Origin of the sequence: Hyphomicrobium sp. (assembly GCF_020852195.1) — a bacterium.
In the GTDB taxonomy this organism is placed as follows: Bacteria; Pseudomonadota; Alphaproteobacteria; order Rhizobiales; family Hyphomicrobiaceae; genus Hyphomicrobium_C.
The window spans coordinates 1-52,912 of the sequence record NZ_JADZBI010000151.1 but is presented as its reverse complement, the minus strand read 5'-3'; the positions used below and the strand labels follow the sequence as shown (position 1 = coordinate 52,912).

The 52,912-nt window shown below is 66.4% G+C and carries 52 protein-coding genes and 1 tRNA gene; 30 read left to right on the top strand and 23 right to left on the bottom strand.

Annotation, left to right across the window (positions count from 1 at the left end; all coding sequences use genetic code 11):
- A partial coding sequence (gene acnA / locus IT540_RS12970; RefSeq protein ID WP_291178412.1) for an aconitate hydratase AcnA occupies positions 1-2,141 on the top strand: 2,141 nt, incomplete at its 5' end.
- Between the two features lie 142 nt (positions 2,142-2,283).
- Complete coding sequence (locus tag IT540_RS12965; RefSeq protein ID WP_291178409.1) at positions 2,284-3,072, top strand: DUF1223 domain-containing protein; 789 nt, start codon at positions 2,284-2,286, stop codon at positions 3,070-3,072.
- A 126-nt stretch (positions 3,073-3,198) separates the two neighbouring features.
- Here the strand turns inward: IT540_RS12965 and IT540_RS12960 are convergent, their stop codons facing one another.
- The 4 genes from IT540_RS12960 to IT540_RS12945 form a co-directional block, all read right to left on the bottom strand.
- Positions 3,199-3,690 (bottom strand): SRPBCC family protein, encoded by a 492-nt coding sequence (locus IT540_RS12960; RefSeq protein WP_291178406.1) that lies wholly within the window; start codon positions 3,688-3,690, stop codon positions 3,199-3,201.
- Positions 3,691-3,728: 38 nt separating this feature from the next.
- Entirely contained in the window at positions 3,729-4,088 is a 360-nt protein-coding gene (locus IT540_RS12955) for a metalloregulator ArsR/SmtB family transcription factor (RefSeq protein ID WP_291178403.1), read from the bottom strand.
- Positions 4,089-4,355: 267 nt separating this feature from the next.
- The gene (locus IT540_RS12950) at positions 4,356-5,081 is read right to left on the bottom strand and encodes an extensin family protein (RefSeq protein ID WP_291178400.1); all 726 of its coding nucleotides are present in this window, start codon (positions 5,079-5,081) and stop codon (positions 4,356-4,358) included.
- Positions 5,082-5,217: 136 nt separating this feature from the next.
- Positions 5,218-5,445: a DUF1674 domain-containing protein gene (locus IT540_RS12945; RefSeq protein WP_291178397.1), complete on the bottom strand. Its 228-nt coding sequence runs from the start codon at positions 5,443-5,445 to the stop codon at positions 5,218-5,220.
- Between the two features lie 146 nt (positions 5,446-5,591).
- Between IT540_RS12945 and htpX the strand changes: the two genes are divergently transcribed.
- The 5 genes from htpX to IT540_RS12920 all read left to right on the top strand — a co-directional run bounded on the left by htpX (position 5,592) and on the right by IT540_RS12920 (position 12,134).
- Complete coding sequence (gene htpX / locus IT540_RS12940) at positions 5,592-6,545, top strand: zinc metalloprotease HtpX (protein WP_291178421.1); 954 nt, start codon at positions 5,592-5,594, stop codon at positions 6,543-6,545.
- A gap of 187 nt (positions 6,546-6,732) precedes the next feature.
- On the top strand, positions 6,733-8,115 hold the full coding sequence (locus IT540_RS12935) for a transcription antitermination factor NusB (RefSeq protein ID WP_291178393.1): 1,383 nt from the start codon (positions 6,733-6,735) through the stop codon (positions 8,113-8,115).
- Between the two features lie 69 nt (positions 8,116-8,184).
- The gene (locus tag IT540_RS12930; RefSeq protein ID WP_291178390.1) at positions 8,185-9,888 is read left to right on the top strand and encodes a heparinase II/III family protein; all 1,704 of its coding nucleotides are present in this window, start codon (positions 8,185-8,187) and stop codon (positions 9,886-9,888) included.
- A gap of 147 nt (positions 9,889-10,035) precedes the next feature.
- Entirely contained in the window at positions 10,036-11,619 is a 1,584-nt protein-coding gene (purH, locus tag IT540_RS12925; RefSeq protein ID WP_291178387.1) for a bifunctional phosphoribosylaminoimidazolecarboxamide formyltransferase/IMP cyclohydrolase, read from the top strand.
- Positions 11,619-12,134: a GNAT family N-acetyltransferase gene (locus IT540_RS12920; RefSeq protein ID WP_291178384.1), complete on the top strand. Its 516-nt coding sequence runs from the start codon at positions 11,619-11,621 to the stop codon at positions 12,132-12,134. The genes purH and IT540_RS12920 overlap by 1 nt, the downstream gene beginning before the upstream one ends.
- A gap of 211 nt (positions 12,135-12,345) precedes the next feature.
- Here IT540_RS12920 and IT540_RS12915 read toward each other — a convergent pair whose 3' ends face one another.
- From IT540_RS12915 to IT540_RS12905, 3 genes are all read right to left on the bottom strand, one after another.
- Positions 12,346-13,749, bottom strand: coding sequence for an MFS transporter (locus IT540_RS12915; protein ID WP_291178381.1), 1,404 nt, complete (start codon positions 13,747-13,749; stop codon positions 12,346-12,348).
- 268 nt (positions 13,750-14,017) lie between these two features.
- The gene (gene thpR, locus IT540_RS12910) at positions 14,018-14,581 is read right to left on the bottom strand and encodes an RNA 2',3'-cyclic phosphodiesterase (protein WP_291178378.1); all 564 of its coding nucleotides are present in this window, start codon (positions 14,579-14,581) and stop codon (positions 14,018-14,020) included.
- A gap of 17 nt (positions 14,582-14,598) precedes the next feature.
- The gene (locus tag IT540_RS12905; RefSeq protein WP_291178375.1) at positions 14,599-15,246 is read right to left on the bottom strand and encodes an arylesterase; all 648 of its coding nucleotides are present in this window, start codon (positions 15,244-15,246) and stop codon (positions 14,599-14,601) included.
- A 108-nt stretch (positions 15,247-15,354) separates the two neighbouring features.
- On the opposite strand from IT540_RS12905, the gene IT540_RS12900 reads away from it, so the two are divergent.
- From IT540_RS12900 to IT540_RS12890, 3 genes are all read left to right on the top strand, one after another.
- Positions 15,355-16,065, top strand: coding sequence for an ABC transporter ATP-binding protein (locus tag IT540_RS12900; RefSeq protein WP_291178372.1), 711 nt, complete (start codon positions 15,355-15,357; stop codon positions 16,063-16,065).
- Positions 16,062-18,641: an FtsX-like permease family protein gene (locus IT540_RS12895; RefSeq protein WP_291178369.1), complete on the top strand. Its 2,580-nt coding sequence runs from the start codon at positions 16,062-16,064 to the stop codon at positions 18,639-18,641. The genes IT540_RS12900 and IT540_RS12895 overlap by 4 nt, the downstream gene beginning before the upstream one ends.
- Before the next feature lie 220 nt (positions 18,642-18,861).
- On the top strand, positions 18,862-19,635 hold the full coding sequence (locus IT540_RS12890; protein WP_291178366.1) for a Bax inhibitor-1/YccA family protein: 774 nt from the start codon (positions 18,862-18,864) through the stop codon (positions 19,633-19,635).
- 262 nt (positions 19,636-19,897) lie between these two features.
- Here IT540_RS12890 and IT540_RS12885 read toward each other — a convergent pair whose 3' ends face one another.
- Entirely contained in the window at positions 19,898-20,299 is a 402-nt protein-coding gene (locus IT540_RS12885) for a DUF2794 domain-containing protein (RefSeq protein ID WP_291178363.1), read from the bottom strand.
- 533 nt (positions 20,300-20,832) lie between these two features.
- On the opposite strand from IT540_RS12885, the gene IT540_RS12880 reads away from it, so the two are divergent.
- Positions 20,833-22,905 (top strand): M3 family metallopeptidase, encoded by a 2,073-nt coding sequence (locus IT540_RS12880; protein ID WP_291178360.1) that lies wholly within the window; start codon positions 20,833-20,835, stop codon positions 22,903-22,905.
- A gap of 401 nt (positions 22,906-23,306) precedes the next feature.
- On the opposite strand, the gene acs is transcribed toward IT540_RS12880, so the two are convergent.
- From acs to hemC, 5 genes are all read right to left on the bottom strand, one after another.
- Positions 23,307-25,256 (bottom strand): acetate--CoA ligase, encoded by a 1,950-nt coding sequence (gene acs / locus IT540_RS12875; RefSeq protein ID WP_291178357.1) that lies wholly within the window; start codon positions 25,254-25,256, stop codon positions 23,307-23,309.
- Between the two features lie 144 nt (positions 25,257-25,400).
- Positions 25,401-27,101 (bottom strand): heme biosynthesis HemY N-terminal domain-containing protein, encoded by a 1,701-nt coding sequence (locus IT540_RS12870; RefSeq protein WP_291178354.1) that lies wholly within the window; start codon positions 27,099-27,101, stop codon positions 25,401-25,403.
- Between the two features lie 14 nt (positions 27,102-27,115).
- Positions 27,116-28,909, bottom strand: coding sequence for a hypothetical protein (locus tag IT540_RS12865; RefSeq protein WP_291178352.1), 1,794 nt, complete (start codon positions 28,907-28,909; stop codon positions 27,116-27,118).
- Positions 28,910-28,959: 50 nt separating this feature from the next.
- Positions 28,960-29,694, bottom strand: coding sequence for a uroporphyrinogen-III synthase (locus tag IT540_RS12860; RefSeq protein WP_291178349.1), 735 nt, complete (start codon positions 29,692-29,694; stop codon positions 28,960-28,962).
- Positions 29,694-30,623, bottom strand: a complete 930-nt coding sequence (gene hemC, locus IT540_RS12855; RefSeq protein ID WP_291178346.1) for a hydroxymethylbilane synthase — start codon at positions 30,621-30,623, stop codon at positions 29,694-29,696. Before hemC ends, IT540_RS12860 begins: the two co-directional genes overlap by 1 nt.
- Before the next feature lie 315 nt (positions 30,624-30,938).
- On the opposite strand from hemC, the gene tsaD reads away from it, so the two are divergent.
- From tsaD to IT540_RS12835, 4 genes are all read left to right on the top strand, one after another.
- On the top strand, positions 30,939-32,009 hold the full coding sequence (gene tsaD, locus IT540_RS12850; protein WP_291178418.1) for a tRNA (adenosine(37)-N6)-threonylcarbamoyltransferase complex transferase subunit TsaD: 1,071 nt from the start codon (positions 30,939-30,941) through the stop codon (positions 32,007-32,009).
- Positions 32,010-32,063: 54 nt separating this feature from the next.
- Positions 32,064-33,059, top strand: coding sequence for an NAD(P)H-dependent glycerol-3-phosphate dehydrogenase (locus IT540_RS12845; RefSeq protein WP_291178343.1), 996 nt, complete (start codon positions 32,064-32,066; stop codon positions 33,057-33,059).
- A 73-nt stretch (positions 33,060-33,132) separates the two neighbouring features.
- On the top strand, positions 33,133-33,573 hold the full coding sequence (locus IT540_RS12840) for an EVE domain-containing protein (RefSeq protein WP_291178340.1): 441 nt from the start codon (positions 33,133-33,135) through the stop codon (positions 33,571-33,573).
- Complete coding sequence (locus tag IT540_RS12835) at positions 33,570-34,238, top strand: methyltransferase (RefSeq protein ID WP_291178337.1); 669 nt, start codon at positions 33,570-33,572, stop codon at positions 34,236-34,238. Before IT540_RS12840 ends, IT540_RS12835 begins: the two co-directional genes overlap by 4 nt.
- Before the next feature lie 3 nt (positions 34,239-34,241).
- Here IT540_RS12835 and IT540_RS12830 read toward each other — a convergent pair whose 3' ends face one another.
- Positions 34,242-34,502 (bottom strand): hypothetical protein, encoded by a 261-nt coding sequence (locus tag IT540_RS12830; protein WP_291178334.1) that lies wholly within the window; start codon positions 34,500-34,502, stop codon positions 34,242-34,244.
- Positions 34,503-34,714: 212 nt separating this feature from the next.
- Between IT540_RS12830 and IT540_RS12825 the strand changes: the two genes are divergently transcribed.
- Positions 34,715-34,790, top strand: a tRNA-Thr gene (locus IT540_RS12825).
- 144 nt (positions 34,791-34,934) lie between these two features.
- Complete coding sequence (locus tag IT540_RS12820; RefSeq protein WP_291178331.1) at positions 34,935-35,207, top strand: hypothetical protein; 273 nt, start codon at positions 34,935-34,937, stop codon at positions 35,205-35,207.
- A gap of 60 nt (positions 35,208-35,267) precedes the next feature.
- On the opposite strand, the gene IT540_RS12815 is transcribed toward IT540_RS12820, so the two are convergent.
- On the bottom strand, positions 35,268-35,447 hold the full coding sequence (locus IT540_RS12815; RefSeq protein ID WP_291178326.1) for a hypothetical protein: 180 nt from the start codon (positions 35,445-35,447) through the stop codon (positions 35,268-35,270).
- 194 nt (positions 35,448-35,641) lie between these two features.
- Here IT540_RS12815 and IT540_RS12810 point away from each other — a divergent pair, with 194 nt between their 5' ends.
- The 3 genes from IT540_RS12810 (at position 35,642) to IT540_RS12800 (ending at position 36,966) form a co-directional block, all read left to right on the top strand.
- Complete coding sequence (locus tag IT540_RS12810; protein WP_291178322.1) at positions 35,642-36,091, top strand: hypothetical protein; 450 nt, start codon at positions 35,642-35,644, stop codon at positions 36,089-36,091.
- 169 nt (positions 36,092-36,260) lie between these two features.
- Entirely contained in the window at positions 36,261-36,602 is a 342-nt protein-coding gene (locus IT540_RS12805) for a hypothetical protein (RefSeq protein WP_291178318.1), read from the top strand.
- A gap of 136 nt (positions 36,603-36,738) precedes the next feature.
- On the top strand, positions 36,739-36,966 hold the full coding sequence (locus tag IT540_RS12800; protein ID WP_291178316.1) for a hypothetical protein: 228 nt from the start codon (positions 36,739-36,741) through the stop codon (positions 36,964-36,966).
- A 244-nt stretch (positions 36,967-37,210) separates the two neighbouring features.
- On the opposite strand, the gene IT540_RS12795 is transcribed toward IT540_RS12800, so the two are convergent.
- Together IT540_RS12795 and IT540_RS12790 are read right to left on the bottom strand one after the other, a co-directional pair.
- A complete protein-coding gene (locus IT540_RS12795; protein WP_291178313.1) occupies positions 37,211-38,107 on the bottom strand; it encodes an SDR family NAD(P)-dependent oxidoreductase in 897 nt (298 codons plus the stop codon).
- Positions 38,108-38,169: 62 nt separating this feature from the next.
- Entirely contained in the window at positions 38,170-38,448 is a 279-nt protein-coding gene (locus IT540_RS12790; protein WP_291178309.1) for a hypothetical protein, read from the bottom strand.
- Between the two features lie 168 nt (positions 38,449-38,616).
- Between IT540_RS12790 and IT540_RS12785 the strand changes: the two genes are divergently transcribed.
- Positions 38,617-39,081: a phasin family protein gene (locus tag IT540_RS12785; protein WP_291178415.1), complete on the top strand. Its 465-nt coding sequence runs from the start codon at positions 38,617-38,619 to the stop codon at positions 39,079-39,081.
- 67 nt (positions 39,082-39,148) lie between these two features.
- Here IT540_RS12785 and IT540_RS12780 read toward each other — a convergent pair whose 3' ends face one another.
- The gene (locus tag IT540_RS12780) at positions 39,149-40,351 is read right to left on the bottom strand and encodes a hypothetical protein (RefSeq protein ID WP_291178304.1); all 1,203 of its coding nucleotides are present in this window, start codon (positions 40,349-40,351) and stop codon (positions 39,149-39,151) included.
- Between the two features lie 201 nt (positions 40,352-40,552).
- Positions 40,553-41,377, bottom strand: a complete 825-nt coding sequence (locus tag IT540_RS12775; RefSeq protein WP_291178301.1) for an FkbM family methyltransferase — start codon at positions 41,375-41,377, stop codon at positions 40,553-40,555.
- A 179-nt stretch (positions 41,378-41,556) separates the two neighbouring features.
- Between IT540_RS12775 and IT540_RS12770 the strand changes: the two genes are divergently transcribed.
- The gene (locus IT540_RS12770) at positions 41,557-42,366 is read left to right on the top strand and encodes an FkbM family methyltransferase (protein ID WP_291178299.1); all 810 of its coding nucleotides are present in this window, start codon (positions 41,557-41,559) and stop codon (positions 42,364-42,366) included.
- 50 nt (positions 42,367-42,416) lie between these two features.
- On the opposite strand, the gene IT540_RS12765 is transcribed toward IT540_RS12770, so the two are convergent.
- The gene (locus tag IT540_RS12765; RefSeq protein ID WP_291178297.1) at positions 42,417-43,043 is read right to left on the bottom strand and encodes a hypothetical protein; all 627 of its coding nucleotides are present in this window, start codon (positions 43,041-43,043) and stop codon (positions 42,417-42,419) included.
- A 493-nt stretch (positions 43,044-43,536) separates the two neighbouring features.
- On the opposite strand from IT540_RS12765, the gene IT540_RS12760 reads away from it, so the two are divergent.
- From IT540_RS12760 to IT540_RS12750, 3 genes are all read left to right on the top strand, one after another.
- On the top strand, positions 43,537-44,274 hold the full coding sequence (locus IT540_RS12760) for a hypothetical protein (protein WP_291178294.1): 738 nt from the start codon (positions 43,537-43,539) through the stop codon (positions 44,272-44,274).
- A 36-nt stretch (positions 44,275-44,310) separates the two neighbouring features.
- Positions 44,311-45,657, top strand: a complete 1,347-nt coding sequence (locus IT540_RS12755) for an O-antigen ligase family protein (protein WP_291178291.1) — start codon at positions 44,311-44,313, stop codon at positions 45,655-45,657.
- 199 nt (positions 45,658-45,856) lie between these two features.
- On the top strand, positions 45,857-46,891 hold the full coding sequence (locus tag IT540_RS12750; protein ID WP_291178288.1) for a cysteine synthase A: 1,035 nt from the start codon (positions 45,857-45,859) through the stop codon (positions 46,889-46,891).
- 29 nt (positions 46,892-46,920) lie between these two features.
- Here the strand turns inward: IT540_RS12750 and IT540_RS12745 are convergent, their stop codons facing one another.
- Positions 46,921-47,517, bottom strand: a complete 597-nt coding sequence (locus tag IT540_RS12745) for a LysE family transporter (protein WP_291178285.1) — start codon at positions 47,515-47,517, stop codon at positions 46,921-46,923.
- Positions 47,518-47,647: 130 nt separating this feature from the next.
- Complete coding sequence (locus IT540_RS12740) at positions 47,648-47,959, bottom strand: cytochrome c (RefSeq protein WP_291178282.1); 312 nt, start codon at positions 47,957-47,959, stop codon at positions 47,648-47,650.
- 138 nt (positions 47,960-48,097) lie between these two features.
- Between IT540_RS12740 and IT540_RS12735 the strand changes: the two genes are divergently transcribed.
- The 5 genes from IT540_RS12735 to IT540_RS12715 all read left to right on the top strand — a co-directional run bounded on the left by IT540_RS12735 (position 48,098) and on the right by IT540_RS12715 (position 52,649).
- Positions 48,098-48,451, top strand: coding sequence for a cytochrome c (locus IT540_RS12735; protein ID WP_291178279.1), 354 nt, complete (start codon positions 48,098-48,100; stop codon positions 48,449-48,451).
- A gap of 608 nt (positions 48,452-49,059) precedes the next feature.
- Positions 49,060-49,983 (top strand): formylglycine-generating enzyme family protein, encoded by a 924-nt coding sequence (locus IT540_RS12730; protein WP_291178276.1) that lies wholly within the window; start codon positions 49,060-49,062, stop codon positions 49,981-49,983.
- Entirely contained in the window at positions 49,980-50,492 is a 513-nt protein-coding gene (locus tag IT540_RS12725) for a hypothetical protein (protein WP_291178274.1), read from the top strand. The genes IT540_RS12730 and IT540_RS12725 overlap by 4 nt, the downstream gene beginning before the upstream one ends.
- Complete coding sequence (locus IT540_RS12720) at positions 50,489-50,965, top strand: DUF202 domain-containing protein (protein ID WP_291178271.1); 477 nt, start codon at positions 50,489-50,491, stop codon at positions 50,963-50,965. Before IT540_RS12725 ends, IT540_RS12720 begins: the two co-directional genes overlap by 4 nt.
- A 109-nt stretch (positions 50,966-51,074) precedes the next feature.
- Positions 51,075-52,649, top strand: coding sequence for an arylsulfatase (locus IT540_RS12715; RefSeq protein WP_291178268.1), 1,575 nt, complete (start codon positions 51,075-51,077; stop codon positions 52,647-52,649).
- A 65-nt stretch (positions 52,650-52,714) separates the two neighbouring features.
- On the opposite strand, the gene IT540_RS12710 is transcribed toward IT540_RS12715, so the two are convergent.
- A partial coding sequence (locus tag IT540_RS12710; RefSeq protein WP_291178265.1) for a hypothetical protein occupies positions 52,715-52,912 on the bottom strand: 198 nt, incomplete at its 5' end.

Sequence of the window (52,912 nt, the reverse complement as noted above, 5' to 3'; positions counted from 1 at the left end):
TCGAGTATCTGGCGCAGACGGTGTGGACCGCCGCCACCGCCAACGGTGAAACGATGGCCTATCCGGACACGCTCGTCGGCACCGACAGCCACACGACGATGGTCAACGGCCTCGCCGTGCTCGGCTGGGGCGTGGGCGGCATCGAGGCCGAAGCGGCCATGCTCGGCCAGCCGCAGTCGATGCTCATTCCCGAGGTGATCGGCTTCAAGCTGACGGGAAGGCTCAAGGAGGGCGTCACCGCGACCGACCTCGTGCTGACCGTCACGCAGATGCTGCGCAAGAAGGGCGTGGTGAACAAGTTCGTCGAGTTCTATGGGCCCGGCCTCGACCATCTCACGCTTGCCGACCGCGCCACCATCGCCAACATGGCCCCCGAGTACGGCGCCACCTGCGGTTTCTTCCCGGTCGACGACGAGACGCTCAACTATCTGACCATGTCGGGGCGCGAGCCCGGCCGCATCGCGCTCGTGGAGGCCTACGCCAAGGCTCAGGGCCTGTTCCGCACTAAGGACGCGGGCGATCCGGTCTTCACCGACACTCTCGAGCTCGATCTCTCGACCGTCGTCTCGTCGGTGGCCGGCCCGAAGCGGCCCGAGGGACGCATCGCGCTGCCCGACGTCAGGGCCGGCTTCCTCACCGCGCTCGAGGCCGAGTACAAGAAGCCCGGCGAGGCCGAGAAGCGCGTCGCCGTCGAGGGCCGCGACTTCGATCTCGGCCACGGCGACGTGGTCATCGCCGCCATCACGAGCTGCACCAACACGTCGAACCCGTCGGTGCTGATTGCCGCCGGCCTGCTGGCGCGCAACGCCCTCAAGAAGGGTCTGACGTCGAAGCCGTGGGTCAAGACCTCGCTCGCGCCGGGCAGCCAGGTCGTCGCGGCCTATCTCGACAAGTCGGGGCTGCAGAAGGACCTCGACGGCATCGGCTTCAACCTCGTCGGCTTCGGCTGCACGACATGCATCGGGAACTCGGGTCCCTTGCCGGCCGAGATCTCGAAGGCGATCAACGACAACGGCCTCGTCGCGGCAGCCGTCCTTTCCGGCAACCGCAACTTCGAGGGCCGCGTCAGCCCGGACGTGCAGGCCAATTACCTGGCCTCCCCGCCGCTGGTGGTCGCCTATGCGCTGGCCGGCACCGTGGTGCGCGACCTCGCGTCCGAGCCGATCGGCACCGGCAGCGACGGCAAGCCGGTCTATCTGAAGGACATCTGGCCCTCGAACCACGAGGTGCAGACGTTCATCGCCGAGAACATCTCTCGCGATCTCTTCAAGTCCAAGTACGCGGACGTCTTCCACGGCGACGACCATTGGCGCACGATCAAGGCCGGCAAGGGTCTCACCTATAGCTGGGACAACAAATCGACCTACGTGCAGAACCCGCCGTACTTCAAAGGCATCACCAAGACCGCGCGCCCCATCACCGACATCGAGGACGCGCGCATCCTGGCGCTGTTCGGCGACAAGATCACCACCGACCACATCTCGCCTGCGGGCTCCATCAAGGCCGCGTCGCCGGCCGGCAAGTACCTCCTCGATGAGGGCGTGGAGCCGCCCGACTTCAACCAGTACGGCACCCGGCGCGGCAACCACGAGGTGATGATGCGCGGCACCTTCGCCAACATCCGCATCAAGAACCACATGGTGAAGGACGCGGCCGGCAACGTGGTCGAGGGCGGCTACACGATCCATCAGCCCTCGGGCGAGCGGCTCGCCATCTACGACGCCGCGCAGCGCTACGCCGAGGAGGGCGTGCCGCTGGTCGTCTTCGCGGGCGTCGAGTACGGCAACGGCTCGTCGCGCGACTGGGCAGCGAAAGGCACCAACCTGCTCGGCGTGAAAGCAGTCATCGCCCAGTCGTTCGAGCGCATTCACCGCTCCAACCTGGTCGGTATGGGCGTCGTGCCGTTCGTGTTCGAAGCCGGCACGAGCTGGCAGTCGCTTGGCCTCGACGGCAGCGAGACGGTGACCTTGAAGGGCCTCGCCGACATCCGGCCGCGCCAGATCGTCGAGGCGCTGATCAGGAAGAGCGACGGGACAGGCTTTACCGTGCCGCTCGTGTGCCGCATCGATACGCTGGACGAGATCGAGTACTTCAAGAACGGCGGCATCCTTCAGTATGTGCTGCGCAACCTGGCGGCCTGAGCCTCGGGATTAAGAAAATATAATCTCGGCCGGGCGCGGATCCCGAGGCGCCCGCTCTGGACCGGCGGCGCGCCAGATCCTATCAATCTCGTGCAAGCATGCGCGCCGGACCCGAACGGGGCCGGCCATGCGAGAGTGGGCCATGTTGAGCAAGGACATGTCGAAGGCGCTGCGTCCCGTGCGCCGCTTCGCGAGCGGGCTCGCAAGCCTGTTGATCGCGCCGGCCGCCGCTTTCGCCGAGACGCCGGAGCCCGCCGTGCGCGCCGTGACCGCGCCGCGCGCCGTCATCGAGATGTACACCAGCCAGGGCTGCTCCGACTGCCCTGCCGCGGACGCGCTCCTGAAGCAGTACCTCGACCAGAACAACATCGTGGGCCTGACGCTGCCGGTCGACTACTGGGACTACCTCGGCTGGAAGGACACGCTCGCCGGCGCCCGCAACGCCGAGCGCCAGCGCGACTATGCCGAGCGCTTCGGCATCGGCACGGTTTACACGCCCCAGGCCGTCGTCAACGGCGCAGTCGAGGTGCTGGGATCGAGCGCATCCGAGATCGACCGCGCCATTCGCGCCACCGAGACCGCGCTCTCGAGCAGCCGCGTGCCCGTGCATTTCTGGCACTACGGCAACACCATCATCATCGAGGCCGGTGCGGCGGCAAACGACAGCGAGCCCAAGGAGGCGACCATCTGGCTGGCCGTGGTGCAAAAGGCCGTCCAGGTGGCGGTTAAAGGCGGCGAGAACAAGGGCAAGACGCTGACCTACTACAACGTCGTTCGCGAGCTGACTCCGGTCGGCGTCTGGAACGGCCGCCCCGCCACCATCCGCCTCGCCCGCGCGGCGATCATGCGCCCCGAGACGGAGGAGCTTGTGGTTCTGATCCAGGAATCGAGCACCGGCCCCATCATCGGCGCCGCCCGCCTGGGCGACTAGGCGACGCTGCCTGCGCGGCTAACTCGTGTCCGGTTTCCAGCCAAAGTGAACATCCCGCAAAGCTTGTGCGCGATTGACCCGTAGCAGACATCCGCCGGAGCCCATGCGCCTGCGCAACGGCAGTTGTTAGCTTGCCCCCGCTTCAACATGTGCTGCGAGCTTATCGAGTGTCTGATAGCCGTACTCGACAGCGCCGAAGCCGATCTTAGCGTAGCGTTGTGTCTTGGTCGGATGCAGCTGTCGCAGCGTGACTACGGTCTTGCCGTCGCTCTGCTCATCGAATGTGATCGTGGTGCGAAAGCGAGCGGGATCGTCATCCATGTCCGAGCCGTGATCGAACTCGATCAAGCGAGGAGGTTCGATACGGCGGAAATGCATCCGACTCGGGAAACGTTGGCCGTTTGGGGCGAGCATATCGAAGCGCCAGGTTCCGCCGACGCGAATGTCGATCTCCTTCGTTTCGATCTTGAACCCTGCCGGGCCAAACCAGCGCGGCAAGTGGTTTGGATCGGTCCAGGCCGCGAAGACATACTCACGTTTTGCCTTGATCACGCGCGAGAGAACAATTTCGCGTTCGATATCCCATTGGGAGAGAGCTTTGTCGGGTGTCGATGTCATGGCGCACTCCTTGAATTTATGTCGATATCATCGTTGGGCTATCGACCGTCGCGCTTTTTTCTCCGCGCCTTCTTCTCGAGTGATGTCGCGTAGGCCTCGAGGCGATCAAGGCGTGCCTCCCAAATTGCCCGCTGCTCGGTGAGCCAGTTCTCGACGCCCTTCAACCCGGACGGCTTCAGTCGACATGTGCGGACCCGGCCCTGCTTCTCCGACTCGACGAGCCCGCCCGTCTCAAGGACGCGGATGTGCTTCATCAGGCTCGGCAGCGCCATGTCGAACGGCCGAGCAAGCTCTCCCACGGACGCCTCTCCTTGCGCGAGGCGCGCCATGATGGCCCGACGCGTCGGGTCGGCGAGTGCCCCGAAGGCGCGATCGAGCTGGTACAAATGGTTATCCATTTGACTAACTATATAGGTGGCCAAACCGGTGTCAACGATAGTTATCCAACCGGATATCTATTGATCCAACATACGCTGCGGCAGGCGACGGTTTGAAATGCCGGGCCGCGAAGATCCGCTACAGCACAACCAAAGCGCTGCGATTTGCGTCCGCTCCTGGCTCACTCATGCTTGGAGCAGAAATCGCCTGGCGCGTTCCGTCCTCTGTCATCCCGGCTCTGCGCGATTCCGCTTCGCGTCCTCATCTGGCCGCAAGAACACCCCGCCCTACCGGCACGTCCACATGAGGCCGCGGTCGAAGTGGAAGTGGTTGGCGTGCGCCTTGTTGAACTCGGGGCCGAGCGCCACGCGGAAGTAGCGGCACGAGCGCCGGTGCACCTCGCGCAGGAACGCGCTCTCCTTGCCGCTGCCCTTCCAGTCCCGGAGCAGGCTGATCGTGCGCCCGTCGGCGAACGTGAAGCCCGAGATGTCGATGGCGTTGGCGGCGGCGTGCTGGCTGCGCAGCCCCTTCCAGAACGGATTGCCGACGATGTTGCGGCAGTCGTAGGTGCCCATGTCGCCGAGCCGCACCACCTCCTGGCCGAACATCTCGCGGGCAAGCGGCTGCACCTCGTGTTCCACCCAGAGCGTCAGCGCCGCCGCCATCTCGCAGGTGAGGGGATCGACGCCGATCTTTGCCCCGCCCGTCTGCGTGAAGCGCACCGCGTTCACCCATCCGCAGTTGTTCTGCGAGACCCGGTCCGGGATCGGCGTCGCGTCGATGTGGGGCTGCTTCAGCACCGCCTGGCAGAGCTCGGTGTCGAACCGCAGCGCCGAAAGCTTGGGATCGACGAAGAACGACGGCCGCTCGTCGAGCGTGACCGGGCTGAAGGGGCTCAAGCGCTGCGGGATGAGGCCGAACCAGAAGCCTCCGGCGATGGCAACGAAAAGGATGAGTCCGAGAAGCAGCTTCGAGAAAATACGGCGTGGTCTCTTTCGTGCCGGTTGTCGCATCGCTCCCCCGCAACCTGAGTTGCCGTGTCCCCGCCGCCTAGCCTAGAGCGCTTCCGGAAAAGTGGGAACCGATTTTGGGCGGCAGGTGCGCGTACGATCGGCAGCCTGCGGAGGAGCGTGCACCGGCAATCAGCAACTAGAAATCGCTGATCAGACCGCCCTTCTCCCAATCGCCGTAACGGGTCGGCTCGGGCCCCTCGGGGCCGCCGATTTCCGGCTGCGTGTTGCCGCCGTTGGCTCGCTCGGTGGCAGCGCGCCGCGCTGCGGCTTCGGCCAGCGCCCGCTCGGCAGCCGGCGAAAGCGGCTTCCGCGGCGTGGCGTCGGGCGCCGCTACTGAGGGGTTCTCTTCGTCGGGAAGTGTCATTGCGGGCGCGCGAGTTTCCATTTGCATCGGGATGCTGGTCGTCGGCCAGCACCCTTCCTATATAGCATGGCCGAGGGCGTGCGCGATGCGGCCGGATGTGGCCGTGCGCGCACGCGGGTCGACACTCTGGAGTGAACGGAATGCCGATGAATTACGCCAAGACGGCGGCTCTGCTCGCGGCCCTGACCGCGATTTTCGTCGCCATGGGCGCCGCCGTGGGCGGGCAGACGGGCATGGTCATCGCCTTTTTCTTAGCGCTGGCCATGAACCTCTTCAGCCTCTGGAACTCGGACAAGATGGTTTTGAAGATGTTCGGGGCGCAGGAGGTGGACGAGCGCAGCGCCCCCGAATACTACGGCCTCGTGCGCGACTTGGCGCGCCGCGCCGAGCTGCCTATGCCGCGCGTCTACATCATGAACAATCCGCAGCCGAACGCGTTCGCGACCGGCCGCAGCCCGTCGCGCGCAGCCGTTGCTGCGACCACCGGCCTGCTCGACGCGTTGCCGCGCGAGGAACTGGCCGGCGTCATCGCGCACGAGCTGGCGCACATCAAGAACCGCGACACGCTGACCATGACGGTTGCCGCCACCATCGGCGGCGCCATCTCCATGCTGGCTCAGTATCTGCAGTTCGGCATGCTGTTCGGCGGCCACAACAACGAGCGCAGCGGCATCGGCATGATCGGCGCCATCCTGGCAATGCTGGTTGCACCGTTCGCGGCCATGCTCGTGCAGATGGCCATCAGCCGCTCGCGCGAGTATCAGGCGGACCGCATGGGTGCCCTCATCTGCGGCAACCCGCGCTGGTTGTCCGCCTCGCTCTTGCGCATCGAGCGCGCAGTGAAACGCATCCCGAACGAGGAAGCGGAGGAGATCCCGGCCGCTGCGCACATGTTCATCATCAACCCGCTGACGGGCCAGGGCATGGACAACCTGTTCTCGACCCACCCCAACACCGCGAACCGCGTCGCGGCGCTGGAGGCGCTCGCCGAGGAGATGGCGAAGAGCGGCATCGACGTTAGCGGCGCAATCTCGACCGGCGGCGGGGCCGGCCCTTCCGGCCCCTGGTCGCAGACCTCGTCCCGCGGCCCCTGGGGCTAAGCGCCTCCCCAGACCCCCTCCTATCGACCTCTCCCCCACTCGGGAGAGGTTGGAAGCGATTGGTCATGGCGGAGCCATGCTCCGCATGGACATCGCGTCCGGGTGAGGGGGCGCAGAACACGGCCATCGCGGCCTTCCGCTTGACGCATCGCTCCGCTCCCGCCAAGGGAAGCCGGTGAAGCACCCAATGCCACCTCCTGAACGCAAGCACGTGACGCGTCCGAAACCCGCAGGCTTTGCCGCGCGAGAGGCCGTAGCCGCCTGCCTTGTCTCCATCCTCGATCGCGGCCGTCCGCTCGACGACGCCTTCGAGGCCGCCGTCGCCAAGGCCGGCCCGCTCGAGGCGCGCGACCGCGCGTTCGCACGCCTTGTCGTCATGACCGTGCTCCGCCGCAAGGGCGAGTTGGAGGCCGTCGTCTCCTCCTTCCTGGAGAAGCCGCTGCCTGCGGACGCCGGTCGCCTGTGGCCCATTCTGCTCTCCGCGTCTGCCCAGCTCCTGATGCTGGAGACGCCGCCGCATGCCGCCATCAGCCTTGCCGTGGACCAGTGCCGCGCCGACCCGAAGGCGCGCCGGTTCGACCGCCTGACCAATGCCGTGCTGCGACGCGTGTCGGCGACGCGCAGGGAGGTGCTGGCACGCCTCGACCCCGTGACGGTGAACCTGCCGTCCTGGTTGCTCCGTCGCTGGACCGACGCCTACGGCGACGCGCAGGCGCACGAGATCGCCGCCGCCTCCCTGGGCGAGGCCGCCCTCGATCTTTCCGTGAAGCAGGATGCGGAAACATGGGCCGAGCGCCTGGGCGGCGTCCTCCTCCCCACGGGCAGCATACGCATTGCACGGGCCAACGCCGGCCGCGTAGAGGAGCTGCCCGGCTTTGCGGAAGGTGCCTGGTGGGTGCAGGACGCGGCGGCGGCCCTGCCGGCGCGCCTGCTTGGCCTGGTAGCCGGACTCAGCGTCGCCGACCTCTGCGCCGCGCCGGGCGGCAAGACGGCCGAGCTCGCCGCGGCGGGCGCCAAGGTCACGGCCGTGGATCAGTCTCCGGCGCGGCTCGCACGCCTCCGTGAGAACCTCGCGCGCCTCAAGCTCGACGCCGAGGTGGTCGAAGCCGATGTGCTGGCCTGGGAGCCCGGCCGTACGTTCGATGCGGTGCTGCTCGACGCACCCTGCAGCGCCACCGGCACCATCCGCCGTCACCCCGACATCCTGCACTTGCGGCGCAAGGACGATACGTCCGAGCGCACGGCGCTGCAGCGGCGCCTGCTCGACCGTGCGGCGCGCCTTGTTGCACCCGGCGGGCGCCTCGTCTATTGCACGTGCTCGCTCGAGCCGGAGGAGGGCGAGGCGCAGATCGCGCGTTTCTTGGATGAGCAACCCGGGTTCGTCCGTGCGACCGTTGCCCCGGGAGAGGCCGGCATCGACGCTGCGTGGATCACGCCCGAGGGCGACCTGCGTACGCTGCCGAGCCACCTCGCGCGCCCCGAGCCGGAGCTGTCTGGCATGGATGGCTTCTACGTCGCCCGCCTGCAACGGCGGGAGGGAGCGGAGGCCACGGCGGTTTCCGCCCCATAAGTCGGAGTGCCCGATTGAGGACGCAGTCCGGCATGCTACCATCCGATGACGGATGCGCCTGAGGAGAGTATGGCGTCGCGGCTCAAGATTTCGGAACGGATCAGGATTACGCATCTGGCCGCGGACCGCCTGCGGCGCGACGCGATCTCGTCCGTGCTCTATTCGCCGCCGTTCCGCTGGCAGTTCGGCGCCTCGGCGGCCGAGCAGCTTCTCATCGTGCCGCAGGACCTCCGCACCGCCGATCCGAGCTTCTGGGACGAGGTCGAGGTCGGGCAGTTCGGGCTCGCGGGCGCGGTGGCGCTGGCCGACGACGTATCGCCGTTCGACATCATCCCGCCGAGCGAGGCCTGGACGCGCGCGCTGCACGGCTTTGCCTGGCTCCGCCATTTGGCCGCCGTGGGCCGTCCCGAGGCGCGCGAGATGGCGCAGCTTCTCGCCGCCGAATGGGCGATGCGCCATCGCGGCGGCAGCGGCATCGCCTGGGAGCCGCACGTCACCGGGCGCCGGCTCATCTCGTGGATCTCGCACTCGGGCTTCCTGCTCGAAGAGGCGGACGCCGAGACCTACGAGATCCTGACCGAGAGTCTCGGCATCCAGCTCGTGCGGCTCGCCGCCGGCTGGCGCTCGAGCCCGAGCGGCTATCCGCGCCTGCTGTCGTTGCTGGCCCTGCTGCTCGCCCAGCTCTGCATCTCCGGTCATGAGGGGCAGGTTTCGGAGACGGAGAAGCTGTTCGTGCAGGAGCTGGACCGTCAGATCCTGCACGACGGCGGGCATGTCGGACGCAACCCGGGCATCCTGGTCGAGCTGATCCTCGATCTCCTGCCGCTCAGCCAGTGCTTCGCAGCCCGCAGCCGCACCGCGCCTCCCGAGTTCGCGGCCATGCTGAAAGCGATGCTCGGCATGCTGAAATACATGCGCCTCGGCGACGGCATGCTGGCGCGTTTCAACGGCATGGGCGTCGCCTCGCCGGCCGGTCTCGCCACCGTGCTCGTCTACGACGACAATCCCGGCGCCATCCCCGCCAGCGCGCCGGCCTCGAAATACATTCGCCTCGAACGCGGCGCATCGATCCTGATCATGGACGCCGGCCCGCCGCCGCCGCTCGAATCCGCGGCCGCGGCACACGCGGGCTGCCTCTCCTTCGAGCTCAGCGTCGGCACGTCGCTGATGCTGGTCAACGGTGGCGCCCCCTCGTCCGCGAATGCCGACTGGCGCGCTGCCTCGCGCGCCACCGCAAGCCACAACACGCTCTGCCTCGGCGAGAAGTCGTCATCGAAGCTGATCCGCCACAAGATGCTCGAGGGCCTGGTCGGCGGCATGCCGATCCGCTTCCCCGACGAAGTGAAAGCCAAGGTCGAAGCGCAGGACGGCGCCATCGAGCTCACGGCCGAGCACGACGGTTACATGCGCCGTTTCGGCCTCATGCACCGGCGCACGCTGGCGCTAGCCGCCTCCGGCCGGCGCCTGCTCGGCATCGACCGCCTTGCCGGCAAGCACGGCACCGTGCGCCTGCGCCAGGATGTGCCGTTCGCAGTCCACTTCCATCTGCATCCGGCGGTACGCTGCCGGCGCGGTGACAACCCGAGCATTGCCATCATCGAGCTGCCGGGCGGCGACACCTGGTGGTTCAGCCTCGAAGGCGCGCGCCTCGCCATCGAGGAAAGCACCTACTTCGCCGATTCCGCCGGCCCACGCCGCTCGCTGCAGATCGTGGCGCGCGGCGCGACGTTCGGCGAGACCGAGGTTCGCTGGGTGCTGGAAGGCCAGGATTAGAGCCTGATCGTTCGAGATGCGAGCGATGAGCTCGCATCGAGAGCGTGAATCAGACTCGCAAGTGAAAAAAAAGAGCATGATCGCACAACGGAATCCCATTCCATCAGGTGCGATCGTGCTCTGAACGTCAAGGACAAGAAACGACCGATGAAAGATTCCAATCCAAGAATCCGCCGCGCCCTGATCTCGCTCTCCGACAAGGCGGGGCTCGACGAGCTGGCCCAGTCGCTCGCCGAATGGAACGTGGAGCTGATCTCGACCGGCGGCACGGCGGCGAAGCTCAAGGGCGCCGGGTTCTCGGTCAAGGATGTGGCGGACGTCACCGGCTTCCCGGAGATCATGGACGGGCGCGTGAAGACGCTGCATCCCGCGATCCACGGCGGCCTGCTCGGCGTGCGCGGCAACGCGGAGCACATCGCCGCTGCGGAGAAGCACAAGATCACCGCCATCGATCTTCTGGTTGTCAATCTCTATCCCTTCGAGCAGACGCTCGCGGGTGGGGCTTCCTTCGACGATTGCGTTGAGAACATCGACATCGGCGGGCCGGCCATGATCCGCGCCGCGGCCAAGAACCATGCCTCCGTAACGGTGATCGTCGACCGCGCCGACTACGCGGCGCTGCTCGCCGAGATGCGCGCCAACGGCGGCAAGACGACACCCAAGTTCCGCAAGCGCATGGCGGCCAAGGCCTATGCCCGCACCGCCGCCTACGACGGCGCCATCAGCAACTGGCTGGGCGCCGTGGCGGAAAGTACGGAAGACGCGGCGGACGGCTTTCCGCCCACCTTCACGACGCAGTATCGCAAGGCGCTCGACATGCGTTACGGCGAGAACCCGCACCAGTGCGCGGCCTTCTACACTGCCGCCGATCCCGAGCCCGGTACGGTCTCGAGCGCCCGGCAGCTTCTCGGCAAGGAGCTGTCCTACAACAACGTCGGCGACAGCGACGCCGCGCTCGAATGCGTGAAGGCGTTCGCGGATCGGCCCGCGTGCGTCATCGTCAAGCACGCCAATCCGTGCGGCGTTGCCGAGGCCGAGACGCTGCTCGGCGCCTATGACCGCGCCTACAAGACCGATCCGGAATCGGCCTTCGGCGGCATCATCGCCTTCAACCGCGAGCTGGACGCCGGCACGGCCGCAGCCATCGTCGAGCGCCAGTTCGTCGAGGTCATCCTCGCCCCCTCCGTCACCGACGAGGCGCGCGAGGTCGTGTCGGCGAAGAAGAACGTTCGCCTGCTCGTTACCGGCGTCTGGCCGCTGGTGCCGCCGCCGCGCCGCGAGCAGAGAACGGTGGCCGGCGGCCTTCTGGTGCAGGATGCCGATCTCGCGCTCTACGAGCGCCTGCACGTCGCCACCAAGCGCCAACCGACCTCCGCCGAGATGGCCGACCTGCTGTTCGCCTGGAAGGTCGCCAAGTTCGTGAAGTCGAACGCCATCGTCTACGCCAAGGACGGCGCCACTATCGGCATAGGCGCCGGCCAGATGAGCCGCGTGAACTCCTCGCGCATCGCCGCCATCAAGGCGGAGATGGCAGGCCTCGACATCAAGGGATCGGCCGTCGCCTCGGATGCCTTCTTCCCGTTCGCGGACGGGCTCCTCGCCGCGGCCGCGGCCGGCGCCACCGCTGTCATCCAGCCCGGTGGCTCGATGCGCGACGACGAGGTGGTCCGCGCCGCCGACGAGGCCGGCCTCGCCATGGTGCTGACCGGCATGCGCCACTTCCGGCACTGATGGCGGAGGCGCCGCGCATAACGCTGAGGCCGGCGACACGCGCCGATTTCGGGCTCATCCGCCGCTGGCTGGCGCGGCCCGACATCCAGGACTGGTGGGGACCGGTCGCGGCGACCGAGGCCGAGGTCAACATGGCGCTCGGCGCCGAGCATGCGATCTGCCGCATCATCGAGGCCGATGGCGAGCCGGTCGGCTACGCCCACGCCGTCGATGCCACGCTGTGGGGCGACAACCTGCCGGCCGATCTCGAGCCCGGCACGTGGGACCTCGACCTCTTCGTCGCCGCCGAGGAGCACCGCGGCAAGGGCGTCGGACAGGCGGCACTCGGCCTGCTCCGCGACGAGGTGTTCGCGACCACGCTGGCGGTCGCGGTCTGCATCTTCCCGTCCGTGAAGAATGAGCGCGCCGTTCGCGCCTACGAGAAGGCGGGCTTCCGCTGGCAGAGCGTCTGGCACGACCCTCACACAGGGCCTTCCTGGTTCATGGTCGCCAAGCGCGGCGACCCGAGTGCTTGAGGTTTCCCGAGCTTTGCCCGCGCATCCTTCATTCTCGGCTCGTTCTTGGATACTTGCGTGGGTCCCGGCCGTCCATGCGAAGCATGGCTCCGCCATGACGCCGGGATGACGGTGAGTTTGTGGCAGCCGACATCGACAAAATGACGTCATCCCGGCGAAGGCCGGGACCCACGCCAGTCTCAGCGGGCTCGACGGTCGGAGGAGGCAGCACCTACGCTCGCGATGACGCGCGCACGCCGATCATCAGCACAAGGCCGGCAATCAGGAACACGGCGATCGAGGCCATGCCGATGCGCTGGCTGCCCGACGCCTGCGTGACGACGGCGACCAGCAACGGTGCCATGAAAGCCGTCACCTTGCCCGAGAAGGCGAACAGCCCGAAGTATTGCGTCATCTTCTCGGGCGGCGCGAGGCGCGCGAGCAGCGCACGGCTGGCCGCCTGCACCGGCGCCGCCACGAGGCCGACGATCACCGCGAAGGCGAGAAACACCTTCTCTCCGGTCGACGAGAACGGCTCCGACCCCGCGACCTTGGGCGCCACCTCGCTCACGTAGAGCACATGCGTCGGATCCACCGACAGGATGCCGAACGCGCCGACCAGCAAAAGCAGCAGCGACACGATGATTACCGTCTTCGAGCCTATGCGGTCGTCGAGCACGCCGCCGATCAGCGCGCCGAACACGCCGGTGAGCGTCAGCACGATCCCGAACAGGCCGAGCTCGAGCGCGCCCCATCCGAACACCGCCGCGCCGTAGATGCCTCCGAACGCGAAGATCGCCGCCAGCCCGTCCGCGTAGAGCATCCGCGCAATGAGGAACAGGAGCATGTCGCGATGCGACGGCAGCGACCGGATCGTCTCCCATAGCTCGGTCAAGGGTGGGCGCGTGCTCGCCGGCACCGCGCCGACCCTGCGGTCCGGCACGAACAGGAAGAACGGGATCATGAACAGCGCGTACCAGATAGCCGCGAACGGGCCGACGAGGCGGTCGCCCTCGCGCGCCGCCGTGTCGAGCGCAAGCAGCGGCTCGAGTCCGAGCAGCGTTCGCCCGCTTGTCGGATCGGCCACCACGAGCCCGGCCATGATGGCGAGGCTGACGAGCCCGCCGGCATAACCGACGGCCCAGCCGGTGCCTGATAGCCGCCCGAGCCGGTTCGCCGGCACGAGGCTTGGCATGATGGAGTTCGTGAACACGGTGGTGAACTCGGCCATAGCGGTCGCCACCACGAACGCGGCGAGCACGAGGGCGATGGTGGCCGCGTCGGCGCTGGGCACCGCGAGCCACAGCGTGGCGAGGCTCGCGACGAAGAGGGTCGAGAACAGAGCCATCCAGGGCTTGCGCCGGCCGCGCCCGTCGGCGACCGCACCGAGGAACGGGCTGCCGAGCGCGATGATCACGCCCGCCGCGGCCGCGGCATAGCCCCACAGCGCCTGGCCCTGGGCCGGGTCCGCTGCCACAGCATTGGCGAAATAGGGCGCGAACAGGAAGGTGAGCACCAGCGTGTAGTAGGGCTGCGCCGCCCAGTCGAACAGCACCCAAGAGACGAGCGCGCGCGGCGGTGCCGCCTCCTGCACCCCGATATCGACTGTGGTGTCCTGCACGGTGTCGTCCCCCATCCCCGAGCTTGTGGTGTCTGTTCTATAGCCCAGCCGAACGCCATCTGCCCGCTTTACGTGCTGGAGCAGCGATACTTAGCGCAGTCCGATGCGGCAACGTATCTGGGTCCCGACCTCCGCCGGGATGACGTCAGTATGTGGACGCCGGATGTCCCTACCCTCTGTCACTCCGGCGAAGGCCGGAGTCCAGGCACGTCGCGAGTCTGCGCCACCTGTCGAAATCGGCAGACCATGACGAACAACGGTCTATGATTCACGATTGCGCTGCCTATCCGCTCCACTGACCGGCGTAGTCTGCGCCGCGGAGCTGGAAGGTGTCCTCGATCACGTAAGGTCCGCCGCCGACCTTCGGCCGCGACGAGAAGAGCGCGAAGCGCTCGACCTGGAACGGCGCGCTGACGAAGCTGCCGAGCTGCTCCAGCACGCGCGCCACCGCCTCGGGGCGCGTGCCCTTGAGGCGCGCCAGCGTGACGTGCGCCTTGAACGGATGCTTCTCGGGCTTGAGGCCCGCGCTGCGCGCGGCGCGCTCGTTGGCACGGGCAAGCTGATCGAGCCACGGGTTCTCGGCGACGCCCGCCCACAGCGAGCGCGGCTGCTGCCCGCCGAAGGCGCCGAAACCCGACAGCCGCAGCGTGAACGCCGGCTCGTCGATCGACGACAGCGCGGCATGAAACTCGTCGGCCGTCGGGTTGTCGATGTCGCCGGCGAAGCGCAGCGTGAGGTGCATGTCCTCGGGCTCGATCCAGCGCGCGCCCGCGAGCGGAACGGCAAGATCCGCAAGGCGCTCGGTGAGCGCAGACGGAAGCTCGATGCCGGTGAAGAGGCGAGGCATGGCGGACGGCCCCCGGATCAGGACTTCGACGCCGCACCGCGCCGCTCGCGCGCACGGCCGATCAGCTCCTCGACCTGGGGCAGGATGCCCTTGACGATCACGTCGACACCGGGTGCGGTCGGGTGCAGGCCGTCCTGCAGGTTGAGCTTGGCATCTAGCGCGACGCCGTCGAGGAAGAAGGGATAAAGCAGCGCGCCGTGCTTGGCTGCGAGATCGCTGTAGATGGTGGCGAAGCGCTCCTCGTAGTCCTTGCCCCAGTTCTTAGGCGCCATCATGCCGGCGAGCAGCACGTCGATATTGCGCGCGCGCAGTTTCGTCAGGATCGCGTCGAGATTCTTGCGCGTCTCGCCGGGATCGATGCCGCGCAGCGCGTCGTTGGCGCCGAGCTCGACGATGACGGCCTCCGTCCCCTCGGGGATCGCCCAGTCGAATCGCTGAAGCCCGGCTGCCGTCGTGTCGCCGGAGACGCCCGCGTTGGCGATCTCGACGGCATGGCCCTTGGCGGCGAGCGCTTCGGCGAGCTTCACGGGAAAGGCCTCGCTGGGCTTCAGCATGTAACCGGCCGTCAAACTATCCCCGAAGGCCACCATGCGGATAGGATCGGCTTTCTCGGCCGCCATGGCTGCCCAAAATCCGACAGCCAGCCAGAGGTTGACGATCGCCATCAGCCGCACCATTTGACCCCCGAAGGTCGAAGCGCTTTGCTCTGCCTTCATTTTTTTGCCTCACCGCGCTTCGACACTGTTGCGTCGCGCTTCCCGCGACCGCCCCTGATGGAGCCTCCCCACGTGCCCCAGCCGATCATCCGCCTGACCGACGTCCGGCTCAACCTCGAAAGTCGTGCCGGGCTTGTCGAGATCCTCAAAGGCATCACAATCGACGTAGCGCGCGGCCAGTCGCTCGCCATCGTGGGGCCATCGGGTTCGGGAAAGACGTCGCTGCTCATGATCCTTGCCGGCCTGGAGCGGGCCACCCAGGGGGATGTGCACGTTGCCGGCCGCGATTTCAATGCCCTCGACGAGGACCAGATGGCGCTCGCCCGCGGCGAGGACGTCGGCATCGTCTTCCAGTCGTTCCATCTCATCCCGACCATGACCGCGCTCGAGAACGTGGCGCTGCCGCTGGAGTTCGCGGGCCACGCCGACGCGCGTGAGCGCGCGGGGACCCTGCTTTCGGACGTGGGCCTCGGTCCGCGCCTCGACCATTTCCCGGCGCAGCTCTCGGGCGGCGAGCAGCAGCGTGTGGCGCTCGCCCGCGCGCTTGCCCCGCAGCCCAAGCTGCTGCTGGCCGACGAGCCGACCGGCAACCTCGACGGCAAGACCGGCCGCCAGGTCGTCGATCTCCTGTTCGGCCTCAAGCGCAAGAGCGGCGCCACCCTCGTGCTCGTCACCCATGACGAGCGGCTCGCCAAGGAGTGCGAGCGCACCATCCGCATGGCCGACGGCAGGATCGTGGCCGACGAGCAGACCGTGGTGGCCGCATGACAGCCGTCGCAGAGGTTGGCGCCGGCTCCGCGCGTCCGCGCACCGGCCTTCCGCTTTCACGCCTGCTCGGCATCGCCCTAAGCGAGCTGCGCGCGGGCCTCAACGGCTTCTACATCTTCATCGCCTGCGTCGCGCTCGGCGTCGCGGTCATTGCCACCGTGGGTACCCTGTCCGACGCGCTCCGCAGCGGCTTCGAGCGCCAGGGCGAGATCATTCTGGGCGGCGACGCGACGTTCTCCCGCATGCACACGCGCGCCACCGACGCCGAGCGGAGCTGGCTCGAGGCGCGCGGCCGCGTGAGCGAGTCCGCTGCTGTGCGCACCATGGCGCGCCGGCTCGACGGCGAGGAGCAGGCGCTCATCGAGATCAAGGCCGTGGACAGTGCCTATCCGCTCGCCGGTGCGGTGGAGGTCCATGGGGCGCCTTTCGCCGACGCCATGGCCGCTCCCGATGGCGCCGTCGTCGACCCGGTTCTATTGAGCCAGCTCGGGCTCTCGATCGGCGACAGGATGCGCGTTGGCGAGACCGAGGTCACCGTCAAGGCGACGCTGGTAAGCGAGCCCGACGCCGTCGCCGACCGGCTGACCTATGGCCCCCGCGTCTTCGTCTCTCATGCGACGCTCGACAAGACCGGCCTCGTGCAGCCGGGCACGCTCGTCCGCTGGCGCTATGCCCTGAAACTCAATCCGGATACTGCCCCGGTCGATCTGGCCCAGTTCCGCGCCACGGCCAAGGCGGACCTCGCCCAGTCCGGCTTCGTCATGGCCGATCGCCGCGATCCGTCTCCCCAGGTGACGCGCACGCTCGATCGCCTGCGCCAGTTCCTGACCTTCCTCGGGCTCGCCGCGCTGCTCGTCGGCGGCGTGGGCATCGCCAGCGCCGTCGCCACCTTCATCGAGCGGCGCCGCAACGTCATTGCGACCATGAAGACCGTCGGCGCCACGAGCCGTCTCGTGCTCATGATCTTCCTGGTGCAGGTGCTGGCCATCGCGCTCATCGGCGTTGCCTTGGGCCTCGCCGTCGGCCTCACGGCCCCGCATTTCCTCATCACCGCCTACGGTGATCAGCTTCCCATCAAGGCCGAGCTGACCTTCTCGCTGACGAGCATTCTCGCCAGCGCCGCCTACGGCGTCCTGGTCGCGCTGCTGTTCACGCTCTGGCCGCTCGGGCGTGCCGAGCTGATCAAGCCCTCCGTGCTGTTTCGCGACGAGGTGGCGCCGGAACGCGTGTGGCCGCGCCGCGGGATTATCGCCGCCACCGCGTTCATCGCCGCCATGCTGCTGGCCTTCGTGCTCACGATGGCGGAGTCGACGCGCATCGCGCTCTATTTCTGCGGCGCGCTGGTGCTCGTGTTCCTCGTCTTCACCGCGCTCGGTAGCCTGGTGACGGTGCTGGCGCGACGCGTACCCCGGCCCAAATGGCCCGAGCTGGCGCTCGCCATCGGCAACCTCGGCGCGCCGGGCGGTCTCACGCGCTCCGTCGTGGTCTCGCTCGGCGCCGGGCTTTCGTTGCTGGTCGCCGTGGCGCTGGCCGATGCCTCGCTCGTCGAGGAGCTGACCAGCCGCCTGCCAAAGAAGGCCCCCAGCCACTTCCTGCTCGATGTGCCGAAGGCCGATGCGGCCGATCTCATACGCATCGTCGAGCGCGAGGCTCCGGGCGCCCACGTCGTCGAGGCGCCGATGTTGCGCGGCCGTCTCATCGAGCTCAACGGGCGCAAGGCGGAGGAGGTTAAGCTGCCGCCCGAGGCGCAGTGGGTCTTGAACGGCGACCGCGGCCTTACCTACGCGGATACGCTTCCCGAAGGCTCGACCCTGGTCGAGGGCCAATGGTGGCCCGCCGACTATACGGGCGAGCCGCTGGTCTCGTTCGAGCGCGATCTCGCGGGCCACCTCGGCATTGCCATCGGCGACACCGTAACCGTGAACGTGCTCGGCCGAAACCTCACCGCGCGCATCGCCAACCTGCGCGAGGTGAAGTGGGAAAGCCTGAGGCTCAACTTCGTCATGGTGTTCTCGCCGAACGCGCTCGCGGCCGCGCCCCACAACCTGCTGGCCACCGTGAGCCTGCCGGACGGCGTCGCCCTGGAAACCGAGGCGGAACTCGGCCGCGCCATCGGCAAGGCGTTCCCGTCCGTCACCGTGATCCGCGTCAAGGACGCGCTCGAGGCCGTCAACGCCATCCTGTCCAAGGTCATGGTGGCGGTGCGCGTGGCCGGCGCCGTCACGCTGGTCGCGGGCGCCCTGGTCTTGGCCGGCGCGCTCGCAACGGCGCAGCGCCGCCGCGTCCTCGAGGCCGTGGTGCTGAAGGTGCTGGGCGCCACGCGCCGGCGCGTGCTCACCTCGCATGCCCTCGAGTACCTGATGCTCGCCGTCATCGCCGGGCTGTTCGCGGCCGCGCTCGGCGCCTTCGCCGCCTGGATCGCGGTCAGCGAGGTGATGCGGATCCCGTTCACCTTCAGCGTGCCGGCGGTGCTGCGCGCGCTGGCGCTCGCCATCGGCCTGGTGCTGCTGTTCGGCTCGCTCGGCACCTGGGCGATTTTGCGCGCCAAGCCGGCGGCGATCCTCAGATCTGAGTAAAACGGCCGGTCGACTTCATCTTCCGCAAGTAAAGCCACCTCAGTAAAATGTGGTATTTTACCCGCCCGACAACATTAACATTCTGACCGAATTCCATTATATACAGGCTCAAGTGCCCGGCTGATCAGCACGCGCGCCCTTGAAAGGACGCGTCGCTGCCCCGATATGTCTTGGGCAAATTTCGGTTTGCGCTAGAAGTCTTTAAGGGGACTCAAACACGATGGCACAGTTTGACAGCAGATATACGCAAGCGACGACCGTTGGCCGCGCCGACGTCGACGAGGGTCTGCGCGCATACATGCTGGGCGTTTACAACTACATGGCGGCTGGCGTCGCGCTGACCGGCATCGTCGCCTACCTGATCTACTCGCTGGCGGTCACCACCGACCCGGCTTCCGCCGCCGCCACGCTCCCGAACGGCCAGGCGCTGACCTCCTTCGGCGTGGCGCTCTATACGAGCCCGCTCAGGTGGCTGCTGTTCCTGGCGCCGATCGCGTTCGTGTTCTTCTTCGCCTTCCGCGCCAGCACCATGAGCGTCGGCGCCGCCCAGACGTCGTTCTGGATCTACGCGGCTCTCGTCGGCGCCTCGCTGTCGTCGCTGCACCTGGTCTTCACCGGCACGTCGATCGCCAACGTGTTCTTCATCACCGCGGCAACCTTCGCGAGCCTGAGCATCTGGGGCTACACGACCAAGCGTGACATCTCGGGCTGGGGCTCGTTCCTGTTCATGGGCCTGATCGGCGTCATCATCGCCATGGTCGTGAACATCTTCATGCAGTCGAGCGCCATGCACTTCGCGATCTCGGTCATCGGCGTGCTCGTGTTCGCGGGCTTCACCGCCTACGACACGCAGCGCATCAAGGACGTCTACTTCGAGGTCGCCGGCAATGCCGAGGCCGCTGCCAAGGCGTCGATCCTGGGCGCGCTGTCGCTGTACCAGGACTTCGTCGGCCTGTTCGTCAACCTGCTGTCGCTGCTCGGCGACCGCGAGTAGGACGAGAAGCCGCGTCTCAAACACGAAGGGCCCCGCCGCAAGCGGGGCCCTTTTCGTTTACGCGGATGATGCCGCCCGTCGGATGCTTCTTGCGAACCCAGCCAACGTCGAGCGAGTGGAAGCTGGCGTGGGTGCCGGCCTGCGCCGGCATGACGTCAGAGAATGGGCAGACGGCTCGCACAAGCTCCGTCATCCCGACGAAGGTCGGGACCCACGTAAGCTTCCACGATCGCTACACCTGCAGGATCCTCGTGTAAGCTCTTCAATGGCTGAGCTTGACGCTCTCGCAGGCAGCGAGCACGCGCGCGAGATCGTGGCCGCGCTTGAGGATCGCCCCGCTGCGCAGCACCACGCTGTAGGCGCCCTGACGCCGCGCCAGCCGCGGGCATTTCTCTACCCGGAACAGCGGATACTCGGAAGCGCGCTGGAAGATCGCGAACACGGCTTTCTCCCGCCCCATCTGCAGCGCGTAGTCGCGCCATTCGCCGGCCGCCACCTTGCGCGCGTAGACGGCGAGGATGGCATCGAGCTCCGCGCGGTTGAACGCGACGACGGGAGAACCGAAGCGGGGGGAAAGGGTGGATACGGGACTGAGCTGCGCCTGCGTGCGTGGGGAATTGCCCGGCTCGCGCGGGCGGAAACGTATGGGGTCGGATTCGCTCAAGCGCGCCTCCCTTATGCCTTGGGATCATGATCGCGCCGGGCCCGCAATTTTTCAAGCGGTTCGCGCCCAAACATTTCACAAGGCCGCCACAAAACGTCCTTCGGCAAGCCCCATTGATCCGTATGATGTTTCCTACAGCGCCTGGCCCGGTCCATTCCCCAGCCTCGGATCAATGCCCCAAGCCCCCATCCGAGGCCTATCTCCCTGGACCGGGCCCATTCTTTTTCCGATTTCCGCGATACTTTCCGGCACAGAAAATCCTTTGTACCGCCGGAAAGACGTCGCCGTTGGGCCCTGCCCCGGCCCAGAATCCCATCCAGACTCGAACACGTTGACAATCCCGCTCGGCCGCCTTGGCTGACCGGAACCCCGAGCCCCCAGTTCGGTCACGGCTCGGCAGTCGGGCGGGTCCACGCTCCTTCTTTCCTTCTCGCGTCGAAGTGGCGAAGGGCTGGCATCGAAGCCGGCCCTTTGTCTTTGGCCGCGCATTCCGCTATCGATTCGAGCCCCTGTACGGCGAGAGAGGATGAGCGATGGCCAAGAGACGCGGAACGGCTGAGAAGAGTGCGAAGAGCCCGCAGAATCCGCTCATTGCGCCGTGGCGCACGCCCTTCAAAGCCCCGCCCTTCGACCGCATCGAGCCGCGCCACTACGAGCCCGCCTTCAATCTTGCCCTCGCCGAGCATAAGCGGGAGATCGCCGAGATCGCCGGCAAGGCCGCGAAGCCGACCTTCGCCAACACCATCGTCGCGCTGGAGAAGAGCGGCGCCCTGCTCAACAAGGTGGCCGACGTCTTCTTCAACCTCACCAGCGCCGACACCAACGACGCCCTGCAGGCCGTGGAGCGCGAGATGGCGCCGCGCCTTGCCAAGCATCAAAGCGCGATCCTCCTCAACCGCCGCCTGTTCCTGCGCATCGCCGACCTCTACGAGCGGCGCGCCGACCTGGGCCTGGACGCGGAGGCGTTGCGTGTGCTCGAGCGGACTTACAAGGGCTTCGTGCGCGCCGGCGCCAGGCTCGACGCCAAGTCACGTCGCCGCATTGCCGACATCAACACCGAGCTGGCGACGCTCGGCACGGCCTTCACGCAGAACGTGCTCGCCGACGAGCAGGCGTGGCACATGATCCTCGACGGCGAGCGCGACCTTGCCGGCCTGCCCGAGTCCTTCCGCGCCGCCGCCGCGCAGGCCGCCATCGAGCTTGGCAAGCCCGGCAAGCACGCCATCACGCTTGCGCGCTCGAGCGTCGAGCCGTTCCTGCAGTTCTCCGCCCGCCGCGACCTGCGCGAGGAGGCCTGGAAGGCGTGGATCAAGCGCGGCGAGAACGGTGGCTCGACCGACAATCGCAAGATCATCGTCAGGATGATTGCCCTGCGCGCGGAGCTCGCGCGTCTGCTCGGTTTCGAGACCTTCGCTGCCTACGTGCTCGAGGACACGATGGCGAAGACGCCGGCCGAGGTGAGGAAGCTGCTCGACAAGGTATGGCCGCCTGCGCTGAGGCGTGCGCGCGGCGAGCGCGACGCGCTCGAGAAGCGGGCGCGGGACGAGGGGGAGAACTTCAAGATCGCCGCCTGGGACTGGCGCTACTACGCAGAGAAGGAGCGCAAGGCGCGTTACGACCTCGACGAGGCCGAGGTGCGCTCCTACCTCGTGCTGGAGAACGTCCTGCAAGCCGCCTTTGATACTGCGGGCAAGCTGTTCGGCATCGTTTTCGAGGAGCGCACCGACGTGCCGGTCTATCATCCGGACGTGCGCGCCTGGGAGGTGAAGACGAAGGCGGGCGACCCCGTCGGCCTGTTCTACACCGATTACTATGCCCGCCCGTCGAAGCGCTCAGGTGCCTGGATGTCGTCCTATCGCACGCAGCAGAAGCTCACCGGCAACGTGCGTCCCATCGTCGTCAACGTGATGAGCGTGGCGCGCGGCGCGCCCGGTACACCGGCGCTGCTCTCCTTCGACGACGCGCGCACGCTGTTCCACGAGCTCGGCCACGGCTTGCACGGCCTCCTGTCCGACGTGACCTACCCGTCGCTCGCCATGACCAACGTGCTGCACGACTTCGTCGAGCTGCCCTCGCAGCTTTACGAGCACTGGCTCTCGCGGCCCGAGGTTTTGAAGCGCTTCGCGCTGCACGCCGAGACCGGCAAGCCCATGCCGCAGCGCCTGCTCGACCAGCTCGAGGCCGCGCGCACGTTCAACCAGGGCTTCCAGACCGTGGAATACACAGCCTCGACGCTGCTCGACCTCGAGCTGCATTCGCTCGCCGATGCGACGGCCCTCGACGTCGACGCCTTCGAGAGCGAGGTCCTGGCGCAGATCGGCATGCCGGCCGAGATCGCGCCGCGCCACCGCATCCCGCACTTCCAGCACATCATCGGCGGCTACGCGGCCGGCTACTACAGCTACCTGTGGTCCGAGGTGATGGACGCCGACGCCTTCGCCGCCTTCGTGGAGGCTGGCAACATCTTCGACAAAAAGACCGCGGCGAAGCTCAAGACGCACATCTACGCGGCCGGCAACAAGGAGGATGCGCTCGCGGCCTACGTCGCCTTCCGCGGCCGCCCGCCCGAGATCGACGGCCTCCTGCGCAAGCGCGGCCTCGCCTGATCCCCCGCTCTCACACGTCATGGTCGCCGTCCGCGCGGAGCGCGGCTTCGCCACGACAGGCGGCCATCCGGGGGTGTGTTTCTCGATCGACGAACAAGCGGCCCTGGATGGCGGGGGGATATGCGAGCGCGGAGGCCTCACCCGCTCGCTGCGCTCGCCACCTCTCCCCAACGGTAGAGGTCGGAAGCGATTGTAGATCGCTTCCCGATGAGGAGGCACTGCCTCTATCGTTGTCGGAATATCGTTCAGGCTCGCTCCTGGCCGACTTGCGTGGATCCCGGCCTGCGCCGGGATGACGTTGGATTTGGACAGAGCGTGCGGCAACTAACTCCGTCATGCCGGCGAAGGCCGGCACCCACGCAAGCTTCAACGAACGCGACGGACGGCGAAGACGATACCTATCAGCTCGCCTTGCGGTTCTGGCGGTTCGAGATCAGGTCGTCGACCACCGACGGATCGGCGAGCGTCGAGGTGTCGCCCAGGCTCCCGAACTCGTCCTCGGCGATCTTGCGCAGGATGCGGCGCATGATCTTGCCCGAGCGCGTCTTCGGCAGGCCCGGCGCGAACTGCACCACGTCGGGCGAGGCGATCGGACCGATCTCGCGCCGCACGTGCTGCACGAGCTCACGGCGCAGCTCCTCCGAGGGTTGCTCGCCGGAGATCAGCGTCACGTAGCAGTAGATGCCCTGGCCCTTGAGGTCGTGCGGGTAGCCGACCACCGCCGCCTCCGCGACCTTGGGATGCGCAACGAGCGCGCTCTCCACCTCCGCCGTACCCATGCGGTGCCCCGAGACGTTGATCACGTCGTCCACGCGGCCCGTGATCCAGTAGTACCCGTCCTCGTCGCGCCGGCATCCGTCGCCGGTGAAATAGGTTCCGGGATAGGTCGAAAAGTACGTCTGCACGAAGCGGTCGTGGTCGCCGTAGAGCGTGCGCGCCTGTCCGGGCCAGCTATCGAGCAGCACGAGGTTGCCCTGCGTCGCGCCCTCGAGCACGCCGCCCCTCTCGTCGACCAGCGCCGGCTGGACGCCGAAGAACGGCCGCGTCGCTGAGCCGGGCTTCAGCGCCGTGGCGCCCGGCAGCGGCGTGATGAGGATGCCGCCGGTCTCCGTCTGCCACCAGGTGTCGACGATCGGGCAGCGGCTGTCTCCGACCACGCGATGATACCACTCCCATGCCTCGGGATTGATAGGCTCGCCAACGCTACCGAGCAGCCGCAGTGAGGAGCGATCGGTCCGCTTCACGAGGTCGTCGCCGGCGCCCATCAGCGAGCGAATAGCCGTCGGCGCCGTGTAGAACGTGTTCACGTTCCACTTGTCGACCACGTTCCAGAAGCGCGACGCGGAGGGATACGTCGGCACGCCCTCGAACATCAGCGTGGTGGCGCCGTTCGCGAGGGGACCGTAGAGGATGTAGCTGTGTCCGGTGACCCAGCCCACGTCCGCCGTGCACCAGTAGATGTCGCCATCGTGATAGTCGAACACGTACTGATGCGTGATCGCGGCGAACACGAGATAGCCGCCCGTCGTGTGCAGCACGCCCTTGGGTTTGCCGGTCGAGCCCGAGGTGTAGAGGATGAAGAGCGGATCCTCGGCATTCACCTCCTCGGGCGGGCAATCGGCTGAGACTTTCTCCAGCTCCTCGTGCAGCCAGACATCCCGTCCGCCGGTCCACGACACGGGATTGCCCGTGCGGCGCACGACGAGCACGGTCTCGTTGCCCTTCGCACACTTCTTGAGTGCCTCGTCGGTGTTCTTCTTGAGCGCTACGGTCTTTCCGCCGCGCAGGCCTTCGTCGGCGGTGATGATGAACGTCGAGCCCGCGTCCTCTATGCGCCCCGCGAGGCTGTCCGGCGAGAAGCCGGCGAACACCACCGAATGGATGGCGCCGACGCGCGCGCAGGCGAGCATCGCGTACGCAGCCTCCGGGATCATCGGCAGGTAGATGGTGACGCGATCGCCCTTCTTGACGCCGTTGGCCTTGAGCACGTTGGCGAACTTCGACACCCGCTCGTGCAATTGGCGGTAGGTTATGGTCTGATCCTCGGTGGGATCGTCGCCCTCCCAGATGATGGCCACCTGGTCGCCGCGCGTCGCGAGATGCCGGTCGATGCAGTTGGCGGACACGTTGAGCGTGCCGTCCTCGAACCACTTGATCGACACGTTGTGCGGATCGAAGCTTGTGTTCTTGATCTTGCTGTAAGGCTTGATCCAATCGAGGCGCTTGCCGTTCTCGGCCCAGAAGCCTTCCGGATCCTGCACCGAGCGCTCGTAGAGCGCCTTGTACTTCGCGTCGTCGAGCCAAGCGCGGCTCGCCCACTCGGGCGCAACGGGATACGCCTTGTCCGACATCGTTAATCCTCCCGAAATCGGTTTATTGTTCTGGTGTCATTATGGGCAAACGGAAGGCGAGCGACAACTTCCTCATTGGTCGAAGGTCTGGTGTCTCGGGCCTCGCCGCTGTTCTCGGTCAAGATCCGCTCCAAGATCGCGGAATCACGTCAATCCGGGTTTGAGCGTCCCCGCCGTGGCCCTGAGACCCAGCCTGCCGGATGCCGTCTCCGGCTCGCCATCGGGCTCGGGTCCGGGATCGTCAGGCGCGCGGGGCGGCGTGAAGATCTTCGGGCGCTCGGTTCGCGCCGGCTCGCGGCCGCGATCACTGCCGCTCCGCTGAGCAGGCTGCGTCTGAGGCTGAGCCGCGCCGGCCGGCGCTTCGCTTGCGGCGGGCGGTGCCGTTGGAGCGGGAGCTGCCGCGGGCGTGGTGGGCTCCGGCGCAGCGGGCGCAGCCTTCGGCGGCGCCTTATGCTCGTCTTCGAGCGCAACCGCTTCCGCCTTGACGATCACCGTCTCGGGCTCGCCCGAGGCGATGAACTCCGTGAGGTCGGCGCCGAGAATGCGCTCCTCGCCGCCCTCCACCTCATCAGCCGGCACGCGCCACTCGAAGGCGTCGAGCGCACCCGTCACCGGCGAGATGGGCGCCCAGCGATCGGAGGCCACGCCGTCCGCGATCCAGGCTTCATCGCGCGGCGCGGTGACGGCCCTTGCCAGCCATTCGCGTGCGCGGCCCTTGTCGCCGCTTTCCTCCGCCTCGACGCGCGCCATGAGCGCCGCGACGCGCCGCGTCAATCCCTGCTCCAGGAACGGCTGCAGGATGCGCCGCGCTTCCGCGTAGTCGTGCGCCTCGATGGCCGCCACCGCGACCGCGATCGAGCTTTCGATCGACAGCGGGTTGAGCGTGAAGAGGTGCTTGACGCGGTCGAGGCGGTCGCGCGGGCTGTCGCCGATGCGGGCGTAGGCATAGGCCGTCGCCAACTCCGGATGCGGGGCCTTGGTCCACGTCTTCTGGATGATCTTGGCCGCCCGCGGAGTATTCCCGCGCGCGGCGAGCAGGCGTCCGGCGACGGCCGCCGCCGGAATGAGCGAGGGTGCGAGCCCGTGCGCCTCGAGCGCCAGCGTCAGCGCCTTGTCGGCGGCCTCCTCCTCGAGCTCGACCGCCTGCGCCGCGAGCAGCACCGCGCGGCGCCGGTCGGCAACCGGCCGCTCCACGTGGCCATGGCGTTTGGCGAGCGCCAGCGTCTGCAAGGCGTCCGCCCAGTCGCCCGCCTTGCACTGCAGGTCGAACAGCGCCTCGACCGGCCATGACAGCTTCGGATTGAGCTTGAGCGCACGCTCCGCGAACTGCCGCTGCGCCTCGGTCTCGCCCTCGCGCCCGGCTTCGAGGAAGAGGCCGCGCAGGCCGAGCTGCTCCGTATCTGGCGAGGCGAGCATGGCCTCGAAGATGCGCCGCGCAGTGGCCTTGTCGCCGGAGAGCTGCGCCGCCTGAGCGCGGAGCAGATGCGTCAGCGGCTCGTTGGGCAGCGATTTCCGCGCCTGCAGCGCATAGCGCGTGGCCATCGAGCGGTCGCCGGCGCCGATGGCGATCATGCCGGAGGACAGCGCATCGAGGCCGCGCCGCTGCCGCCGCCGCGTCAGGAAATGGCTGACCGCGGCCGGGCTCGACCAGATCTGGCTCAGCACGTTCCATAACAGCAGGGCGAACCCGATCAGGGCTGCGAAGATGACCACGGCGCGGAACACGCTGGTCTCGATCTCGTAGCCCTGCCAGGTGACGAGCAGCGAGCCCGGACGATCTGCGAGCCACGCGAGCCCGGTTGCCAGCAGGATCACGCCGAGGAGGAAGAGGATAAGGCGCGTCATCGGTCGCGGTTCCCTCAATTCTGTACTGGAGCCGGCGCCGCGGCGGGCGCATCCGCCTCGGGCGCGCCGGAGAGCGACGCCTTGAGCCGATCCTCGACCGCGGCGATGGCCTTATCGACCGTGTCGCGTGCCGTGACCTTGATCAGCCAGTCCTCCATCGGCATGCGCGCCTTGAGCGGCAACGCCTTCGCCTGGGCGAGGACGTCCCCGAGACGTCCCTCGTCGAGCGCCGTATCGATGCGCGCCACGATCGCCTCCGTGCTCGTGTCGCCGGCGTCGTGGCTGACCTTGCGCACGCGCACCACCGACTTGGCACCCGCCAGTAGGCGGTCGATCACCGACCCGTCGGCCGGCTCGAGATCCGCATCGATGACGGCATTGATGAGCGGACGGAACTCCGCCTTGAGCTGGGCGGGGGTGGCGACGCCCGTATCCTTGAAGCGCTCGAGAGCCGAGAGATCGATCTGCCCGGCCGAGGCCTTGCGCACGTCCTCGAGCTCGGCGGCGTAGCCCTGGCCCTGCCCGCGGTCGAGCGCGCGCTTGAGGTTGGAAAGCTCAAGCGCCAGCACGATGCGCTCGGCGTTCTGCCGCCGGCTCTGCTCGTTGCTGACGACGCTCTGCACGTTCTGTTCGAGCTCGGCCAGCTTGCTGTTGACCGGGTTCACGGCCGCGGTCACGTCGGCGGGCTTGGCGAAGGTCTTGAGCTGCGAGTCGACCGAGCTTCTGAGCTCGGCGACGGTGTTCGCGAGCCGCCCGGTCTCGGACCTGACGGCTTCGACGGCGGCCGAGAGGCGGTCCGTGTCCGCTTTTGTCGTCTCCGACCGTTGCGTACCGCGCGTCTGCTCGGTGCGCACCTGCGACAGCTCCCGCTCGAGGCGGACGGTCGCGGTCTTGGCCGCCTCGCTGGCCTCCTGCGCTGCCGTAAGGCGCTGCCCAACGTCCTCCGGAAGACCTTGCCCCTTGCTGAGATCGGCAATCCGGGCCTCGACATCGGAGATCTTGGCGGAGATGGCGGCGAGTTGCGGCGTGCCGCCCGAAGCATCCGACGCGCCGGACGCGATCAGGGACAGTTGCTCCTCGAGCTTGGCGATCCGCTCGGCGCTCGCCCCGCCGCCCTGTTGCGCGGTTTCGCTGAGCGACTTTGTCTCGGCCTGCAACGTATTTTGCGCCTCGCGCAACGCGGCGACGTTCTGCGCAAGCTCGTCGAGCTTCGCGAGTCGGCCTTCCGCTTCGCTGATCTTTGCATTGAGCGCATCCAGGCCGGCGCCGTTCTTGGGGCCGGATTCGAGCGCGGCAATGCGTGCGGCGAGCTGCGCGGTCTGGCTCTCGTCGCTGCCGGGGAGCCAGTTCGGCCCCAGGAACGCCGCGCCCGCATAGACGAGCGCGCCGCCGATGAGGCCGGCTGCGAGATGAGAGAAGAATCCTCCGCCCGAGGCAGCGGCAGGCTTCGGCTCAGGTTTCGCCGCAGGTGCCGCCGCCGGTTTCGGAACAGCATTCGGCGTCGACGTCTTTGCCGCCGCGTCAGCCGCGCTCGACGGCTTCCCCGCCGGCGCGCCGGCGGCAGCGGCCGACGACGATGACGCGCTGGCCGAGGATGCGCTGGCGGCGGATGCAGGCTTCTCCGAGGATGAACTCGCGGCAGACGCGGATTTCTCCGTCGACGCGGCCGGAGAGGGCGCGCCGGCAGACGGTGTCGCGGCCTGCGGCTTCACCTCGGTCGCCTTGAGGTCCAGCGTGGCATGGGGGCGCTTGGCGCCGGGAGCATCGCTGCGGCCAGCATCCTTTGCGGGATCGGGCTTGTCGATCATGGAAGCAGGGTCTCCAGGGACTTGCGGTCGAGCCTCGGGGGAAGGGCGACCTAGCGGGAGTCTGACGCCTCACGGGCGATAAGAGCAAGCATTTCTTCCGAATGAGGCGAGCGGGCGACGGCAATCCTAACGGCACCCAGCGGGCCGAGTTCCTCCCCGACCGCCTCCGAGAGGCAGAAATGGACCATCCGGCGCGCCTCGGCCACAAGAGCAGCCGCGCCCACCAGTTTCGCGTAAACCTTGGCCGTTCTCGGCGACATCAGGACGACACCGTCGAGCGTGCCCTGCCGCATCGCCGCTACGGCCTCGGCCGGGATCGCGCCGGCCGTTTCCGTTCGGTAAACAATCTCGGTACGGACCGACAAGCCCCGCCCCGCGAGCGCGCCCCCGAGATCGAAGGCCAGCGTGTCGCCGGCGAGATGCAGGAGCACCCCGGCAGCCGGGTCGGCGTCCGCCGCGATGACCGCCTCGAGAGCGCGAGCCCCCCCCGGCCCTTCGACCACGCGGCGGAAGCCGAGCGAACGCCCGAGCTTGGCCGTCGCCGGGCCGACCGCGAACAGCGGCAGCCCGAGCACGTCGTCGCCGAGCGGCCCGGCCGCGACCGCACGCAGCCCGTTGCGGCTCGTGGCGATCAGTGCCTGCACGCCGTCGAGCGGCGGCATGGCCCCGGTGAGCGCGATAGAGAGCAGCGGCGCCTGCGTGATGCGATGCCCCGCCGCCACGAGGGCCGCCTGCATCAGATCGGGCTCCGGCCCCGTATCCGGCCTCGTCAGCAGGAGGTGCATCAGAGGGACCGTGCGAGTATCGCCTCGGCGCCGAGTTCCAGCAGCGCGTCCGCGGTGGTGGTGCCGAGGGCGGCCGCCGCCCCGGCCGGTGCCTCGCGCGTGATCTCGAAGCAGGCAGCGCCGTCGGGCAAGAACACCTTGCCGCGCAGCGTAAGCGTGCCCGCGTCGAGCTCCGCGAGACCGGCGATCGGCGTCCGGCACGAGCCCTCCAGGCGCGTGAGGAACGCCCGCTCGGCGGTGACGCAAAGCGCCGTCTCCTCGTGATTGAGGGGCGCGACGAAACGCACCGTCTCCGCGTCGTCGCTACGGATCTCGATGGCGATGGCTCCCTGTGCAACGGCGGGCAGCAGATCCTCGGTTGCAATCGGCGCCGTGATGCGGTCTGCCATGCCGAGCCTGTTCAGCCCCGCGCACGCGAGCAGCGTCGCATCCGCCACGCCTTCCGAGAGCTTTCTGAGCCGCGTCTGTACGTTGCCGCGGAAGCCGACAACCTTGACGTCCGGACGCAGGCGCTTCACCTGCGCCTGCCGCCTGAGGCTCGACGTACCGACGACAGCGCCCTCGGGCAGCGCGGCGAGCGTGGGATGCGTGAGCGAGATGAAGGCGTCGCGCACGTCCTCGCGCGGCAGCACGGCGCCGATGCCGAGCCCGTCCGGCAGGTGCGTTTGCATATCCTTCATCGAGTGCACCGCGAGGTCGATCTCGCGCGCGATCAGCCCTTCTTCGATCTCCTTGGTAAAGAGTCCCTTGCCGCCCACCTCAGCCAGCGGCCGGTCCTGGATCGCGTCGCCCGTCGTCTTGTAGATGCGGATTTCGAACGCGTCCTCGGGCAAGCCATGCGCCGCCATCAGGCGCGCCCGCACTTCGTGGGCCTGGGCGAGAGCGAGCGGCGAGCCGCGCGTGCCGATGCGGAGGGTACGAGCTTGCAAGTCGTGGGCTCCAGGTGTTAGGGCCACGGGATTCCGCGGCGGGCGCCATTAATGCCTGTCCCAGCAAATGAACGCAAATCGGCCTCCTACCCGATCTCCAGGTCCAGTTAATGCTTCGACCAAGCCGCAAGGCCGTGCCCCATTCCCGGCGTGTCTGGACTCCGGCCTTCGCCGGAGTGACGGAGAACTTGTGGCAAGCAGCTTCAACGACCCCAACGTCATCCCGGCACAGGCCGGGATCCAGACACGTATGGGCCGAGCACCGCTGCTTCCTCCGCACGGGAGGAGCCCATGACCGCCGACGATAATCGCCCCCTGCTCGTCCTCGGCATCGAGACGAGCTGCGACGAGACGGCCGCCGCCGTCGTCGCCCGTGACGGCGAGGCCCGCGGCCGCATCCTGTCCAACGTCGTGCGCTCCCAGCTCGCCGAGCACCGCCCCTATGGCGGCGTCGTGCCCGAGATCGCGGCGCGCGCGCATGTCGAGTGCCTGGACGCCATCGTCGCCGCCGCACTGGCGGAAGCCGGCCTCGCCCTGTCGGATCTCTCCGGCATTGCTGCCACGGCCGGCCCCGGCTTGAACGGCGGCCTCGTCGTAGGGCTGGTAACCGGCAAGACGCTGGCCCTGGCGGCCGGCAAGCCGTTCCTCGCCATCAATCATCTCGAGGCGCACGCGCTGACCGTGGGCCTCACGGACGGGCTTGAACCCCCTTACCTCATGCTGCTCGTCTCCGGCGGCCACACGCAGACGCTTCTGGTCGAGGGTGTGGGCCGCTACCGTCGCATCGGCACCACCATCGACGACGCCATCGGCGAGGCCTTCGACAAGACCGCGAAGCTCTTAGGGTTAGGCTATCCTGGCGGCCCGGAGGTCGAGCGCGCGGCCCGCAGCGGCGATCCCGAGCGCTTCCCCCTGCCGCGGCCCATGGTTGGGCGCGTCGAGCCGCACTTCTCGCTGGCCGGCCTCAAGACCGCGCTGCGCCAGCGGGCCGAGGCCGCAGCCCCCCTCACCGACCGCGACGTCGCCGACCTCTGCGCTGCGTTCGAGGCCGCCGTCTGCGACATCATCGAGGACCGCGTCTCGCGCGCCATGGAGCTCGCGGAAGACGCGTTCGGCCCCGGCAGGCCGCGCTGGCTGACGGTCGCGGGCGGCGTCGCCGCCAACGCGTCCATCGCCGCCGCGCTGGCCCGCCTTGCCGCCGCGCGGGGCTTCCACCTCGCCGTGCCGCCGCCGGCGCTCTGCACCGACAACGGCGCCATGATCGCCTGGGCGGGCGCCGAGCGGCTGGCCCGCGGCCTCGTCGACGGGCTCGATTTCGCGGCCAGGCCCCGCTGGCCCCTCGACCCCGCCGCGCCCGCCGCCATCGGCGCCGGCGTCAAGGCGTGACGCGGCGATCGGGCGACGTGCTATGAGAGCGGCACCAGAGGGGAACGCAACGCCATGACCATCGACAGGATCGGCGTGATCGGCGGCGGCGCCTGGGGCACCGCGCTGGCGCAGACGCTGACGCTCGCCGGCCGCGACGTCGTGCTTTGGGCGCGCGAATCCGAGACCGTGGCCGACATCAACACGCGCCACGTCAACCGAGCCTTCCTTCCGGGTATCGCGCTCGACTCGCGTCTCAAGGCGACCGAAACGCTCGAGGATTGCGCCGCCGCCGACGCGGTGCTCCTCGTCTCGCCCGCGCAGCACGTGCGCACCGTGGCCACGGCGCTTGCGCCGCACATGCGCCCCGGCCAGCCGTTGATCGTCTGCGCCAAGGGCATCGAGCAGGCGAGCGGCAAGCTGATGGGAGAGGTGCTGGCCGAGGCCGCGCCCGACGTGGCGCTCGCCGTTCTGTCCGGCCCCAGTTTCGCCGCCGACGTGGCGCGCGGGCTTCCGGCCGCTCTTACCCTCGCCTGCCGCGACGAGCAGCTCGGCAAGCGCCTCGCCGAGCGCCTGGGCGACCGCCAGCTCCGCCTCTACTGGACGGACGACATCGTCGGCGTTGAGCTCGGCGGCGCCTTGAAGAACGTGCTCGCCATCGCCGCCGGCATCGTCGAGGGCAAGGGGCTCGGCACCAGCGCCCATGCCGCGATCGTCACGCGCGGCTTCGCCGAGATGCGCCGCCTGAGCAACGCAATGGGCAGCCGCCCCGAGACGATGATGGGTCTCTCGGGCCTCGGCGACCTCGTCTTGACCTGCGGCAGCCCGCAGTCGCGCAACATGAGCCTCGGCCGCGCGCTGGGCCAGGGCGAGACGCTCGCGGCCGTGCTCGGCGCGCGCATATCCGTGACGGAGGGCGTGTATACGGCCGCAGCCGTGGTGCGCCTCGCCGAGCAGAAGCGCATCGAGATGCCGATCACCGCGGCCGTGCATGCCGTGCTTGAGGGCAGCCTCTCGGTCGATGACGCCATTGCGGGGCTCATGAGCCGCCCCTTCAAGGCCGAGGACTGACGACGCCTTGAGACACGCCGAATATGGCGTAATCTCCGGCCGGACCCCACGAGCTACGAGAGATCACCACCCCATGGCCTATTGGCTTCTGAAGTCCGAGCCCGACGCGTTCTCCTGGGACGACCTGACCGACAAGGGCGCCAAGGGCGAGCCCTGGACAGGCGTGCGGAACTTCACCGCCCGCAACAACATGAAGGCCATGCAGATCGGCGATCTCGGCTTCTTCTATCATTCGAACATCGGCAAGGAGGTCGTCGGCATCTGCGAGGTGATCGCGCTCGCTCACCCCGATCCGACCGACGACACCGGCAAGTGGAAATGCGTCGACGTGCGCGCCCTCGAGCGCCTGCCGCGGCCGGTGACGCTCGCCGACGTCAAGGCGAACCCGCGGCTCGCCGACATGGCGCTGGTGAGGACGGCACGCCTCTCCGTGCAGCCGGTGACGGACGCCGAATGGGTCGAGGTCTGCCGCATGGCCGGTCTTCCGCCCGCCAAACGCGCGAAGAAGAAATGAGCGGCGCGCTGGATCTCAAAGACGCGCGCTCCGCCGAGGTCTTCATCGCCGCCAACACGCGCCCGCTCGCGCCCCCGTTGGTGCCCGAGATCCTGCTGCATCTCGCCGAGGAAAGCCTGCCCATCTGGCAGAAGACCGAGGAAGAGCTCGGCGAGATGAACGTCCCGCCGCCCTACTGGGCCTTCGCCTGGGCCGGCGGGCAGGCCCTTGCCCGCTACCTGCTCGACAACCCGGAGCGCATTGCCGGGAAATCTGTCATCGACCTCGGCACAGGCTCCGGCCTCACCGCCATCGCGGCCAGTCGCGCCGGCGCCCGGGCCGTGCTCGCTGCCGACATCGATGCATTGGCGCTCACCGCCATTGGCCTCAACGCGGCGCTGAACGGGGTCGAGATCGAGACCACGCGCGACGACCTGCTCGCTGGCGCGCCGGGTGAGGTTGAGATCGTCCTTATCGGCGATCTCTTCTACGAGCGCGAGCTGGCCGCCCGTGTCATGGCCTACATCGAGAAGGCCGCCGCGGCGGGGGCGCAGGTCCTGATCGGCGATCCAAAGCGCAGCTACTTCCCTGCCGGACGCTTCACGCCGGTGGCCGAGTATCAGGTCCCGGTCACGCGCGAGCTGGAGGATGCCGAGATCAAGCGCACGTCGGTCTGGCAGCTTTGAGTCTCACTGCCGGGTGCCGGGCTCGTCGTGGCGGCGGAGCAGCTTGGCGTGCAGAGCCCGCGCGGTCGCCTCGATCTCGCGGATCCGCCCGTGCCGCATCTCGGACGCGACCACCTTCATGGCCGCCGCGAGCGTCATGGGGTGCGCGAGCCCGAGCCGCACCATGATGCGCAGCGCCTCCTCGTCAGCGACGTTCTGCACGTCGATGGGTTGGCGCATGCGCAGGATCAGATCGTCCAGAACCGGGTTCCGCGGCGACGTCATGGCTGCTCCCCCTCCGAATGCCTGGAGCAATGGGGTACCCTTTTAACGCCTTGACACCCAAGGCGGGTTCCACCCGGCGAACGCCCGGATGCCGCAGCGCAGGCTTTGGTGCCGGCCGTCCGCCGGGCTTCAACTCGGCCTTGAACGGGGGACGAATTCAGCCTATCAAGGCCCGCCGCTGGAGCCTATCGGGCTCACTAGCCGTCGGCCAAGCCGCAATAGCTCAGTTGGTAGAGCACGTCATTCGTAATGACGGGGTCACAGGTTCGAGTCCTGTTTGCGGCACCATTCCTTCTCCGCCGAATTTGTCCAAAAAGTAAAGCAACCGGGCGGCCCCTCTGGCCGTATTGGATGCAAGGCAGAGCGCAGAGGCGCCTGCTTCGCGGCGAGCACGCCGCGGCGGCATTGCCGCAACTTGCGAAAGGACATCCCATGACGACATTCAAGAGCGCCTGTCTGGCGCTGACGGCGCTGCTCGGCGTCGCGACGATGACCGCGACCGCGGAGGCGCGCGGTGTCCACATCGGAGGCGGCCATGTTGGTGGCCACTTCGGTCATGTCGGACACGGCGGCCACTTCCGACACCACCACTTCCATGCTGGCCCCGTGTTCGGAATCTATGCGCCCGACTACTCGTATTACGACGATGACGCGTACTGCTATCGCGTCTATCGCTACCACCATTGGCGCACGGTCTGCGAGTGATGGGGCAGGGATGGACGAGCTCTGCCAGGTGCGGGCTCATCCTCGCGGCGCCCCGAACGTCTAAAGCGCCACCTGGCGATGACGCCTCGCTTCCTTCCAGGCCGCGAGATCGATGACCTCGGCGTCTCGCTGCGGGCTTACGGAAGGCATCCCGCCCGCTGCGCGACGCCTGGCCAGATTCTGCAGAAGCAGGCTGAGGCTTGCGCCGACGACCAGAAAACAGAGAGTTTGCTTTCGCATGAGGCGCTCCCAATCGAATCAGCACCCCATGTTCCCGAGCCACACGCGCCGCATCTAGTGCCCTAAAACCACAGCGCCCCCCAATCCTCCGCAGAGCGATGCGAAAGCCGTACTTCGCGTGCGAATGCGGCCGGGGAACGCAATCAGCGGCTGAAGGATTGTCTACGGACAGAGGCAATTCACGAGGTGCCGCCATGGCCTTGCCGACAACGCGCGATCGCGTTCCCGCCCATACGGCCGATGAGATCAACCAACGCATCGAGCGCGAGACCGAAGCGCGCATACGGCATCTGGCACGAGCGCCGCACGGAATTCCCGCGCGGCTGGCCGAGCTGGACGCGGAATGGGACATCGAGCGCGCGATCGAAACCAACGCCTCGATCATCGCATTCACCGGCGTCGTCCTCGGCGCCTTCGTTCATCCCTACTGGCTCGTGCTGCCCGCACTCGTCACGGCCTTTCTGTTCCAGCATGCCATTCAGGGATGGTGTCCGCCCGTGCCGGTGCTGAGACGTCTCGGGTTCCGAACCGCCGACGAGATCTCGGAGGAGCGCCAAGCCCTGAAAGCGATACGCGGCGACTTCGAAGATGTCGCGGCTGCCGAGGACAAGGCTTCGGCAGCGCTTGCGGCGGCCCGGACATGATGGAGAGTTCTCGTCATGCCCAAGAAGCTGCAGCGCCTCGACCAGCGTCACCGATCCGCCGAGCCGCGTTGTTTCACGGTCGACGCGCCATCGGCTGCGGGAACGATTTGCTGAACGCCACGTTTTGTCTTGGATCTCTCACGCCATCTCCAGCAGCAAGGAGCCGCACATGGCCCAATCGTATCAGTCGTACCAGGACACGGGCGCAGGCGAAGCCCAGGATGCCATCCATCAGCTAAAGCAGAGGGCCGGCGAAGCGGCCGAGACCGTTGCCCAGGAAGGCCAGAAGGCGCTGAAGGCTGCCGGCGAGACGGCCGAGGATGCCTTCGCCGCCACCAAGCGTTTCGTGCAGGATCAGCCCTATGTGGCGATCGGCGCGGTCGTCGTTGCCGCCTGCGCCTTGGGCGCGCTGTGGAAGCTGTCGTCCGCGCGCCGTGACAGCTCCGACCTCCTGAGCCGGATTTCGGATTACGTGGAGCCCGGCTATCGGGCCGTGAGACGACGCATTTAATTCAAGTCAAAGCACGAGAGCGAGGAAAAGCCCCATTCGTAACGGCGGATGGGCTTTTCTCATGCGGATTCGCCCCATGGAACCTACAGCCGCACGTGCGTGTTTTTCTTTCGTATCAGTCTGGGAGGACCATGCAATGACAGCGATCGTCGAGATCGAAAAGGATAAGCGGTCGAAAGCGGAGCTTGAAAAGGAGCTCGACGAGGCGCTCGAGGCGACATTCCCCGCCAGTGATCCGGTCAGCATCGGAGAAGCAACGTCCGACGAGCCGGACCGCCCGGTTGATCGCCGCCCGCCGAACATCGACAAGAGACTTGTCGACAAGCTCGCGAAAGAGGTCGCCAGGAAAAAGGGCGCGGCCTGACGCGTGTGCGTCGGCCGGTTACGGCTCTCTTAACGGCAATTGAAGAGCAGGCGGGCGGGCGCCTAAAAATAGTGACGGCGACCTATCGAGAACGAAGCTCTCGCCAGGCCGCCGTTCGACACCAAGGTACGCGGGACCTAATCCCTGGCGCTTGAGGAGATTAAACAGCGAAATCGTTTCAACTCTGCAAACGCAGGGCGTCAGCGTAACGTCCAGCGTTCCCAAGTACATTTGGTCGCACGTGTCATAAGGGGTCGGACCCGGAGGGGCGCCCGTTGCCGACCGCCAGCAGCGCGCCCACGAGCGGCACGCTGATCGCATGCGGCAGGAGCTTCACCCCTAGGGCGCCGAGCGACGGCAGCACTCCGGGCACGATCACCGTGCGTCCGATCATGAAACCGCGATAGGCGCTGCGCGCGACCGCGTCCGCGCTGAGGGCGGGAATGATGGTCCGGTAAAGCGCGTTCTCCGCGTGCATCGCGCGATGGAAGGTCGTGTCGACCGGTCCCGGCGCAACCACTGCGATACGGACCCCGCGCCCGCGCACCTCGTAGGCCACCGCTTCCGTCAGCGACACGAGGTAGGCTTTGCTCGCGTAGTAGGCCGCCTGGTACGGGCCGGGCACGAGCCCGCCGAGCGAGCCGATGTTCAGAATGCCGCCGCGGGCCCGCGCCAGCATCGCCGGCAGCACATGATGCATGAGCCGGCTCGCGGCCGTGATGTTAAGCGTGATCAGCCGCTCGAGCTCCGGCAGAGGCGGATCTGTGAACGGCCCCGCGAGGCCCACGCCCGCATTGTTGACGAGCACGTCGGCATAGAGCCGCGCCTCGCGCAGTGCCGTGTCGAGCTGCTGCGGCGCATCCGGCAGCGAGACGTCGAGCGCCAGCGGAACCGCACGCACGCCGGCCTGCCGCGCGATCTCCTCGGCGGCGGCTTCGAGGGGGGCTCTTTCACGCGCGATCAGGACCAGGTCCCGTCCGGCGCGGGCAAAGCGCGCGGCAATCGCGCGGCCGATCCCGCGCGAGCCGCCGGTCACCACCACGGCCGGCGCGACACCGCTCACGGCCTCAAGCGCTTGCGCGCTTGGCGTGGCGGACCGGCCGATCCAGAGGTCCGCGAGGGAGAAAAGGGGGTGCGTCATGGGCACGTTCCGGGCGTTTCGCCGAGACCGTGGCGCGTCGCGTGTGGAGACGGCCCGGCTTTTCACCGCACTACCGCATGGATCGCTTTGATTTTGAAGGTCAAAACCGCGGCTTCACGTCCAAGCAGCTGAAGTTCCGGCCCATTGAGCTGTTCCATCCATGGCCGTTCGATGTCGCAAATGCGCCCGGATTTTGTGGATAACTTTGAAAGAGTGAAGCGCCGATGCACGAGCGGCGCGACAGTAGTGTCGCCCGACGGCGCGAAATGCGGGCGGCTTCCGGCTCCGGAAAACGCCGGCTCAAGGACCAGCAGCCAGAACCGACACCGGCCCTGGTCCATTTACGAGGATGCAACCAACCAAGGCGTTGGGCATTGACTGACCATGATCGTTTCGGACGCAAGCCCGAAACGCAAATTGTCGGCTCTACCTAAGACCTTGAGCTTGATTTCGATCAAGCAGAAGCCGCGTGCTTTGGATACCAGTTAAAAGCAGTCGAGCTTTGCTTGGTGCATCGCTTTGAACGCGTGTCGGAAGTCGGATCACTGGTGGAGGAGCGTACCATGAATGCAAATGCGTCAAGATCGCTAGCCGACCAGGGCTTGGACAAGAATCCCGGCCTCACTTCGTTTGAAGCCTGGCTGAACATCAATCGCCCGATGTTCGCGGCTATGACGGAGCTCAACGGCCGCTTCCTCGAGCAGGTCTCGAAGGCGAACAACGAATGGCTGGGCTTCGTCAACCGGCGCCTCAACGAGGACATGGCAGCCTCGCAGCGCTTCATGGAATGCAAGACGGTCCAGGATCTGTTTGCGGCGTACTCGGATTTTATTCAGCGCGCCCAGCAGCAGTATCAGGCCGAGTTCCAGTATTTCGCACGGCTGAACCAGAAGCTAGCCGACGAGACGGCAAGCGTGATCAAGTCCCATATGGACGAAGCCGAAGTCGAAGCCGAAGCGGACATTCGCCACTAGTCCGCCGTCGCGGAAAGACCGGGGAGGTTTGCACCGGCGCGCCCTCTGCGTTGCCGGGCAAAGTAGTTTATTTATCTGTCCCGAGCGCCGCGCGGCGCGCAAGCGGCGACAAGAGAACGATCACCGCCACCACCGCAAGGCCGATCACCGCGAGCACCGCCAGCTCGTCGGCGCCGGAGCCGAGATAGCGCACGATGATCGAAACCAGAATGTCGTACTTGAACACGGCGATGGTGCTGGCCGCGACGCCCGCGAGTTTCGCCGCAAGCTCGAGATCCTGGTCATGCTGGCGGAATGAGAACAGGAGCAGCAGCATCGCCCATGCGCCGAACAGGAAGCTCATGAGCGGCACGATGGCGCGGAAGCCGCCCTTCTGCTGCACGCCGAACAGCGCATCGGCCGATTGAACGTACGCCTGGCTCATGAGCGGGAAGAAGATCATCGCCGCCGCGCCGACCAGCACGCCCACCTCGATACGCCCGATCCGGTCCGGATAGTGTCGTTTCACGCCCGCGTGGCGAACGGTGAGCAGAATGCTGATGGCCAGCAGGATGAACAGGAAGAATACCTTTCCGGGCAGCAGCAGCTTGTGGATGCGCCCGGTGACCGATTGCTCCGCCGGATCGAGATAGAGCTGGTCGATGGTCGATTGATAACGCTGCTGCGCATGGCAGCACTCCGCATCCGTGCTGAGCAGCGGCGCCGCCGAGAGCGGCGTGGAGGCAAAGCAGAACCGCTTCACCTCCTCCGTGCCGTCGCTGCCGATCAGCGGTTCCGCCTGGCAGGACCGGTAGAACTCACGCACGCCGAGGCGTCGCCGGCTGACCTCGCGCAGGTTGGTCACGCCATCGATGAGGGCGATGCGCTCGCAGGGCGGCCCGGCCTCGCCGCAGCCGGCCGGCTCGCTCTTGTCGGCGGCGAGCGTTTCGGGCTTGAGGTCCCAGACCGAGCGGTGCGGGTTGGAGGACAAGCCGAAGGCGATATGGGCAGCGGCTCCGCCGATCAGCACCAGCCCAACGAGGAAGCGGAGCAGTCCGAACGAGAGGTGATGCCAGTACATATCCACGAAGGCGCAGGACGGCAGGTAGAAGGCCGCCAGCGCCACCAGGCCGAGCGTCGGGAAGAAGAGAAAGAGGTGGCTGTCGAAGGTGGCGAAGGTCAGGGCCTTCTCGGGCCCAAACTCCCAGACCAGCACCGCCGGCACGGCGATGAAGGAAAGCCCGAGCAACAGATAGACGATGAACACGAACGCGCGCGCACTAAGAGACATGCAACGATCCGGCCGGAAGACTGATCCCCACTATGCGGTCGGGAGTATGCCCATGGAATCTGGCTCGGCCTAGGGCTTCCCGGCCACGCTCGCTCCCCGCAATTTCGTGTTCTGCGCCGAGACGCGCGAACCCGCAAGGCCAGCCCGGGAAATTTACCAAGTCTCCCGGGCGGGTCCGGGGCCGCCCGGCCCCGGACGAGCTCAGGGAGGAAGGACCAGCAGTGCGTCGCTCTGCGTCCGCCGTTCGATCGCATATCCGCAGCCGACGAGCTTCGACACGCAGTCCGTGGCCCAGTCATCGGCATGGATGGTCTCGAGCAGCAGGCGCTTGGGCCACAGGCCGCGCGGCGCGGTGTCGAAGAACGGCACCAGCGCCCTGTCCTCATACCCCTCGATATCGATCTTGAGGGCGTCGATCCGCGAAAGCCCTGCCCGCTCCACGATATCGAGAAGCGTCGCGATGGGAACGGCCGTCGCCTTTTGATCCTTGCGAGGCTGGGTTGCGTCCGCTCTCAGGCTGGATTCCGCAAAGCTGGACGTATTCGCATAGAGGACGGCCTCGCCCGTCTTGTCGCCGACGGCGGATTCAAAAATGGTGACATGTCGGAACCCGTTCGCATCCATATTGAATTTCAACCGCCGCACGAGTTCGGGGTGGGGCTCGATAGAGACGACGCGCCCTTCGGCGCCGACCTTCTTGGCCGCCATGGCGGAGAACAGCCCGAAGTTGGCACCGACGTCGACGAAGGTGTCGCCTGGCCGCAGGCGATCGACGCTCATGTTGAGGGCATCCCAGGCGGATCGGCGCTCCTGGAAGATCACGAAGCGCTCCGGACCGTTGTCCGAGATGTGGCAGCGGAGCTTGAGGCCCTGGAACTCGACGTCCTGCGCCGGGCAGCGCTGTTGGATGAACCGGTAGACCGGCTTCTTGAGCGCACCGCGCACGAGGCGGTGCTTGAGCGCGGCGAATGCCAGCGCGGCCATCCCGCGCGGGTGGCATTGTCCCCAAGGCGCCGCCTCTTCCATGGTCCCCCTCGTCCTGCTGTTATCCTCTTGACGCGAAAAAGCGATCGGCGTCAACGACAGGGCCCCGCCTCGCGCCGGCGCACGGTCCGCCCGAGGGGCGTTACCCGAGCCATTCCAAGTTAGGTTTTTCCCGCCTATAACATAACGTGTTCAGGAGGCGTCGGGAGGGGGCGACCGGCATGATGGCATTTGGCTTCTATGCATTGACGCCGGTCGAAAGGCTTGGCGTTGCGCTGGCGCGCTACACGTTCGCGGGGCGCGGCAGCATACGGCCTCTGATCGAAAAGCTGTTCCTTCCTGCTCGTGAGACCCCGCGCGATGGCGTCATCTGGGGCGGCATGGCCAAGCTGCGGCTGCCCCCCAAATCAAGCTTGAAATATCTCATCGCCGACCAGCGCTACAATAGCCCCGAGCGGGATTACCTGCGCACGGCCGTGCGCGACGGCGACGTCATTGCCGACATCGGGGCCAATATCGGCTTCTACACCCTCTGGTTCGGAGCCCTGCAGGTGCCCGGCACCCGGATCGTGGCCGTCGAGCCCAATCCGTCAGTTTACGACGCCCTTGTCGAGAATGTGCGCCTCAACGGGCTGGACAACGTGGTGACGATCAGGGCGGCCCTCGGCGCGCAGGACGGCAGCGTGTCGTTCGGCATTCGCCCCGACGCGCCGAGCGTCGGATCGATCCTGGCCACGGACGCCGAGCAGATCACGGTCCCGATGCGGTCGCTGGCGAGCATTCTCGAGGAGCAGGGGCTTGCACGCTGCGATGTCGTCAAGATCGACGTCGAGGGCTACGAGTACCAGGCCCTGATGCCCTATCTGGAGGCAATCCCTCAGCCGCAATGGCCGCGCCTCCTGGTCATCGAGCAGAACCATCGCTCCCGCCAGTGGGAGGGGGACCTCGTGGACGTCTTCCTGCGCAACGGGTATCGCGTGGTGATGAAAACGCGCGGTAACATCGTGCTCGAGAAGATCGAACAAGCCTAGCGCCCGAGCGTGCCAGCGCCCCCGCCTTCGTCCGGAGAGGGTTGTCCCGCCTAGTTCCGGCCCGCGTGGCGGCTGGCGCTGCTGTGCACGACGATGGCGTCCGCCGTCGCCTGGTCCACCTCGAGGCCGGAGTATTTCGGGTCCATGGGACAGAAGGCGAGGCCCGTCGAGCGCATGATCACGAACCGCATCGCCATCTCGCAGCCGCCTTGATAGTAGGTGGCGGTGCGAAGCTCGTCGCGCCAGTCTGCGAGAAACTTGCGCACTCGTGCGTTCTGCCTGAAGACCATGCTCCGCGAGGAGATGTGGAGCACGGTCTTCTGGCGCAACGGCCAGACATGATTGGTGAGGCGCAGTTTCGACCGCGCCGAGATGTCGCCGGGGAAATCCAGGGCCGGCAGCAGCGAGCCGCGAACCGAGCAGTCCACATCGAGGAGAATGATGTTGGACTCCGGATAGAGGTCCATGGCCTCGAGCACGATGTCCGGCTTCCAGTGAACGACGTTACGCCAGGTGGAATCACCTTTGTCGCGGGCGATGAGGTGATGAGGGTTTTGCGTCTCGACAAGGTCTTTGGAGAGGTTTTCAGCAAGAGGGCGGTAGTTCGGCGTGAAGAAGCCGACCACTACGTACGGCGGAGAGGTTCCACCGTTCACGCTGACAATGTCTCCAAGCATTCCTGCAGTCCTCGTAACGTTCCAAAGCCGGTGCGCGTGGCCTACGACGTGGCGGTGTTCGCCCAATCGTCTGCCGCCCGGAGTACGGCCCGGCAACGTCTACCTGAGCAGCAAGGGTATTCAACGACTTTTTTGGCGGCGGCGGTGGCTTGGGGGATGAGCTGAAGCGAGGCAAGGCCGACCTCGGGACCGGGCTGTGTCTGTTCCCTGCGAGACAGCCGGCGCCTCGGATCTAAGGTTGGATGCGGGACGAACAATTGGCCGGAGCGAGCCCCACGCTCGCTTGCCTGCCAATCGGTGCTGTTCTATGAAGCGGGATGTGCGCCACTTCAAAGAACGGTCCTTGGGTTTGAGATTGACGGTCTCTTGAAAGACCGGCGCTCGCGTTCATTTGACGACGTCCGACGGACGACGGTCAGACCCATATAAGGCACGCTGCCATTTCAGGTGATCGGCCTGGCGCGGGAGTTTTGAGAGCCCTTATCGAAGCGTCATGAAGCAGCAAACAATCTTGTGCATGAAATGGGGTGAGCGTTACCCCTCCGATTACGTGAATTCTCTCTTGTCCATGATACGCCGCAACAGCAGGCGGCCGACGCGGTTGGTCTGCTATACGGACGATGCCCGGGGCATAGATCCCGTCGTCGCCTGCTTCCCGATCCCGGAGCTTGTTCTCCCCGAGCGCGTGAAGAACAAGCCGTGGCGCAAGATCGGCCTCTGGCGGCCGGAGCTACCGGGCGTCTCCGGAGACGTCCTGTTCATGGATTTGGATGTCGTTATTACAGGCTCAATTGACGAGTTTTTTGATTATGAGCCGAACGCGACATTCTGTGTGATTGAGAATTGGACGCAGCCGGGTTCGAAGATTGGCAATACATCAGTTTACAGATTTCGTGTAGGATCACATCCTTACCTTTACGAGAACCTGGCCAAGGACCCGGAATCTATTCTCGGACAATTCCCAAACTCGCAGACCTACATTTCCAGGTCCATCCGGGAAATGAAGTACTGGCCTGAAGCGTGGTGCGTCAGCTTCAAGCATTCGCTTCTTCCACGGTGGCCTTTGAACTTCTTCGTTTCGGCCGCGCTGCCCGAGGGCACGAAGATCGTGTGCTTCACGGGTAAGCCGGATCCTGACGAGGCGCGTGATGGCCGATGGCCGGCGCGATGGTACAAGAAAGTCTACAAGCACGTGCGCCCGACGCCATGGATCCAGGAACACTGGCGGTAGATTTCGCGCGTTGACGGATCGGGAGGAACGTCAGGCATGCTTGCAGGTGGCGCCGATAGCAGTCGCACGACGCTCGTCGACCGCATGGCCGGCACGCTGATCCTCGTTGCCGCGGCGACGAACATCGTCGCCGGGCGTTCGACGGCGTTCATGCTGCCGGCGCTGGTGTTGATGGCGCTCGCTCTCGCGTACTACGAGCGCAACTCCTTCCGGGATTTTCTGAGACCTGCTCCGGCCAGCGTGCCGATCGCGCTCTTCTTGATCTTCGCCGTCATGAGTACCGCTTGGTCCGCCGACCCCGGCGCGACGTTCGTGTACACGGGTCTGGTCCTCGTAACCTTCTTTCAATGGCACGTCGTAAACCATTGGCTGTCGGTGCAGCCCGTGCGGCGCATCCATCATCTCGCCTATTGGTTCGTGATCGCCGTCCTCATCGGCCTGATCGTCCTGCTGCATGAGGTGTTTGCGGATCAGCACATCAGGCGCGTTCTGGTGGAGAAGTTCGGCATTCTCACGCCGCCGACTCTCTACAAGCATTATCGCATTGATGCCGCGGGCAACGTCCACATCGAAAGCTTCGAGCTCAACCGCTCCATCGCCGCCTTGAACATGCTGCTGTGGCCCGCCGTTCTCTGCGCGGTCTCATGCTGGTCGGGCTGGAAGTTCAAGGCGATCGCCGCGGCCTTGGTGATCGGCACGGGGCTGGCGACAATGGGATCCAACCACGAGACGTCGAAGCTTTCGCTGATCGCAGGAGCGCTTTGCTTCATCTTCGCGCTCCACTGGCGCCGCGCGGCCGCTGTTTCGATCGCATCGGTGTGGACGGTCCTCACGCTCGGCGCCGTTGTGGCCGCCCATATCGCCTACGATCGGCTGGAGCTCCATACGGCGAAATGGGTTCAGCCCTCGGCACGGGAGCGGATCGTCATCTGGAACGATACCGCCGACCGCGTGTTGAGCGCTCCCGTAATCGGGGCCGGCGCGCGGAGCGCGTACGTCATGAGCAACAAGAGCAAGGCGGAGAAAACCTACGTGCCGGTCACGCGAGGCGGGGATACCGTTTCTCGGCACACCCACAACATCTACCTTCAGAATTGGTTCGAGCTTGGGTTTGTCGGCGCAGTGCTCTTTCTTGCGGCCGGTTTGGCCATCCTGCGCGCCCTGAAGGATATCCCCGAGCATACGCGGCCTTACGCGCTGGCGACATTCGCGGTCTTCATGATGGAGATCGCCTCCAGTTGGGAGATTTGGCAGCGCTGGTTTGCCGCGCTGTTCGCGTTGACGATGATTTACCTGTCGCTGGCGATCCGCAGCGCCGAGGCCGGCCCGCAGCCGTCGGGCGACGAGAGCCGCCAGCGCGAGCTGGAGGCTGGCCGGCTGTAACGGTCTTTCTCCGGGCGAGAGGCATGCGGCAGCCCATCCCCTTCGTTGCGCATAAGTATATTCCAAACGAACGCTTCATCGCGCGTGCAAAGCCCTGTTGGGATGGCGTCGCGGCGGCGCGAAGTTGTGACTTCCGCAAAGAGCGAGCGTAGAAGGAGCTCTCGGGCATGATGGAATCGACAAACAAAAGGACCTGCTCGTGACTTTTGCTTCAAACGTGGCCGAGGCCGTCGGCAACACACCGCTGATCAAGTTGCGCCGTGCATCCGACGAGACGGGCTGCACGATCCTCGGCAAGGCCGAGTTCACGAATCCGGCACAGTCAGTGAAGGACCGTGCTGCGCTGTTTCTGATCGATGATGCGCTGGCGCGGGGCGTCGTGAAGCCGGGCGGCGTGATCGTCGAGGGCACGGCCGGCAACACCGGCATCGGCCTCGCGGCCCTGAGCCGCGTGTTCGGGCTGCGCGCCGTCATCGTCATGCCCGACACGCAGTCCGTCGAGAAGAAGGATGCCGTGCGCGCGCTTGGCGCCGAGCTGGTCGAGGTACCGGCCGTGCCTTACGCCAATCCCAACAACTACGTGCACTACTCCCGCCGCTTGGCGGAGGCGCTTGCCAAGACAGAGCCGGGCGGCGCCGTGTGGGCCAACCAGTTCGACAATGTCGCCAACCGGGACGGCCACGCTCGCACGACCGCCGAGGAGATCTGGCGGCAGACGGACGGCAAGGTCGATGGCTTCGTCTCGGCCGTCGGCACCGGCGGAACACTGGCCGGCGTTGCGCTCGGCCTGCGTGCGCGCAGCAAGTCCGTACAGATCGCGCTCGCCGACCCGCCGGGAGCCGCGCTTTACTCTTACTACACCAGGGGTACGCTCGAGGCCGAGGGCTCATCCATCACCGAAGGCATCGGCCAGGGCCGCATCACCAAGAACCTCGAGGGTTTCACGCCGGACGTGTCGTTCCAGATTGCGGACACGGAATCGGTGCCCATCGTGCACCGCCTCATCACCGAGGAGGGCCTCTGCCTCGGCGGATCCACGGGCGTCAACATTGCCGGCGCCATTCGCCTCGCGCGCACGCTTGGCCCGGGGCATCTCATCGTCACCATGCTTTGCGACCACGGCACCCGCTACCAGTCGAAGCTGTTGAACCCGGACTTTCTAGCCTCCAAGAGTTTGCCGATCCCGGATTGGCTTGCGGCCGGCGCCGGCCCGATGCCCGACGTGCTCGAGTAGGGCCCGCGAAGGCCGGGGCAGAGCGCACTTCAGCGGAATACGACGGACGTCGCCAGCACGGCGGCGAACAGCATCAGCACGATTGCGCCAAGGCGCTCGATGAGGGTCTTGGGCCTGCCGTCCGCCGAACCGGACCTGAAGGCGGCCCCGGCCGCGAGCCATCCCATGCCGCTCACGACGATCATGAACACCAGGAACGCCGTGAGAGGGAAGATTGCACTGGCGCCCACGTCCTCCTTCGGGAGCAGCAGCGCCGCGAAGACGAGGGACTTGGGATTGGTCAGCGTGGTGAGAAAGAAGGTCCAGTTGCCCACGGCCTGCCGATCCGCGGTGGCACTGGTGCCGGCACGCGTCGCCCCGCGCCAGAGCTTGTAGGCCGCGTAGGCCAGCACGAGGGCCGCCGCGATGCGCAGCACGTCCCCAAGTCTTAGCTCGGAAGCAACCAGCGGCGCTGCCAGCCCGACGAGCGCCGCGACGGCGATGCCGTAGCCCGCGAGAGCAAGAAGCACGAGCCCAAGCGATCCACGCAAGCCGAGGGCGGCTCCGCATAGGAAATAGAGCGTGTTGGTCGGCCCCGGCAGCGCTAGCGTTGCGGCGATGGTCAGGTAGTCCGCGAGGCCTGTCATTCTAGCAAGCTTCCCTGCGCGCAAAGGAAAGTAAGGTAACTCGATGCGGACACGCGAAGTTTAACATCTGCTCGAGCCACACGCGCCCCCCATGCTCACGCGGAGGCTGGCCTCGGGGCCGCCGGTCCGGTCATTCGACCTGAAGGTACGCCGTGATCAGTGTGATCTCGTCGGAGGTGAACTGGATCTGCGGCATCGGGATATGCCGCGAGCCGATGCCCTCGGCAAGCTCGAATTCCAGGCGATCCGTCGGATATGAGCGGAGAGTGTCCCAGAGGTTCGGCGCGTTCTTGAGACGGCTTTTCTCGTTTGCCGCAATGGCGTGGCACCGCCCGCACCGCGCGGTCAGCAACGCCTTTCCCGCATCATCGGCAGCCCGGGCCGGGCTTCCATCGACGCAAAGGAGCGCTCCGAAAGCGAGCGCGCACAACGGTTTTCGCATGCCGTCCTCCATTGACTTCCGCAAGACATCGGGCATCCGAGACCCGAACGTCGCTGATCCAGATCAAGGCCAGGCGCCGAGCAATAGGATGTTCTTGTAGAATGGTCAGTTCATCCATCCCGATCAGAGCTTAGCGCCATGAACGTCTGGCATTGCCACGCAGTTTTCGCAGCGATCCTCCTTGTCCTGATGCCTGCCGCTCCGGCCCTTGCGGGGGCCATGACGCCAAAGCCGGATCCCGAGAAGGGCCGCGCGTTGGCCGAGCGCGTTTGTGTTGCGTGCCATGTGGTCTCGCGGCCGGCGACATCGACGGTTGCCGCAGACGTCCCGAGTTTCTTGGCGATCGCCAACAAGCAGGGCCAGTCCATGGAAGCCATTGCAGGGCGGATCGTCATCCCCCATCCGCCGATGCCCGCTGTTGCGCTGTCGCGGGAGGAGATCGCCAACGTCGTCGCCTACATCATGACGCTGAAGGACGCCGCCGCCCCCTGAACGGCGTCCCGCTCGATCGCCCCAACATGGCCTGTTGAGGGTGAGCGAACAGATGCTGCCCTGGAAGGTCTAACTAAAAATCCGATATGCGAAAATCAGTTATAGGCACGCAAGCGTCTTTGGCCGGATTCGGCTTAACCATTCCGCTCTCCGCTTAAGGACTAAAGTACAAAATCGCTACGGATAATTTTCCGTTGCGAACCACCAACTTCGGAGTCAAGGCTCAGAACGGATGGGAGGAGCTGCCATTCCGGCCGGGAGGTTGGTATGGAGCAGGCTCGTAACGCTTGTCGCGCCCCACCAGCTCCTTTGAAGCAGCAATACCAGCATGGACGAGCGTGCCATATGTCGGCGCGTTTGCTGCTCTGCACACGTCCAAGTTCCGCAAACGTCGAAGAAGTAACTTACTAACCGGTTTTGACGGACGCCTCGGACAGTCCGATCCGTTTGTGCAGATTTGAATGCACCTGAACGAAAGCATGTGAATTGGCGACGACGCAATAAACCCAAAAGTCCCTTTGCGGAGCAGCTCGATGACGAGTCTCGTTCTGAAAGCCGAGCCAGGGACATGTCCGTCTCCCGCGAGAGACCATGGAAGTCGTGACGGTATGGTGTTCGTGCCCGGCGGCCAGTTCCGCATGGGATCGGATGCGCACTATCCCGAAGAGGCGCCCGTTCATCGCGTCTCCGTCGACGGCTTCTGGATCGATGCGACGCCGGTCACTAACGCGCAGTTCAGGGCGTTTGTCGAAGCCACCGGCTACAAGACATTCGCCGAGATCCCACCCAGGGCGGAGGATTATCCCGGCGCACTGCCGCACATGCTGAAGGCGGGCTCGCTCGTCTTCAATCCTCCCCGCGAAGCGGTCGATCTGCGCGACTGGGGCCGCTGGTGGGAGTTCCGCTTTGGCGCCGACTGGCGCCATCCCTATGGCCGCGGCACGTGGATCAAGGGGCTCGACGAGCATCCGGTGGTGCATATCGCCTATCGCGATGCGGAGGCCTATGCGGCCTGGGCCGGCAAGGAGCTCACGACCGAGGCCGAATGGGAGTTTGCCGCGCGCGGTGGTCTCGACGGTGCGGAATTCGCCTGGGGCGATGAGCTGACGCCGGACGGCCGGCACATGGCGAACACATGGCAGGGCAACTTTCCGCACGAGAACCTGAAGCGCGACGGCTGGGAGCGTACGTCTCCAGTCAAGGCTTTCCCGCCGAACGGTTACGGCCTCTACGACATGATCGGCAACGTGTGGGAATGGACGACGGACTGGTACGCGCCGAAGCACCCGGCCGACGCGCCGAAAGCCTGCTGCATTCCGGAGAACCCGCGCGGCCCGAGGGCCGATCAAAGCTATGATCCGTGCCAGCCGCACATCAGGATCCCGCGCAAGGTGCTGAAGGGCGGCTCCCACCTCTGCGCCCCGAACTACTGCCGGCGCTACCGCCCTGCGGCGCGCCACCCCGAGCCCGTAGATACCTCCACCAGTCATGTCGGATTCCGATGTGTCGTGCGCGCGGGGAGGCGGGCATGATGGCGCGCGTTGAGCAGGGCAGCGAGCACAGCGTGCTCGCCTTGTTCGTCGGGGTGATTGCGGCCCTCTCCCTGGTGCTTGGTGGCATTTGGTATGGCGCGTCGAGCGAGGTTCTGCAGAGGGTCTGGCAGGATCTCACCGGCCGGCCGAGCGGGCCGATGTCGTTCCGGTTCTTCCTCCAGCCGGCGATGGCGGCGATCGCCGCCACGCATGACGGCATCAGGGACGCCCAGCTCGGCCGGTCACCCTATTTCTGGACCATCCTGAACGATCCGGAAAAGCGCGCGGGACGGCTGAGGGAAGGCTGGGTCACGACGGCGCGCATCATGCTGCTCGGCATCGGAATGGACGCGATCTATCAGCTCAAGGTGCTCGGCACGTTCTATCCCGTCGAGGCGCTGCTGATCGCGCTCGCCCTCGCCTTCGTTCCGTATGCGCTTCTGCGCGGTCCCATCGACCGCATCGCGCGCTGGTGGCTCGGCATTCCGGCCAAGGGAGAGGCGTCATGAGCAGCGACACCTTGCACGCTCATGTCTCGCGGGCATCCGATTCCGACGACATCTCCGTCGAACTGTCGTCGCGGCGGACGGGAATGTCCTTCCAGCGCACGCGCATGAGCGCGGACCGCACGCTGATGTCGGTGATCCGGACCTCGCTGTCGCTGATCTCCTTCGGCTTCACGATCTTCCAAGTGTTCGAGAAGCTGCGCGATCAGGCGGTCATCACGCACGCAGGCGCGGCGCGCAATTTCGGTGTCGCGCTGGTTACGCTCGGTATCGTGATGCTGATCGGCGGCATCGTCTATCACCTGCAGTTCATGATGCACTTGCGCGAGCAGCGCACGGCCATGATCGCCGACGGCCTTGTGCACGGCGAAAGCAAGTTCCCGCTCTCGCTCACGCTCATCACCGCAGTCATCCTGCTGCTGATCGGCATATTTGCCATCGTCAGCATGGTGTTCCGGGTAGGTCCATTTGGGTAAGGGAGAGGAGGATGCATGCAGAGCTGAACGGATAGGAAGAACTCCGCACGGACACGGGGACACGCAAACAAACGGGGGAGGATCACTCATTCAGCCGGGAGTAATGCGTATGGCCAAGTCACCGAAGAGTGGAAACGGCAAGGACGGCAAGGGCGAAAAGCCGAATATTCTCGTCATCTGGGGCGATGACATAGGGCAGTCGAATCTCTCCTGCTACACGCACGGCCTCATGGGCTATCAAACGCCCAATATTGACCGCCTCGCCAATGAGGGCATGCTGTTCACGGACAGCTACGGCGAGCAATCCTGCACCGCCGGCCGGTCCTCCTTCATCACAGGACAGAGCGTCTATCGCACCGGCTTGTCGAAGGTCGGCATTCCTGCCGCCCCTGTCGGCATGTCGGACAAGCTCGTCACCATCGCCGCGCTCCTGAAAGAGCAGGGTTACGCCACCGGCCAGTTCGGCAAGAACCACCTCGGCGACTTGAACCACATGCTGCCCACCAACCACGGCTTCGATGAGTTCTTCGGCAATCTCTACCACCTCAACGCCGAGGAGGAGCCGGAGATGTACGACTATCCGCCGGAAAAGGACTTTCCGAACTTCAAGAAGGATTTCGGCCCGCGCGGCGTCATTCACTCCTGGGCGACCGAAAAGGACGACCCGACGGAGATGCCGCGCTGGGGCCGGGTCGGCAAACAGAAGATCGAGGACACGGGGCCGCTCAACAGGAAGCGGATGGAAACCTGCGACGACGAGTTTGTCTCCGCCGCTCAGGATTTCATCAAGCGCCAGCACAAGGACGGCAAGCCCTTCTTCGTCTGGCTCAACACGACCCACATGCACTTCATCACGCATACCAAGAAGTCGAGCCTCGGACAGGCGGGTCGTTGGCAGTCGCCCTATCACGACACCATGATCGATCACGACAAGAATGTCGGACAAATGCTCGATCTTCTGGACGAGCTTGGCATCGCCGAGGACACGCTGGTTGTGTACTCGACCGACAACGGCCCGCATCGGACCACGTGGCCGGATGGCGGCATGACCCCGTTCCGCAGCGAAAAGAACACCAACTGGGAAGGTGCCTTCCGCATACCGCAGCTTGCGCGCTGGCCGGGCAAGATCAAGGCCGGCTCGATCGCCAACGGCATCGTGCAGCACCATGACTGGCTGCCGACCTTCCTGGCTGCAGCGGGCGCGCCGGACATCTTAGAGAAGCTCAAGACCGGCTACAAGGCCATCGGCCGCACCTACAAGAACCACATCGATGGCTACAACCTTCTGCCCTATCTGACAGGCGAAGAGAAAGAGAGCCCACGGCAGGTCTTCTACTATTTCAGCGACGACGGCGACGTGCTTGGCGTGCGCTACGACAACTGGAAGATCGTATTCATGGAGCAGCGTCTCGAGGGAACGCTCGGCGTATGGGCCGAGCCCTTCGTACACCTGCGCCTGCCGAAGATCATCAATCTGCGGACCGACCCCTACGAGTTCGCGCCGATCACATCCAACTCGTACTACGACTGGATGATACACCGCGCTTACATCATCTTCGCGGCGCAGGCCCTGATGGCGAGATTCGTGGAGACCTTCACGGACTTCCCAGCGGTGCAGCGGCCAAACACGTTCACCGTCGACGACGCTCTGAGAAAAATGTCGGAAGCGGCGAGCGCCGACTGAGACGTGTGCGGGCGGCGGGCATCACCGCCGTCCGCTCTTCGACGAGGCGCGCGATGGCCCGGAACCTAAAACCTGCGGAACGACATCAGATTGATGGCCCGCGCCATCGACGCAAACGGCTTGCTGCAGGCTTCGTGGTACTGGCCCGTCAAGCCGCGAAATCCGTGCGGGTCGTTCTCGAACCGGACGCGCACGCTGCGCTGACCCTCGGTGATCGGCGCTTTGCAGCTCGCGCAGCACGGCCCACGCGGCTGCTCGCCGCC

Bases quoted from the DNA above. Each gene is read 5' to 3' on its own strand.
- IT540_RS12965 (WP_291178409.1), top strand. From the start codon at position 2,284: ATGTTGAGCAAGGACATGTCGAAGGCGCTGCGTCCCGTGCGCCGCTTC.
- IT540_RS12960 (WP_291178406.1), bottom strand. From the start codon at position 3,690: ATGACATCGACACCCGACAAAGCTCTCTCCCAATGGGATATCGAACGC.
- IT540_RS12955 (WP_291178403.1), bottom strand. From the start codon at position 4,088: ATGGATAACCATTTGTACCAGCTCGATCGCGCCTTCGGGGCACTCGCC.
- IT540_RS12950 (WP_291178400.1), bottom strand. From the start codon at position 5,081: ATGCGACAACCGGCACGAAAGAGACCACGCCGTATTTTCTCGAAGCTG.
- IT540_RS12945 (WP_291178397.1), bottom strand. From the start codon at position 5,445: ATGACACTTCCCGACGAAGAGAACCCCTCAGTAGCGGCGCCCGACGCC.
- htpX (WP_291178421.1), top strand. From the start codon at position 5,592: ATGAATTACGCCAAGACGGCGGCTCTGCTCGCGGCCCTGACCGCGATT.
- IT540_RS12935 (WP_291178393.1), top strand. From the start codon at position 6,733: ATGCCACCTCCTGAACGCAAGCACGTGACGCGTCCGAAACCCGCAGGC.
- IT540_RS12930 (WP_291178390.1), top strand. From the start codon at position 8,185: ATGGCGTCGCGGCTCAAGATTTCGGAACGGATCAGGATTACGCATCTG.
- purH (WP_291178387.1), top strand. From the start codon at position 10,036: ATGAAAGATTCCAATCCAAGAATCCGCCGCGCCCTGATCTCGCTCTCC.
- IT540_RS12920 (WP_291178384.1), top strand. From the start codon at position 11,619: ATGGCGGAGGCGCCGCGCATAACGCTGAGGCCGGCGACACGCGCCGAT.
- IT540_RS12915 (WP_291178381.1), bottom strand. From the start codon at position 13,749: ATGGGGGACGACACCGTGCAGGACACCACAGTCGATATCGGGGTGCAG.
- thpR (WP_291178378.1), bottom strand. From the start codon at position 14,581: ATGCCTCGCCTCTTCACCGGCATCGAGCTTCCGTCTGCGCTCACCGAG.
- IT540_RS12905 (WP_291178375.1), bottom strand. From the start codon at position 15,246: ATGGCGATCGTCAACCTCTGGCTGGCTGTCGGATTTTGGGCAGCCATG.
- IT540_RS12900 (WP_291178372.1), top strand. From the start codon at position 15,355: ATGGAGCCTCCCCACGTGCCCCAGCCGATCATCCGCCTGACCGACGTC.
- IT540_RS12895 (WP_291178369.1), top strand. From the start codon at position 16,062: ATGACAGCCGTCGCAGAGGTTGGCGCCGGCTCCGCGCGTCCGCGCACC.
- IT540_RS12890 (WP_291178366.1), top strand. From the start codon at position 18,862: ATGGCACAGTTTGACAGCAGATATACGCAAGCGACGACCGTTGGCCGC.
- IT540_RS12880 (WP_291178360.1), top strand. From the start codon at position 20,833: ATGGCCAAGAGACGCGGAACGGCTGAGAAGAGTGCGAAGAGCCCGCAG.
- acs (WP_291178357.1), bottom strand. From the start codon at position 25,256: ATGTCGGACAAGGCGTATCCCGTTGCGCCCGAGTGGGCGAGCCGCGCT.
- IT540_RS12870 (WP_291178354.1), bottom strand. From the start codon at position 27,101: ATGACGCGCCTTATCCTCTTCCTCCTCGGCGTGATCCTGCTGGCAACC.
- IT540_RS12865 (WP_291178352.1), bottom strand. From the start codon at position 28,909: ATGATCGACAAGCCCGATCCCGCAAAGGATGCTGGCCGCAGCGATGCT.
- IT540_RS12860 (WP_291178349.1), bottom strand. From the start codon at position 29,694: ATGCACCTCCTGCTGACGAGGCCGGATACGGGGCCGGAGCCCGATCTG.
- IT540_RS12845 (WP_291178343.1), top strand. From the start codon at position 32,064: ATGACCATCGACAGGATCGGCGTGATCGGCGGCGGCGCCTGGGGCACC.
- IT540_RS12840 (WP_291178340.1), top strand. From the start codon at position 33,133: ATGGCCTATTGGCTTCTGAAGTCCGAGCCCGACGCGTTCTCCTGGGAC.
- IT540_RS12835 (WP_291178337.1), top strand. From the start codon at position 33,570: ATGAGCGGCGCGCTGGATCTCAAAGACGCGCGCTCCGCCGAGGTCTTC.
- IT540_RS12830 (WP_291178334.1), bottom strand. From the start codon at position 34,502: ATGACGTCGCCGCGGAACCCGGTTCTGGACGATCTGATCCTGCGCATG.
- IT540_RS12820 (WP_291178331.1), top strand. From the start codon at position 34,935: ATGACGACATTCAAGAGCGCCTGTCTGGCGCTGACGGCGCTGCTCGGC.
- IT540_RS12815 (WP_291178326.1), bottom strand. From the start codon at position 35,447: ATGCGAAAGCAAACTCTCTGTTTTCTGGTCGTCGGCGCAAGCCTCAGC.
- IT540_RS12810 (WP_291178322.1), top strand. From the start codon at position 35,642: ATGGCCTTGCCGACAACGCGCGATCGCGTTCCCGCCCATACGGCCGAT.
- IT540_RS12805 (WP_291178318.1), top strand. From the start codon at position 36,261: ATGGCCCAATCGTATCAGTCGTACCAGGACACGGGCGCAGGCGAAGCC.
- IT540_RS12800 (WP_291178316.1), top strand. From the start codon at position 36,739: ATGACAGCGATCGTCGAGATCGAAAAGGATAAGCGGTCGAAAGCGGAG.
- IT540_RS12795 (WP_291178313.1), bottom strand. From the start codon at position 38,107: ATGACGCACCCCCTTTTCTCCCTCGCGGACCTCTGGATCGGCCGGTCC.
- IT540_RS12790 (WP_291178309.1), bottom strand. From the start codon at position 38,448: ATGGACCAGGGCCGGTGTCGGTTCTGGCTGCTGGTCCTTGAGCCGGCG.
- IT540_RS12780 (WP_291178304.1), bottom strand. From the start codon at position 40,351: ATGTCTCTTAGTGCGCGCGCGTTCGTGTTCATCGTCTATCTGTTGCTC.
- IT540_RS12775 (WP_291178301.1), bottom strand. From the start codon at position 41,377: ATGGAAGAGGCGGCGCCTTGGGGACAATGCCACCCGCGCGGGATGGCC.
- IT540_RS12770 (WP_291178299.1), top strand. From the start codon at position 41,557: ATGATGGCATTTGGCTTCTATGCATTGACGCCGGTCGAAAGGCTTGGC.
- IT540_RS12765 (WP_291178297.1), bottom strand. From the start codon at position 43,043: ATGCTTGGAGACATTGTCAGCGTGAACGGTGGAACCTCTCCGCCGTAC.
- IT540_RS12760 (WP_291178294.1), top strand. From the start codon at position 43,537: ATGAAGCAGCAAACAATCTTGTGCATGAAATGGGGTGAGCGTTACCCC.
- IT540_RS12755 (WP_291178291.1), top strand. From the start codon at position 44,311: ATGCTTGCAGGTGGCGCCGATAGCAGTCGCACGACGCTCGTCGACCGC.
- IT540_RS12745 (WP_291178285.1), bottom strand. From the start codon at position 47,517: ATGACAGGCCTCGCGGACTACCTGACCATCGCCGCAACGCTAGCGCTG.
- IT540_RS12740 (WP_291178282.1), bottom strand. From the start codon at position 47,959: ATGCGAAAACCGTTGTGCGCGCTCGCTTTCGGAGCGCTCCTTTGCGTC.
- IT540_RS12735 (WP_291178279.1), top strand. From the start codon at position 48,098: ATGAACGTCTGGCATTGCCACGCAGTTTTCGCAGCGATCCTCCTTGTC.
- IT540_RS12730 (WP_291178276.1), top strand. From the start codon at position 49,060: ATGGTGTTCGTGCCCGGCGGCCAGTTCCGCATGGGATCGGATGCGCAC.
- IT540_RS12725 (WP_291178274.1), top strand. From the start codon at position 49,980: ATGATGGCGCGCGTTGAGCAGGGCAGCGAGCACAGCGTGCTCGCCTTG.
- IT540_RS12720 (WP_291178271.1), top strand. From the start codon at position 50,489: ATGAGCAGCGACACCTTGCACGCTCATGTCTCGCGGGCATCCGATTCC.
- IT540_RS12715 (WP_291178268.1), top strand. From the start codon at position 51,075: ATGGCCAAGTCACCGAAGAGTGGAAACGGCAAGGACGGCAAGGGCGAA.